At 72.1% G+C, this 57671-nt stretch carries 53 protein-coding genes (1 of these 53 cut by a window edge); 5 read left to right on the top strand and 48 right to left on the bottom strand.

The features are described 5' to 3' along the window. The 6 genes from ACF08F_RS21035 to fmt all read right to left on the bottom strand — a co-directional run. Positions 1–155, bottom strand: the start of a protein-coding gene (locus tag ACF08F_RS21035; RefSeq protein WP_392300032.1) for a barstar family protein. 178 nt of this gene lie to the left of the window's left edge; 155 of the gene's 333 nt are visible here — the first part of the coding sequence; the start codon lies at positions 153–155; the stop codon falls past the left edge of the window. Next, entirely contained in the window at positions 152–592 is a 441-nt protein-coding gene (locus ACF08F_RS21030) for a ribonuclease domain-containing protein (RefSeq protein ID WP_392300031.1), read from the bottom strand. Before ACF08F_RS21030 ends, ACF08F_RS21035 begins: the two co-directional genes overlap by 4 nt. Positions 593–657: 65 nt before the next feature. Beyond that, the gene (locus ACF08F_RS21025) at positions 658–1707 is read right to left on the bottom strand and encodes a sugar-binding transcriptional regulator (RefSeq protein WP_392300030.1); all 1050 of its coding nucleotides are present in this window, start codon (positions 1705–1707) and stop codon (positions 658–660) included. Between the two features lie 135 nt (positions 1708–1842). Next, positions 1843–2526, bottom strand: coding sequence for a ribulose-phosphate 3-epimerase (rpe, locus tag ACF08F_RS21020; RefSeq protein ID WP_056649876.1), 684 nt, complete (start codon positions 2524–2526; stop codon positions 1843–1845). Between the two features lie 152 nt (positions 2527–2678). Further along, positions 2679–4091, bottom strand: a complete 1413-nt coding sequence (locus tag ACF08F_RS21015) for an RsmB/NOP family class I SAM-dependent RNA methyltransferase (RefSeq protein ID WP_392300029.1) — start codon at positions 4089–4091, stop codon at positions 2679–2681. A 284-nt stretch (positions 4092–4375) separates the two neighbouring features. Continuing rightward, positions 4376–5308, bottom strand: a complete 933-nt coding sequence (gene fmt / locus ACF08F_RS21010; protein WP_392300028.1) for a methionyl-tRNA formyltransferase — start codon at positions 5306–5308, stop codon at positions 4376–4378. A 290-nt stretch (positions 5309–5598) separates the two neighbouring features. Here fmt and ACF08F_RS21005 point away from each other — a divergent pair, with 290 nt between their 5' ends. Continuing rightward, positions 5599–6117, top strand: a complete 519-nt coding sequence (locus ACF08F_RS21005) for a hypothetical protein (RefSeq protein ID WP_392300027.1) — start codon at positions 5599–5601, stop codon at positions 6115–6117. 92 nt (positions 6118–6209) lie between these two features. Here ACF08F_RS21005 and ACF08F_RS21000 read toward each other — a convergent pair whose 3' ends face one another. The 14 genes from ACF08F_RS21000 to pyrR all read right to left on the bottom strand — a co-directional run bounded on the left by ACF08F_RS21000 (position 6210) and on the right by pyrR (position 22901). Next, positions 6210–8339 (bottom strand): primosomal protein N', encoded by a 2130-nt coding sequence (locus ACF08F_RS21000; RefSeq protein ID WP_392300026.1) that lies wholly within the window; start codon positions 8337–8339, stop codon positions 6210–6212. A gap of 126 nt (positions 8340–8465) precedes the next feature. Then, positions 8466–9674: a methionine adenosyltransferase gene (metK, locus tag ACF08F_RS20995; RefSeq protein WP_382706640.1), complete on the bottom strand. Its 1209-nt coding sequence runs from the start codon at positions 9672–9674 to the stop codon at positions 8466–8468. Positions 9675–9973: 299 nt separating this feature from the next. Further along, the gene (gene coaBC, locus ACF08F_RS20990; protein WP_392300025.1) at positions 9974–11197 is read right to left on the bottom strand and encodes a bifunctional phosphopantothenoylcysteine decarboxylase/phosphopantothenate--cysteine ligase CoaBC; all 1224 of its coding nucleotides are present in this window, start codon (positions 11195–11197) and stop codon (positions 9974–9976) included. A gap of 96 nt (positions 11198–11293) precedes the next feature. After that, positions 11294–11566 carry a DNA-directed RNA polymerase subunit omega gene (gene rpoZ, locus ACF08F_RS20985; protein WP_017242218.1) on the bottom strand — a complete coding sequence of 91 codons (273 nt, stop codon included), beginning with the start codon at positions 11564–11566 and terminating at the stop codon, positions 11294–11296. A 62-nt stretch (positions 11567–11628) separates the two neighbouring features. Continuing rightward, entirely contained in the window at positions 11629–12216 is a 588-nt protein-coding gene (gmk, locus tag ACF08F_RS20980; RefSeq protein ID WP_392300024.1) for a guanylate kinase, read from the bottom strand. Positions 12217–12265: 49 nt separating this feature from the next. After that, entirely contained in the window at positions 12266–12589 is a 324-nt protein-coding gene (locus tag ACF08F_RS20975; RefSeq protein ID WP_030204477.1) for an integration host factor, read from the bottom strand. A gap of 341 nt (positions 12590–12930) precedes the next feature. Continuing rightward, positions 12931–13767: an orotidine-5'-phosphate decarboxylase gene (gene pyrF, locus ACF08F_RS20970; protein WP_392300023.1), complete on the bottom strand. Its 837-nt coding sequence runs from the start codon at positions 13765–13767 to the stop codon at positions 12931–12933. After that, positions 13764–14876, bottom strand: coding sequence for a quinone-dependent dihydroorotate dehydrogenase (locus ACF08F_RS20965; RefSeq protein WP_392300022.1), 1113 nt, complete (start codon positions 14874–14876; stop codon positions 13764–13766). Before ACF08F_RS20965 ends, pyrF begins: the two co-directional genes overlap by 4 nt. A gap of 74 nt (positions 14877–14950) precedes the next feature. Further along, positions 14951–18259: a carbamoyl-phosphate synthase large subunit gene (gene carB / locus ACF08F_RS20960; protein WP_392300021.1), complete on the bottom strand. Its 3309-nt coding sequence runs from the start codon at positions 18257–18259 to the stop codon at positions 14951–14953. Then, on the bottom strand, positions 18252–19400 hold the full coding sequence (carA, locus tag ACF08F_RS20955) for a glutamine-hydrolyzing carbamoyl-phosphate synthase small subunit (protein ID WP_392300020.1): 1149 nt from the start codon (positions 19398–19400) through the stop codon (positions 18252–18254). The genes carB and carA overlap by 8 nt, the downstream gene beginning before the upstream one ends. Then, entirely contained in the window at positions 19397–19975 is a 579-nt protein-coding gene (locus ACF08F_RS20950; RefSeq protein WP_392300019.1) for a hypothetical protein, read from the bottom strand. Before ACF08F_RS20950 ends, carA begins: the two co-directional genes overlap by 4 nt. Continuing rightward, entirely contained in the window at positions 19972–21258 is a 1287-nt protein-coding gene (locus tag ACF08F_RS20945) for a dihydroorotase (RefSeq protein WP_392300018.1), read from the bottom strand. Before ACF08F_RS20945 ends, ACF08F_RS20950 begins: the two co-directional genes overlap by 4 nt. A gap of 2 nt (positions 21259–21260) precedes the next feature. Beyond that, positions 21261–22250, bottom strand: a complete 990-nt coding sequence (locus ACF08F_RS20940) for an aspartate carbamoyltransferase catalytic subunit (protein WP_392300017.1) — start codon at positions 22248–22250, stop codon at positions 21261–21263. 87 nt (positions 22251–22337) lie between these two features. Next, complete coding sequence (pyrR, locus tag ACF08F_RS20935) at positions 22338–22901, bottom strand: bifunctional pyr operon transcriptional regulator/uracil phosphoribosyltransferase PyrR (RefSeq protein WP_392300016.1); 564 nt, start codon at positions 22899–22901, stop codon at positions 22338–22340. Positions 22902–23146: 245 nt separating this feature from the next. Between pyrR and bldD the strand changes: the two genes are divergently transcribed. Beyond that, the gene (gene bldD, locus ACF08F_RS20930; protein ID WP_015032294.1) at positions 23147–23647 is read left to right on the top strand and encodes a transcriptional regulator BldD; all 501 of its coding nucleotides are present in this window, start codon (positions 23147–23149) and stop codon (positions 23645–23647) included. Between the two features lie 238 nt (positions 23648–23885). Here the strand turns inward: bldD and nusB are convergent, their stop codons facing one another. The 15 genes from nusB to ACF08F_RS20855 form a co-directional block, all read right to left on the bottom strand. Next, the gene (gene nusB, locus ACF08F_RS20925; RefSeq protein ID WP_392300015.1) at positions 23886–24323 is read right to left on the bottom strand and encodes a transcription antitermination factor NusB; all 438 of its coding nucleotides are present in this window, start codon (positions 24321–24323) and stop codon (positions 23886–23888) included. Between the two features lie 2 nt (positions 24324–24325). Continuing rightward, positions 24326–24892, bottom strand: a complete 567-nt coding sequence (efp, locus tag ACF08F_RS20920; RefSeq protein ID WP_392300014.1) for an elongation factor P — start codon at positions 24890–24892, stop codon at positions 24326–24328. Between the two features lie 49 nt (positions 24893–24941). After that, complete coding sequence (locus ACF08F_RS20915) at positions 24942–26054, bottom strand: aminopeptidase P family protein (RefSeq protein WP_392300013.1); 1113 nt, start codon at positions 26052–26054, stop codon at positions 24942–24944. 329 nt (positions 26055–26383) lie between these two features. Next, positions 26384–27205: an AAA family ATPase gene (locus tag ACF08F_RS20910; protein ID WP_392300127.1), complete on the bottom strand. Its 822-nt coding sequence runs from the start codon at positions 27203–27205 to the stop codon at positions 26384–26386. 506 nt (positions 27206–27711) lie between these two features. Then, complete coding sequence (gene aroQ, locus ACF08F_RS20905; RefSeq protein WP_141303250.1) at positions 27712–28158, bottom strand: type II 3-dehydroquinate dehydratase; 447 nt, start codon at positions 28156–28158, stop codon at positions 27712–27714. Beyond that, complete coding sequence (gene aroB / locus ACF08F_RS20900; RefSeq protein WP_392300012.1) at positions 28155–29252, bottom strand: 3-dehydroquinate synthase; 1098 nt, start codon at positions 29250–29252, stop codon at positions 28155–28157. Before aroB ends, aroQ begins: the two co-directional genes overlap by 4 nt. Further along, positions 29249–29770 (bottom strand): shikimate kinase, encoded by a 522-nt coding sequence (locus tag ACF08F_RS20895; RefSeq protein ID WP_392300011.1) that lies wholly within the window; start codon positions 29768–29770, stop codon positions 29249–29251. The genes aroB and ACF08F_RS20895 overlap by 4 nt, the downstream gene beginning before the upstream one ends. Further along, positions 29767–30942: a chorismate synthase gene (gene aroC / locus ACF08F_RS20890; protein WP_392300126.1), complete on the bottom strand. Its 1176-nt coding sequence runs from the start codon at positions 30940–30942 to the stop codon at positions 29767–29769. The genes ACF08F_RS20895 and aroC overlap by 4 nt, the downstream gene beginning before the upstream one ends. A gap of 123 nt (positions 30943–31065) precedes the next feature. Next, the gene (locus ACF08F_RS20885) at positions 31066–31335 is read right to left on the bottom strand and encodes a hypothetical protein (protein ID WP_392300010.1); all 270 of its coding nucleotides are present in this window, start codon (positions 31333–31335) and stop codon (positions 31066–31068) included. A gap of 49 nt (positions 31336–31384) precedes the next feature. Continuing rightward, the gene (locus tag ACF08F_RS20880; RefSeq protein ID WP_392300009.1) at positions 31385–32212 is read right to left on the bottom strand and encodes a shikimate dehydrogenase; all 828 of its coding nucleotides are present in this window, start codon (positions 32210–32212) and stop codon (positions 31385–31387) included. Next, positions 32209–34029: an endolytic transglycosylase MltG gene (mltG, locus tag ACF08F_RS20875; RefSeq protein ID WP_392300008.1), complete on the bottom strand. Its 1821-nt coding sequence runs from the start codon at positions 34027–34029 to the stop codon at positions 32209–32211. The genes ACF08F_RS20880 and mltG overlap by 4 nt, the downstream gene beginning before the upstream one ends. A 101-nt stretch (positions 34030–34130) precedes the next feature. Beyond that, positions 34131–34595 (bottom strand): Holliday junction resolvase RuvX, encoded by a 465-nt coding sequence (gene ruvX / locus ACF08F_RS20870; protein WP_392300125.1) that lies wholly within the window; start codon positions 34593–34595, stop codon positions 34131–34133. Between the two features lie 2 nt (positions 34596–34597). Next, positions 34598–37267: an alanine--tRNA ligase gene (alaS, locus tag ACF08F_RS20865; protein ID WP_392300007.1), complete on the bottom strand. Its 2670-nt coding sequence runs from the start codon at positions 37265–37267 to the stop codon at positions 34598–34600. Further along, the gene (locus ACF08F_RS20860; RefSeq protein WP_392300006.1) at positions 37267–37623 is read right to left on the bottom strand and encodes a DUF6167 family protein; all 357 of its coding nucleotides are present in this window, start codon (positions 37621–37623) and stop codon (positions 37267–37269) included. Before ACF08F_RS20860 ends, alaS begins: the two co-directional genes overlap by 1 nt. A gap of 6 nt (positions 37624–37629) precedes the next feature. Continuing rightward, positions 37630–38067: a DUF948 domain-containing protein gene (locus tag ACF08F_RS20855; RefSeq protein WP_392300005.1), complete on the bottom strand. Its 438-nt coding sequence runs from the start codon at positions 38065–38067 to the stop codon at positions 37630–37632. Positions 38068–38233: 166 nt separating this feature from the next. Between ACF08F_RS20855 and ACF08F_RS20850 the strand changes: the two genes are divergently transcribed. After that, positions 38234–40507, top strand: a complete 2274-nt coding sequence (locus ACF08F_RS20850) for an ATP-binding protein (protein ID WP_392300004.1) — start codon at positions 38234–38236, stop codon at positions 40505–40507. A 34-nt stretch (positions 40508–40541) separates the two neighbouring features. Here ACF08F_RS20850 and rpsD read toward each other — a convergent pair whose 3' ends face one another. The 5 genes from rpsD to ACF08F_RS20825 form a co-directional block, all read right to left on the bottom strand. Next, complete coding sequence (gene rpsD / locus ACF08F_RS20845; RefSeq protein WP_392300003.1) at positions 40542–41156, bottom strand: 30S ribosomal protein S4; 615 nt, start codon at positions 41154–41156, stop codon at positions 40542–40544. A gap of 382 nt (positions 41157–41538) precedes the next feature. Then, positions 41539–42891, bottom strand: a complete 1353-nt coding sequence (locus tag ACF08F_RS20840) for a replication-associated recombination protein A (RefSeq protein ID WP_392300124.1) — start codon at positions 42889–42891, stop codon at positions 41539–41541. 42 nt (positions 42892–42933) lie between these two features. Next, a complete protein-coding gene (locus tag ACF08F_RS20835) occupies positions 42934–43560 on the bottom strand; it encodes a vitamin K epoxide reductase family protein (protein ID WP_392300002.1) in 627 nt (208 codons plus the stop codon). A 170-nt stretch (positions 43561–43730) separates the two neighbouring features. After that, complete coding sequence (gene hisS, locus ACF08F_RS20830) at positions 43731–44993, bottom strand: histidine--tRNA ligase (RefSeq protein ID WP_392300001.1); 1263 nt, start codon at positions 44991–44993, stop codon at positions 43731–43733. Positions 44994–45004: 11 nt separating this feature from the next. Further along, positions 45005–45712, bottom strand: coding sequence for an MBL fold metallo-hydrolase (locus tag ACF08F_RS20825; protein WP_359672093.1), 708 nt, complete (start codon positions 45710–45712; stop codon positions 45005–45007). A gap of 172 nt (positions 45713–45884) precedes the next feature. Here ACF08F_RS20825 and ACF08F_RS20820 point away from each other — a divergent pair, with 172 nt between their 5' ends. Both ACF08F_RS20820 and ACF08F_RS20815 read left to right on the top strand, forming a co-directional pair. Further along, complete coding sequence (locus ACF08F_RS20820) at positions 45885–46682, top strand: peptidylprolyl isomerase (RefSeq protein WP_392300000.1); 798 nt, start codon at positions 45885–45887, stop codon at positions 46680–46682. Positions 46683–46885: 203 nt separating this feature from the next. Next, positions 46886–48115 (top strand): DUF349 domain-containing protein, encoded by a 1230-nt coding sequence (locus ACF08F_RS20815; protein WP_392299999.1) that lies wholly within the window; start codon positions 46886–46888, stop codon positions 48113–48115. An 89-nt stretch (positions 48116–48204) separates the two neighbouring features. Here ACF08F_RS20815 and ACF08F_RS20810 read toward each other — a convergent pair whose 3' ends face one another. The 8 genes from ACF08F_RS20810 to ruvC all read right to left on the bottom strand — a co-directional run bounded on the left by ACF08F_RS20810 (position 48205) and on the right by ruvC (position 57490). Continuing rightward, positions 48205–50670, bottom strand: coding sequence for a RelA/SpoT family protein (locus ACF08F_RS20810; RefSeq protein ID WP_392299998.1), 2466 nt, complete (start codon positions 50668–50670; stop codon positions 48205–48207). A 230-nt stretch (positions 50671–50900) separates the two neighbouring features. Continuing rightward, positions 50901–51452, bottom strand: a complete 552-nt coding sequence (locus ACF08F_RS20805) for an adenine phosphoribosyltransferase (protein WP_392299997.1) — start codon at positions 51450–51452, stop codon at positions 50901–50903. Then, on the bottom strand, positions 51449–52519 hold the full coding sequence (gene secF, locus ACF08F_RS20800; protein WP_392299996.1) for a protein translocase subunit SecF: 1071 nt from the start codon (positions 52517–52519) through the stop codon (positions 51449–51451). Before secF ends, ACF08F_RS20805 begins: the two co-directional genes overlap by 4 nt. A gap of 1 nt (position 52520) precedes the next feature. Continuing rightward, positions 52521–54290 (bottom strand): protein translocase subunit SecD, encoded by a 1770-nt coding sequence (gene secD, locus ACF08F_RS20795; protein WP_392299995.1) that lies wholly within the window; start codon positions 54288–54290, stop codon positions 52521–52523. A gap of 144 nt (positions 54291–54434) precedes the next feature. Next, positions 54435–54899, bottom strand: a complete 465-nt coding sequence (gene yajC, locus ACF08F_RS20790; RefSeq protein WP_392299994.1) for a preprotein translocase subunit YajC — start codon at positions 54897–54899, stop codon at positions 54435–54437. Between the two features lie 165 nt (positions 54900–55064). Then, positions 55065–56165, bottom strand: a complete 1101-nt coding sequence (gene ruvB / locus ACF08F_RS20785; protein WP_392299993.1) for a Holliday junction branch migration DNA helicase RuvB — start codon at positions 56163–56165, stop codon at positions 55065–55067. Between the two features lie 63 nt (positions 56166–56228). Further along, a complete protein-coding gene (gene ruvA, locus ACF08F_RS20780) occupies positions 56229–56858 on the bottom strand; it encodes a Holliday junction branch migration protein RuvA (protein ID WP_392299992.1) in 630 nt (209 codons plus the stop codon). Beyond that, positions 56855–57490, bottom strand: a complete 636-nt coding sequence (ruvC, locus tag ACF08F_RS20775; RefSeq protein WP_392299991.1) for a crossover junction endodeoxyribonuclease RuvC — start codon at positions 57488–57490, stop codon at positions 56855–56857. Before ruvC ends, ruvA begins: the two co-directional genes overlap by 4 nt. Positions 57491–57671: the final 181 nt, after the last annotated feature.

The following is a 57671-nucleotide window of genomic DNA, read 5'->3' as shown; positions in this document are numbered from 1 at the left end:
AGGGGCCCGGGGAGGTCGGTCAGGCAGTCGGCCAGGGCGTCCCAGTTCCGGCCGAACCACGCGGGCAGCGCGAGGGCCGCGGCGCACCGGTCCATGAGGGCGGCCTTGTCCGTGACTCCCGTCAGGTCGAGGACGACGGCGTCGTCGAGTCTCATCCGAGGACCTCCCGGAAGGTCTCGTAGTGGTCCTCGGTCCAGTAGATCTCGCCACCCCGCCCGGTGACGATGCGGCGCGCCCCGCGGTCGCGCTCGCCGGGGGTCTTCACGGTGTACTCGCGGTAGTACCCGCGCTCCCGGCGCGGCAGGATCCGCTCGAAGTTCGAGAAGACGGCGCCGTCCTTGGCGTACGGGTAGGGGCCGCCGCGCGCGATGAGGTCGAGCGTCCGGCGCGCCTCGGGGGGCAGGTCGGCGACCCGTACGGTGGGCAGGCCGGAGGCCCCGGTGGGCGCGAGGGCCGGGGCGGTGGCGGCCGGGGCGGTGGCGGGAGCGGCGCCCGTCGGGCCCGTGGAGACCGTGCCGCCAGCGGTGGAGCATCCGGCCAGGAGCACGCAGAGGACGAACGCGAGGAGCACACGGAGGGGCCGGAGCAACATGTCCCGAACATACCGTTACGGGATGGCTCCGGCCCCGGGAAACCGCGGGTGCGGGTGACGGCGGCTCAGCTGCCGTCGGGGTCCGTCCGGTCGAGCGCCGGGTGCGTGCCCGGGCTGGACTCGGTCAGCAGGTAGTCGGCCGCCGCGCGGTCCGTGACCAGGCTGGTGACGAGTCCGGAGCGGAGGACCGCCCCGATCGCCGCCGCCTTGCGCTGCCCGCCGGCGATCGCCACGACCTCGGGGATGCGCCGCAGCCGGTCCGCCTCGACGGTGATGCACCGCTCGCCCAGGTCGCGGCCGACGCGGCGGCCCTCGGCGTCGAAGAGGTGCGCGGACATCTCGGCGGCCACGCCGAGCGAGGCGTAGTGGGCGCGCTCCGCGTCGGAGAGCATGTCGTGCACGGTCGAGATGCCCGGCTCCCAGGAGCCGATGGACACGCAGGCGACGGTGACCTTGTCGAAGTACTCGAAGGCCCGCGCGATGCCGGTCTGGCTGCGCAGCGCCGCCGCGGTCGCCGGGTCCGGCAGCAGCATGGGCGCGTAGATCGGGTGCGCCTCGCCGCCGGAGACCTGGGCGGCACGGCGGACGGCCTCGACCGAGCCGCGCTCGGCGGTCCCGGCGTCGTACACGCCGGTGAGCTGCACGACCGTACAGGGCGGCAGGCGGTCGAGCGCCGCCGCCATGTGGATGGTGGAGCGGCCCCAGGCGAGGCCCAGGACGTCGCCCTCGGTGACCAGCTCGCCGAGCAGGTCGGCCGCGACCTCGCCGAGGTTCTCCGGGTCGGGCGACTCCTCCTCGCCCTCCGCCGGGGACTCGACGACGACGGCGTGGCGGAGTCCGTAGCGGGCGCGGAGCGCGTCGGAGCGTTCGGCGTCCAGCTCGGCCGGCACGCGGATCTCGATGCGCACGAGGTCGCGCTCCAGGGCGGTCTCCAAAACCCGCGCCACCTTGAAGCGGCTCACGCCGAACTCCTCGGCGATCTGGATCTTGGACTTGCCCTCGAGGTAGAAGCGGCGGGCCATGGCCGCCGCCTGCACCAGCTCCGCGGGGCCCATCCGCAGGGCTGACCGTCCCGCCGACATACCCGCCACCGCGATCTCCTCACTGCTGTTCACGTACCGCTGTTCACATACGGCTGTTCGCATACGGCTGTCGTTCACACTCTGGACTCGCCGTTCATCCTGTCAGATCCGGCGGGCCTTGATCGGTCCTGTCGGCGACCCGACGGGCCGCGTTCATCCGACGGTGGTTCAGTGTCCACACGCCCACGCGGCGGAGGCCGTGGCGGCCTCGGCGCGGGCCCGCAGCGAGGCCACGGCGGCCGCCGGGTCCGCCGCGCCGTAGACCGCCGAACCCGCGACGAACACATCGGCGCCGGCCTCGGCGCAGCGCTCGATGGTGGACTCGGCGACCCCGCCGTCGACCTGGAGCCACAGCTCCAGGCCGTGCTTGGAGATCAGCTCACGGGTGCGGCGGATCTTGGGGAGCATGATGTCGAGGAAGGCCTGGCCGCCGAAGCCCGGCTCGACCGTCATGATCAGCAGCATGTCGAGCTCGGGGAGCAGGTCCTCGTACGGCTCGATCGGCGTGGCCGGCTTGAGCGCCATCGAGGCCCGCGCGCCCTTGGCGCGGATCTCCCGCGCGAGCCGCACGGGGGCGGCCGCCGCCTCGACGTGGAAGGTGACCGACCCCGCGCCCGCCTCCACGTACTGGGGGGCCCAGCGGTCGGGGTCCTCGATCATGAGGTGGCAGTCGAGCGGCGTCCCGGTCGCACGGGAGAGCGACTCGACGATCGGCACCCCCAGCGTCAGGTTCGGCACGAAGTGGTTGTCCATCACGTCGACGTGCAGCCAGTCGGCGCCCTCGACGGCCTTCGCCTCCTCGGCGAGCCGGGCGAAGTCCGCGGACAGGATGCTGGGGTTGATCTGCGCCATGTGCCAAGCCTCCCACGTTCTTGGGCACTTCTTTGCCGCTGAGCGGTTTCGGACTCGGTCCAGACCAATTTCGGTACGAAGCGACGAGCCGCGGACCGGGACGGACCGGGAGATAGCGGTCGGACGGCCGGAGGACCGGACCCCCCCCGGGGTCAGGCGGTACGGCGCAGCAGCGCCAGATACATGGCGTCCGTGCCGTGCAGATGCGGCCACAGCTGGACGTCCGGGCCGTCGCCGAGCGCCGGGACGCCGGGCATGAACGGGCGGGCGTCGATCAGCTCGGCGCCGCCGACCTTCTTCAGGACGTCGTCGACGACCACGCGGGTCTCGGCGAGGTGCGGCGAGCAGGTCGCGTAGCCGACGATGCCGCCGACGCGCACGGCGCTCAGCGCCTCGGTGAGCAGGGCGCGCTGGAGCGGGGCGAAGCCGTCCAGGTCCTCGGGGCGACGGCGCCAGCGGGCCTCGGGACGGCGGCGCAGGGCGCCGAGACCCGAGCAGGGCACGTCCATCAGGACCCGGTCGAAGGAACCGGGGCGCCACGGCGGGCGGGTGCCGTCGGCGGCGATGACCTGGTAGGGGCCGGGGTTGCCGGCGAGGGCGCGCTCGACGAGCCGCGCGCGGTGCGGCTGCTTCTCGGAGGCGAGCAGTGCGGCGCCGCGCTCGGAGGCGAGGGCGGCGAGGAGGGCGGCCTTGCCGCCGGGGCCCGCGCAGCCGTCGAGCCAGCGGGCGTCGGAGCCTTCGATCGGCGCGTCGGCCAGGGCGAGGGCGACGAGCTGGCTGCCCTCGTCCTGGACGCCGGCCCGGCCCTCCTTGACCGCCTCGATGGCGCCGGGCTCGCCGCCCTCGGCCATCCGGAGGGCGTACGGGGACCAGCGGCCCGGCAGCGTCTCGGTGGCCGCGGCGAGCTCCTCGGTGGTGGAGCGGCCGGGGCGGGCGACGAGGGTGACCTCGGGGCGCTCGTTGTCGGCCTCCAGGAGGTCCTCGATGCCGGCGCGGCCGCCGCCGAGGGAGTCCCAGAGCGCCGAGACCACCCAGCGCGGGTGGGAGTGGACGACGGCGAGGTGGTCCTCGGCGTCCTGGTCGTACGGCGGGGCGACCTGCGCCACCCAGGCGTCGAGGTCCTGCTGCGAGATCTTCCGCAGGACGGCGTTCACGAACTTGGCCCGCCCGTCGCCGAGCACCACCCTTGCGAGCTCCACGCTGGCGGAGACCGCCGCGTGGGTCGGGATCCGGGTGCCGAGCAGCTGGTGCGCGCCGAGCGCGAGCACGTCGAGCACGGGCGGGTCGACCTCGCGCAGCGGCCGGTCGATGCAGGCGGAGATGATCGCATCGTACGTGCCCTGCCGACGCAGCGTCCCGTAGACGAGCTCGGTCGCGAGGGCCGCGTCGCGCCCGTCGAAGTCGCCCTTCTCCCGGGCCTTCCGCAGGAGCGGGGGCAGCACCAGGTTGGCGTAGGCGTCGCGCTCGTCCACCGCCCTCAGCGCCTCGAAGGCGAGCATCCGGACGGGGTCCTTCTGGGGCCTCCGGTAGGGCTTGTGGGGACGGCGACGTGCCTGCTCGCTCAAAGGTGCTCCGCGTGACGAAATGAAGAGGTCGAACCCCCCAAGCCTACGTCCGCCGTGCCCCTGACCGCGCCCGGGGCCGCCGGACCGCCCCGCCCCCGCTGCGGCAGCTAGGGCGTGTTGCGAAAGTAGCGCCGGCCGCCCGAAGGGCGGGCCCGACGGCGTCTGGTGCGTGCGATCGCAAGGCGGAGGATCACCCCGATACTGGATGCATCGGGGTGATCCCGACAACGCGGCGAGCGTGCGTGCCAGGCGCCGTCGGGCAGGCGGGACTTTCGCAACACGCCCTAGGAGCCCAGCCGCTCGCCGGCGGCGATCCGCACACCGCGGGCCCAGTCGGCGGCCTTCATCGGCTTCTTGCCCTGCGGCTGGACCCAGAGCAGCTCGACGGCGTACGAACCGGTGCCGGCGTACACGTTGTTCTTGCCGACCACGAGCTCGCCCGGGGCCAGGTCGGTACGGTCCGGGAGGGGGGTGACCTGGATGAGCTTGAGGCGCTCGCCGCGGAAGAGCGTCCAGGCGCCGGGCGCCGGGGTGCAGCCGCGGACCACGCGGTCGACCCGGAGGGCGGGGGCCGCGAAGTCGACGTGCGCGTCCTCGACCTGGATCTTCGGGGCGAGCGTGATGCCCTCGACGGGCTGCGGCACGGCCTGGAGCTTGCCGTCCTCGATGCCGTCCATGGTCGCGGCGAGCAGGCCCGCGCCCGCGAAGGCGAGCCGGGTCAGCAGGTCGCCGCTGGTGTCGGTGGGGCGGACGTCCTCGGTGACGACGCCGTAGACCGGGCCCGCGTCGAGGCCCTCCTCGATCAGGAAGGTCGACGCGCCCGTCACCTGGTCGCCCGCCATCAGGGAGTGCTGCACGGGCGCCGCCCCGCGCCACGCGGGCAGCAGCGAGAAGTGCAGGTTGACCCAGCCGCGCGCGGGGATGTCGAGGGCGACCTTCGGGAGCAGGGCGCCGTAGGCGACGACCGGGCAGCAGTCCGGGGCGATCTCCCGGAGCCGGGCGAGGAAGTCCTCGTCGCGCGGCCGGACCGGCTTGAGGACCTCGATCCCGGCCTCCTCCGCCCGCTGGGCGACCGGACTGGCGACGAGCCGCCGCCCGCGGCCCGCCGGGGCGTCCGGGCGGGTGACCACGGCGGCGACCTCGTGCCGGCCGGAGGCGAGCAGGGCGTCCAGGGCGGGTACGGCGACCTCGGGGGTGCCTGCGAAGACGAGCTTCATGGGTGGCGGCTGCCTGTCTGTCCGGGGGCTTTACGGGCAGCGCACCAGTCTAGGTCCTGTCGTCACACTCCCGTCGTCCGCCCGCAGGGCAGGCGGGAGTGTGACGACAGGACCTAGAGGGCCAGCGTGAAGGGGGCGTACGGAAGGACGGGCGCCCCGCGCATATGCGTGTACGCCCCCGCAGCGTGACCCAACTCCCGGTGGCGCGTTGGTCAAGAGAGATTGACCGAATCGGGTCGCCGTTCCCCCTGCGACCCGCCCCCTTCATCGCCGGTTCGAGAGGCTTTCACATGGCCGACCACGCAACCCACGACGCCCAAGCCCGGGCGAGTCTGCACCTGCTGGTGCGGGACATCGAGCGGGTCCGGCGGCAGGTGGACGCACTGCGCACGCTCACGGCCCAGCTGGGCAATGTCTACCGTCCCCGCCGTTCCGGCCCGTCGACGGGCTTCGTCGTCTACGGGCGCGCGCCCGCCCCGACCGTCCGCCTCGCCCAGGAGCTGCGGGACAGCGTCGAGACCCTGGTGACCGCCGCGGTCGACTTCGACCGCTCGCTGGGCTTCTCGTGGGACGCGGTGGGTTCCGCGCTCGGTGTCACCAAGCAGGCCGTCCACCGCCGGTACGGCGCCCGTCGCGCGCCGCAGCCGGGCGTCCCCGAGGACCGGGACCACGGCACCGAGCCGGGCGTGACCCGCACCCTCCCCTCGGTGCCCGCCGCCCGCTCGATGCCGCCGCAGCCCACCTCGGGCAGCGCCACCCTCCGCGAGGACGCGCGCCCGTCCGCGCTCCCCGGCCCCCGCAACGGCTGACCCGCACCGCGCCTCCGACGGCCGCCGCCCCACGTGGGCCGGCGGCCGTCGCGCGTGCGGGCGGCAGGTGCCGCCCTGCCCCCCGGCAGGGCTCAGCCGATGTCCGGCGGGTCGACGCGGATCCGCACCTGTTCGCCGCCGCCGCGCGCCAGCCCGGCCGCCCGGGCCTGCTTGAGGGCCGCCGCGAGGGCCGCCCCGCTGCCCGGCGGCACCCGGACCAGGGCGCGCTCCCACTGCTCGCCGGGGGGCGGATCCCCCGGACGGCGCGGCCCGCCGGGGCGGACCACCGGCAGCGGCACCGGACCGAGCACCTCCGCGTCGCCCGGCAGCCCGGCCGCGGCCAGGAAGCCCTCGACGGCCTCCGGCGCACCGGACACCGCCGCCATCCGGGAGACCGGCGGGAAGCCCAGCTCGGCCCGCTCGGCCAGCTCCCGCTGGGCGTGCCCCACCGGGTCCCAGCGGACGAGCGCCTGCACCGGGCGGAGCGTGGGCTCGGCGACCACGACGACCGTGCCGCCCTCGGGCTGTCCCCGCACCAGCGAGGCCGCGTCGATCCAGCGGCGCAGCGCCTCCTCGCCCGCGCGCAGGTCGGGCCGGCCGAGCATGGCCCAGCCGTCGAGGAGCAGCGCGGCCGCGTAGCCGCCCTCGGCGACGGGTTCGGCGCCGGGGGTGGAGACGACGAGCGCGGGACGCCCGGGCACGGTGTCGAGGATGTGGTCGCGCCCCGAGGTCCGTACCGGCACCGCGGGGAACGCCCGGCCCAGCTCCTCCGCCGTGCGCCGCGCGCCCACGACCTGGGCCCGCAGCCGGTTCGAGCCGCATTCCAGGCAGTGCCAGTCGGGGGCGCCGCGCCCGCACCAGCCGCAGCGCAGCTCCTGCTGCTCGGGGGCCTCCAGGGGCCCGGCGCAGTGGCGGCAGCGGGCAGGCGTCCGGCAGCGCTCGCAGGCCAGGCGGGGTACGTATCCGCGCCGGGGGACCTGGACGAGCACCGGCCCGGTCTTCAGCCCCTCCCGTACGGCCTGCCAGGCCAGCGAGGGCAGCCGGGCGGCACGCGCGGCCTCGTCGCGGGCCAGTTCGCCGTCGCCGACGGTCCGGATCAGGGGGGCGGCCCTGCGGACCTGCTCGCGTCCGGCGACGAGGGCCTTGGCCCAGCCGGACTCGACCAGCTGGGCGGCCTCGACGGTGCAGCTCGTGCTGCCGAGGAGGAAGGCGCACCGGTCGTGGGCGGCGCGCAGCAGGAGCACCTCGCGCGCGTGGGGCTGCGGGGCGTGCGGCTCGCTGTGGCTGCCGTCGCCGTCGTCCCAGATGACGGCGAGCCCGAGGTCCCGCACGGGGGCGAACATGGCGGCCCGGGTGCCGACGACGGCCCGCACGGAGCCGCGCCGGACGGCGAGCCATCGCGCGTACCGCTTCTCGGGGCCCGCCTCGGCGGTCAGCAGCGCGTGCCGCCCCTCCCCCAGGACCTCGGTCAGCGCCGCGTCGACCCGCCCGGCCGCCCGGCCGTCCGGTACGACGACGAGGGCGCCGCGGCCCGAGGCCAGGGTCGCGGCGACGGCGCGGGCGATCTCCTCGGCCCAGTACGGGCCCGGCAGCGCGTTCCACACGGCCCGGGGCGCCCCGCCGCGCGCGAGGGAGGTCAGGAAGGCCGCCCCCTGCTCGTACCGCGCCCAGCTCCCCGGCTCCGGGGGCTTCGGCGGCGGCAGGGGCTCGGGGGAGGTCCGGCCCTCCGCACGGGCGCTGCGCGGCGGCACGGCGAGCTGGAGCACGTCGGCGAGGCTGCCCGCGTACCGGTCGGCGACGGCCCGGGCGAGCCCGAGGAGCTCGGGGCCGAGCACCGGCTCGGGCGAGACGACGTCGGCGAGGGCGGCGAGGGGCCCGGAGTAGTCCGAGGTGGCCCGCCGCTCGACGAGGAAGCCGTCGATGAGCCGGCCGCCCTCGCGGCGCCCGTTGCGCACCTGGTGGGCGCCCGCTCCGAAGCGGACCCGGACGCGCACCCCGGGCCGGGCGACGGCGTCCAGCTCCTCCGGGACCGCGTAGTCGAAGAACTGGTCGAGGTGGAGCGACCCCTTGTTCACGACGACCCGGGCGACGGGCAGCTCCTTGGCCAGGGCGGCCCCCCGCCAGGTCCGCGGCTTGGCCCGCGGCACGTTCGCCTTCCGCACGGTCTCCCGAATGAGCGCGAGCTGCTCGGGCCCGTCGGAATTCTCGTTCTCGCTGCTCACAGCCCCATACCTACCAGACGGCACCGACAGTCGGGCAGACGGAAGCCCGGCACCCCCTTGGGGTACCGGGCTTCCGTCACGTGCAGCCGGGAGTTCCGGGGTCCGGGACAGCCGGACTCCGGGACCTTACAGACCCGCGGCCTTCTTCAGGGCGTCCACGCGGTCGGTGCGCTCCCAGGTGAAGTCCGGCAGCTCGCGGCCGAAGTGGCCGTAGGCGGCGGTCTGCGAGTAGATCGGACGGAGCAGGTCGAGGTCGCGGATGATCGCGGCCGGGCGGAGGTCGAAGACCTCGCCGATCGCGTTCTCGATCTTCTCGGTGTCGACCGTGTGCGTGCCGAAGGTCTCGACGAAGAGACCGACGGGCTCGGCCTTGCCGATCGCGTACGCGACCTGGACCTCGCAGCGCGAGGCGAGACCGGCGGCGACGACGTTCTTCGCGACCCAGCGCATCGCGTACGCGGCCGAGCGGTCGACCTTCGACGGGTCCTTGCCCGAGAAGGCACCGCCGCCGTGACGGGCCATGCCGCCGTACGTGTCGATGATGATCTTCCGGCCGGTGAGGCCGGCGTCGCCCATCGGGCCGCCGATCTCGAAGCGGCCGGTCGGGTTCACGAGCAGGCGGTAGCCGTCGGTGTCGAGCTTGATGCCGTCCTCGACGAGCTGCGCGAGCACGTGCTCGACGACGAACTCACGGATGTCGGGGGCGAGCAGCGACTCGAGGTCGATGTCGGAGGCGTGCTGCGAGGAGACGACGACCGTGTCGAGGCGGACGGCCTTGTCGCCGTCGTACTCGATGGTGACCTGGGTCTTGCCGTCGGGACGGAGGTACGGGATGGTCCCGTTCTTGCGGACCTCGGTGAGGCGGCGCGAGAGGCGGTGCGCGATGTGGATCGGCAGCGGCATCAGCTCGGGCGTCTCGTCGGAGGCGTAGCCGAACATCAGGCCCTGGTCGCCGGCGCCCTGCTTGTCGAGCTCGTCCTCGTCGCCCTCGACGCGCTTCTCGTAGGCGGTGTCGACGCCCTGGGCGATGTCCGGGGACTGCGACCCGATGGACACCGACACGCCGCAGGAGGCGCCGTCGAAGCCCTTCTTCGAGGAGTCGTAACCGATCTCGAGGATCTTGTTCCGGACGAGGGTGGGGATGTCCGCCCAGGCCTTGGTCGTCACCTCGCCGGCGACGTGGACCAGGCCGGTGGTGATCAGCGTCTCGACGGCGACGCGCGAGGTGGGGTCCTCTCGCAGCAGTGCGTCGAGGATGGTGTCGCTGATCTGGTCAGCGATCTTGTCGGGGTGACCCTCGGTGACGGACTCCGAGGTGAACAGACGACGGGACACAACGCTCCCTGGGGTTGCAGCGGCTGCTGGCTACTCGTGACGGACCGGCAGGGGGCTGCGCCCCGCGACGTTCCACGAACAGTCTATCGGTCGTGCTCGGGCAATGGACCAGGTGTCTCGCCTGACGAATGGTCCCGGGTGACCGGAACCGGCCTCCGGCCCTGCGGAGGCGCCTCTCCGGGTGGGGCGCACATCACTCGCGAATCACCCGCGCGTCGGCGTTTCCCGCCCCTCGGGGCGTGCTTCCGCAGGGTGACATCACGCCAAGATCGAGTCCGTCCGGGCCCGGGCGGGATCTGTCAGGTGGCGGGGGCCGGAGCGGGGCGCAGGAGCGGCAGGACCAGGTCCCAGACCGTCTCGGCGAGCGCTTCCTTCGGGCCGTACGGTACGGGGGTCTCGGCGCCGTCCGCCGCGAGGACGACGGCCTCGTTCTCCTCGGAGCCGAAGGTCTTGCGCTCCCCCACCTCGTTGACGACGAGCAGGTCACAGCCCTTGCGGCGGAGCTTCTCGCGTCCGTTGGCGAGGACGTCGTCGGTCTCGGCGGCGAAGCCGACGACGATCTGGCCGGGCAGGGCCCGGTCGGCGGAGAGCTCGGCGAGGATGTCGGGGTTGCGGACGAGTTCGACGGTGGGCGCTCCCCCGTCGTCCTTCTTCTTGATCTTCCCCGAGGCGTAGACGGCCGGGCGGAAATCGGCCACTGCGGCGGCCATCACCACGGCGTCGGCGTCCCCCGCCGCCTTGAGGACGGCCTCGCGGAGCTGGAGGGCGGTGCCGACGTGGACGACGTCGACCCCGGCCGGGTCGGGGATGCCGGTATTGGCCTCGACGAGGGTGACCCGGGCCCCGCGCGCGGCGGCGGCCTTGGCGAGGGCGTACCCCTGCTTGCCGGAGGAGCGGTTGCCCAGGTAGCGGACGGGGTCGAGGGGCTCACGGGTGCCGCCGGCGCTGACGACGACGTGCCGTCCGGTGAGATCCGGGGCGGCGGTGCCGCGCGCGATGATCCGTCGGCAGATCTCGAAGATCTCGGCAGGGTCGGGCAGTCGGCCCTTGCCGGTGTCGACACCGGTGAGGCGGCCGACGGCGGGCTCGACGACGATCGCGCCGCGTCGGCGGAGCGTGGCCACGTTCTCCTGGGTGGCCGGGTGCTCCCACATCTCGGTGTGCATCGCCGGGGCGAAGACGACGGGACAGCGTGCGGTGAGCAGCGTGTTGGTGAGGAGGTCGTCGGCGAGGCCGTGGGCGGCCTTGGCCAGCATGTCGGCGGTGGCGGGGGCGACGACGACGAGGTCGGCGTTCTGGCCGATCCGCACGTGCGGCACCTCGTGGACCGACTCCCACACCTCCGTCGAGACGGGGTTCCCGGAGAGCGCGGACCAGGTCGCGGCGCCGACGAAGTGGAGGGCGGAGTCGGTGGGCACGACGCGCACGTCGTGGCCCGACTCGGTGAGCCGGCGCAGCAGCTCGCAGGCCTTGTACGCGGCGATGCCGCCGCTGACGCCCAGAACGACCTTCGGCTTGGTCACCACTGCCACTCCCCGCACTCGGATGCCTACGACTCCATGAGACACCAAAGGCCCGGCGGTTGTTCCGCCGGGCCTTCGGTGACAAGCGTTACGTGCTTACTGCGCCGGGCCCTCGATGGCCTCGGACGTCAGCAGACCCGCGTTGATCTCCCGCAGGGCGATCGAGAGCGGCTTCTCGTGGACGTGGGTGTCGACGAGCGGACCCACGTACTCCAGCAGGCCCTCGCCGAGCTGGGAGTAGTACGCGTTGATCTGACGCGCGCGCTTGGCCGCGTAGATCACGAGGCTGTACTTCGAGTCGGTTGCCTCGAGCAGCTCGTCGATCGGCGGGTTGATGATGCCCTCGGGCGCAGTCATGGAAGAGGACACGCTCTACCTTCCGAAGATGGAGAAAAAATCAGACATGCTGTGGAGATCGGGGACCTACGGCGTCAGCCGTTGTTGTCCAGGTCCCCAGATGACAGCAGCATCAACGTTAGCAGCTCGCGTGCGACGTCCTCGACGGAGGTGTTGACGAGCGTGGTGTCGAACTCCGATTCGGCGGCCAGCTCGACCTTCGCGGCCTTCAGCCGGCGCTCGATGACCTCGGGCGACTCCGTGCCCCGGCCGGTGAGCCGGCGGACCAGCTCCTCCCAGCTCGGCGGGGCCAGGAAGACCAGCTGGGACTCGGACATGGAGTCCTTGACCTGGCGGGCGCCCTGGAGGTCGATCTCCAGGAGCACGGGCTCGCCGGAGTCGAGGCGGTCGAGGACCGCGCGCCTCGGGGTGCCGTAGCGGTTGCCCGCGAACTCGGCCCATTCGAGGAGTTCGCCGTTGGCGATCAGCTTGTCGAATTCGTCGTCCGTGACGAAGAAATAGTGGACACCGTGCTTCTCGCCGGGGCGCGGCTTCCGTGTCGTGGCCGACACCGAGAGCCAGACCTCGGGGTGAACCTTGCGCATATGAGCGACGACCGTGCTCTTACCGACCCCTGAGGGGCCGGAGAGCACGGTCAGCCGCGGACGTACCTCTGCTGCCATGCAGCGATTATTCCAGCTTTACCGGTGTGCCCGGGACGCGCGTCCCGGATCAGGCGCCGGTGCTGCCGAACTCGCGCTCCAGGGAGGCGATCTGGTTGGAGCCGAGACCACGGACGCGGCGGCTCTCGGAGATGCCGAGGCGCTCCATGATCTGCTTGGCGCGGACCTTGCCCACGCCGGGCAGGGACTCGAGCAGCGCGGAGACCTTCATCTTGCCGATGACGTCGTTCTCCTGCCCGGTCTTGATGACCTCGTGGAGCGAGGCGCCGGAGTGCTTGAGTCGATTCTTGACCTCGGCCCGCTCCCGGCGAGCCGCGGCGGCCTTTTCGAGCGCGGCTGCGCGCTGTTCAGGGGTAAGGGGCGGAAGAGCCACGCCTACGTCACCTCGGATGTCGATCTGTCGGATACGGACCGGTGAGGAACCCAGCGCCCCACACCAGTGGAGCAACGTGCAACGGAGTGGCCGTTGAACGCCTGCTCTGCCCCGGAGACTAGCGGCCGAGGCCGCTCCAGTCAGCGAGAACAGCGGAAAAGTCCTGGTCAGCATCGACCGACCAGGACTTTTCCGGCATAACGACCCGGTTTTGAGCCAAGTTTTCGTCAAGTAGTGAGACGGCCGGTGAGAGGGTTCCCCTCACCGGCCGTCCCGGCGGGCCGGTTCATCGGGCCGATCCGCTCCGACCTGCGGATTGACCGCGAGCCGTGGGAGCGGGCTCACGCGCCGACGGCCGCCCGGATCTCGTCCGCGTACCGGTCCGCCGAGGCCCGCAGGGCGGACACGTCCGGACCGTGACGGAGAACACCCCGGCTGACGTTCGGGACGACGTTGCGGACCACCGCGCCGAAGACGGCCGGGAGGTCGGCCGGGGTCGCGCCCTGGGCGCCGATGCCGGGCGCGAGGAGCGGGCCGTTGATGTCCAGGTCGAAGGAGGACAGGTCGCCGAGGGTGGCACCGACGACCGCGCCGAAGGAGCCCATCGGGGTCTCCCCCGCGTTCTCCTCGGCGAGGTGCGCCAGCATGGTCGCGCCGATCGTGCGGCCGTCCTCACGGACGGCGCGCTGGACCTCGGCGCCCTCCGGGTTCGAGGTGAGCGCCAGGACGAAGAGGCCGGCGCCGGACTCCCGGGCCAGGTCGACGGCCGGCTTCAGCGAGCCGTAGCCGAGGTACGGGGAGACCGTCAGCGCGTCGGAGAAGAGCGGGGAGTCCTTGCGCAGGAAGGCCTCCGCGTACGCGGCCATCGTGGAGCCGATGTCGCCGCGCTTGGCGTCCATGACGACCAGGCCGCCCGCGGCGCGCACGTCGGCGACGGCACGCTCCAGGACGGCGACGCCGCGGGAGCCGAAGCGCTCGAAGAAGGCGGCCTGCGGCTTGAAGACGGCGACGGTGCCGGCGAGCGCCTCGACGACCGTGAAGGTGAAGCGCTCCAGGCCGGCGATGTCGTCGCTCAGGCCCCAGGAGTCGAGCAGGGCGGCGTGCGGGTCGATGCCGACGCAGAGCGGGCCGCGCTCGTCCATGGCGGAGCGCAGGCGGGAGCCGAAGGAGAGAGTCACTGGGTGGTGGCCTTTCGGTTGTCGGCGCCGACGGCCTCGGCGAGGGTGGCGTACGGGGAGGCGGCGAGGCGCGCGGCGAGGCCCTTGTGGATCGCTCGGGCGTAGAACGGGCCCTCGTAGATGAAGGCGCTGTAGCCCTGGATCAGGGTGGCGCCGGCGAGGATGCGCTGCCAGGCGTCCTCGGCGTTCTCGATGCCGCCGACGCCGACCAGGACGAGCCGGTCGCCCACGCGCGCGTGGAGGCGGCGCAGGACGGCCAGGGAGCGCTCCTTGACCGGGGCGCCGGAGAGGCCGCCGGTCTCCTTGACCAGCGCGGGGTCGGACTTCAGGCCGAGGCCCTCACGGGCGATGGTGGTGTTGGTGGCGATGATGCCGTCGAGGCCGAGCTCCAGGGCGAGGTCCGCGACCGCGTCGACGTCCTCGTCGGCGAGGTCGGGGGCGATCTTGACGAGGAGCGGCACCCGGCGGCCGGTGACCGAGCGGTCCGCGGCCTCCCGTACGGCCGTGAGCAGCGGGCGGAGGGACTCGGTGGCCTGGAGGTTGCGCAGGCCGGGGGTGTTCGGCGAGGAGACGTTCACGACCAGGTAGTCGGCGTGCTCGGCGAGGCGCTCGGTGGACTTCACGTAGTCGGCGGCGGCCTCGGCCTCCGGGACGACCTTGGTCTTGCCGATGTTGACGCCGACGACGGTCCTGAAGACCGCGTCGCGGTTCGCCAGGCGGTCGGCGACGGCGGCGGAGCCCTCGTTGTTGAAGCCCATGCGGTTGATCAGGGCGCGGTCCGGGACCAGCCGGAAGAGACGCTTCTTGGGGTTGCCGGGCTGCGCCTCACCGGTGACGGTGCCGATCTCGACGTGGTCGAAGCCGAGCATCGCCATGCCGTCGATGGCGACGGCGTTCTTGTCGAAGCCGGCGGCGAGGCCGAAGGGGCCGTGCATCCGCAGGCCGAGGGCCTCGGTGCGCAGCTCCTTGTACCGGGGCGCGAGGACGGCGGCGACGAAGGTGCGCAGGACGGGGACGCGGGCGGCGAGGCGGATCCAGCGGAAGGCCAGGTAGTGCGCCTCCTCGGGGTCCATGCGCTTGAAGACGAGCCGGAAGAAGAACTTGTACATGCGGGGAGTCCAGGTGTGCTCATGAAGAGGGGGACACCGCGGTGTCTCCGGTGTCCCCCTCTTCGTACGGGCTGCTAGTCGCGGGCCGCGGTCAGATGCTCCGCGTGTTCCTGGAGCGAGCGGACGCCGACGTCGCCGTGGTTGAGCGCGTCGATGCCCTGGACGGCCGCGGCGAGCGCCTGGACCGTGGTGAGGCACGGGACGCTGCGCGCCACCGCGGCCGTACGGATCTCGTAGCCGTCGAGGCGGCCGCCGGTGCCGTACGGGGTGTTGACGATCAGGTCGACCTGGCCGTCGTGGATCAGCTGGACGATGGTCTTCTCGCCGTTCGGGCCCTCGCCCTCGCTGAGCTTGCGCACGACGGTGGCGTTGATGCCGTTGCGCTTGAGGACCTCGGCGGTGCCGGAGGTGGCGAGCAGTTCGAAGCCGTGGGCGACGAGCTCGCGCGCCGGGAAGATCATCGAGCGCTTGTCGCGGTTGGCGACGGAGATGAACGCGCGGCCCTTGGTGGGCAGCGGGCCGTAGGCGCCGGCCTGCGACTTGGCGTACGCCGTGCCGAAGACCGCGTCGATGCCCATGACCTCGCCGGTGGAGCGCATCTCCGGGCCGAGGACGGTGTCGACGCCGCGGCCGTGGATGTCGCGGAAGCGCGACCACGGCATGACGGCCTCCTTGACGGAGATCGGCGCGTCGATCGGCAGGGTGCCGCCGTCGCCGTTCTTCGGCAGCAGGCCCTCCTCGCGGAGCTCGGCGATGGTGGCGCCGAGCGAGATGCGGGCGGCGGCCTTCGCGAGCGGGACGGCGGTCGCCTTCGAGGTGAAGGGGACGGTCCGGGAGGCGCGGGGGTTGGCCTCCAGGACGTAGAGGATGTCACCCGCCATCGCGAACTGGATGTTGATCAGGCCGCGGACGCCGACGCCCTTGGCGATCGCCTCGGTGGAGATGCGCAGGCGCTTGATGTCGAAGCCGCCGAGGGTGATCGGGGGCAGCGCGCAGGCCGAGTCGCCGGAGTGGATGCCGGCCTCCTCGATGTGCTCCATGACGCCGCCGAGGTAGAGCTCGTGGCCGTCGTAGAGCGCGTCGACGTCGATCTCGATGGCGTCGTCGAGGAAGCGGTCGACCAGGACCGGCCGGGTGGGGCTGATCTCGGTGGACTCGGCGATGTACGACTCCAGGCGGGTCTCGTCGTAGACGATCTCCATGCCGCGGCCGCCGAGCACGTACGACGGGCGTACGAGGACGGGGTAGCCGATCTCGTCGGCGATGGCCTTGGCCTCGGCGAAGGTGGTCGCGGTGCCGTGCTTCGGGGCCGGGAGGCCCGCCTCGGCGAGGACGCGGCCGAAGGCGCCGCGGTCCTCGGCGGCGTGGATGGCCTCCGGGGAGGTGCCGACGACCGGCACGCCGTTGTCCTTGAGCGCCTGCGAGAGACCCAGCGGGGTCTGGCCGCCGAGCTGGACGACGACACCGGCGACGGGGCCGGCCAGGGTCTCGGCGTGGACGATCTCCAGCACGTCCTCGAGCGTCAGCGGCTCGAAGTACAGGCGGTCGGAGGTGTCGTAGTCCGTCGAGACGGTCTCCGGGTTGCAGTTGACCATCACGGTCTCGTAGCCCGCGTCGCTGAGCGCGAACGAGGCGTGGACGCAGGAGTAGTCGAACTCGATGCCCTGGCCGATGCGGTTCGGGCCGGAGCCCAGGATGATCACGGCGGGCTTCTCGCGCGGCGCGACCTCGGTCTCCTCGTCGTAGGACGAGTAGAAGTACGGGGTCTTGGCGGCGAACTCGGCGGCGCAGGTGTCGACCGTCTTGTAGACCGGGCGGACGCCGAGGGCGTGCCGGACCTCGCGGACGACGTCCTCGCGCAGGCCGCGGATCTCGGCGATATGGGCGTCGGAGAAGCCGTGGCGCTTGGCCTCGGCGAGGAGCAGGGGCTCGAGCTTCTCGGCGGAGGCCAGCTCGTCGGCGATCTCCTTGATCAGGAAGAGCTGGTCGACGAACCACGGGTCGATCTTCGTGGCGTCGAAGACCTCCTGCGGGGTGGCGCCGGCCCGGATGGCCTGCATGACCGTGTTGATGCGGCCGTCGGTCGGGCGGACCGACTCGCGCAGCAGCTCGGCCTTGTCGCCGGGCTCGCCGACGAAGGTGAACTGCGAGCCCTTCTTCTCCAGGGAGCGCAGGGCCTTCTGGAGCGCCTCGGTGAAGTTGCGGCCGATCGCCATGGCCTCGCCGACCGACTTCATGGTCGTGGTGAGGGTGGAGTCGGCCTGCGGGAACTTCTCGAAGGCGAAGCGCGGGGCCTTGACGACGACGTAGTCGAGCGTGGGCTCGAAGGACGCCGGGGTCTTCTCCGTGATGTCGTTCGGGATCTCGTCCAGCGTGTAGCCGACGGCGAGACGGGCCGCGATCTTGGCGATCGGGAAGCCGGTCGCCTTGGAGGCGAGCGCCGAGGAGCGGGAGACGCGCGGGTTCATCTCGATGACGATGATCCGGCCGTCGACCGGGTCGATCGCGAACTGGATGTTGCAGCCGCCGGTGTCGACGCCGACCTCGCGGATGATCGCGATGCCGATGTCGCGGAGCCGCTGGTACTCGCGGTCGGTGAGCGTCATCGCCGGGGCGACGGTGATCGAGTCACCGGTGTGGACGCCCATCGGGTCGAAGTTCTCGATGGAGCAGACGACCACGACGTTGTCGGCCTTGTCGCGCATCAGCTCCAGCTCGTACTCCTTCCAGCCGAGGATGGACTCCTCCAGGAGCACCTCGGTGGTCGGGGAGAGCGTGAGGCCCTGGCCGGCGATGCGGCGCAGCTCGTCCTCGTCGTGGGCGAAGCCGGAGCCGGCGCCGCCCATGGTGAAGGAGGGGCGGACGACCACGGGGTAGCCGCCGAGCGTCTCGACGCCCTTGAGGACGTCGTCCATGGAGTGGCAGATGACCGAGCGGGCGGACTCGCCGTAGCCGATCTTGGCCTTGACGGCCTCGACGACGCCCTTGAAGAGGTCGCGGTCCTCGCCCTTGTTGATGGCCTCGACGTTGGCGCCGATGAGCTCGACGCCGTACTTCTCCAGGACGCCCTGCTCGTGCATGGAGATCGCGGTGTTGAGCGCGGTCTGGCCGCCGAGGGTGGGCAGGAGGGCGTCGGGGCGCTCCTTGGCGATGATCTTCTCGACGAACTCGGGGGTGATCGGCTCGACGTACGTGGCGTCGGCGATCTCCGGGTCGGTCATGATCGTGGCCGGGTTGGAGTTGACCAGGATGACCCGCAGGCCCTCGGCCTTGAGGATGCGGCAGGCCTGGGTGCCGGAGTAGTCGAACTCGGCGGCCTGGCCGATGACGATCGGGCCGGAGCCGATGACCAGGACGGACTGGATATCGGTGCGCTTAGGCACGCTCGGCCTCCATGAGGGATACGAAGCGGTCGAAGAGGTACGCGGCGTCGTGCGGGCCCGCGGCCGCCTCGGGGTGGTACTGGACGGAGAAGGCCGGCTGGTCGAGCAGCTGGAGGCCTTCCACCACGTCGTCGTTCAGGCACACGTGGGAGACCTCGGCGCGCCCGAAGGGGGTGTCGGAGATCCTGTCGAGGGGCGCGTCGACGGCGAAGCCGTGGTTGTGCGCGGTGACCTCGACCTTGCCGGTGGTGCGGTCCTGAACCGGCTGGTTGATGCCGCGGTGGCCGTACTTCAGCTTGTAGGTGCCGAAGCCGAGGGCGCGACCGAGGATCTGGTTGCCGAAGCAGATGCCGAAGAGCGGGGTCCTGCGCTCCAGGACGGCGCGCATGACGGCGACGGGGCCGTCGGCGGTGGCCGGGTCGCCCGGGCCGTTGGAGAAGAAGACGCCGTCCGGGTTCACCGCGTAGATGTCCTCGGCGGTGGCGGTGGCGGGCAGCACGTGGACCTCGATGCCGCGCTCGGCCATCCGGTGCGGGGTCATGCCCTTGATGCCGAGGTCGACGGCGGCGACGGTGAACTTCCTGGTGCCGATCGCGGGGACGACGTACGTCTCCTTGGTGGCGACCTCGGCGGAGAGGTTCGCGCCCTTCATCTGGGGCTGCTCCTGCACCTTGGCGAGGAGGGCCTCGTCGCGGACGCCGCTCCAGGCCTCGCCGGAGAAGATGCCGACGCGCATGGCGCCGCGCTCGCGCAGGTGGCGGGTGAGGGCGCGGGTGTCGATGCCGGAGATGCCGACGACGCCCTGGCGCTCCAGCTCCTCGTCCAGCGAGCGCTGGGCGCGCCAGTTGGAGGAGACGCGGGCGGGGTCGCGGACGACGTATCCGGAGACCCAGATGCGGCCGGACTCGGGGTCCTCGTCGTTGACGCCGGTGTTGCCGACGTGCGGGGCGGTCATGACGACGACCTGGCGGTGGTACGACGGGTCGGTGAGGGTCTCCTGGTAGCCGGTCATGCCGGTGGAGAACACGGCCTCGCCGAAGGTCTCCCCCACGGCCCCGTAGGCGCGACCGCGGAAGATGCGGCCGTCCTCCAGGACGAGTACGGCGGGAGTCTTGGCGGCTCCCCTTGTGGAGGTCGTCATCGTGCGATGCCTTCCGTCGTGGTGATCTGGTTCATGGAGTTGAGGGCCTCGACCCAGGCGGTGTGCTCGGCCGCCCGGTCGGAGCGGAAGCCGGAGTCGAGCAGCTTCTCGCCGTGGGCCCAGGTGACGATCAGCAGGCCGCCCTCGGCGAGGACCTTGCCCGCGATGCCCTTGTCGAGGCGGGCCTCGCGCAGGGCGTCCGCCGGGATGAAGAAGTCGTTCGCCCCGGGGCGTACGACCATGATTCCGGCCTCGGTGAGCGTGAGCTCGACGCGGCTGCGGGTGCCGAGTCCGTGGGCGACGATCCGGTCGAGCCACTGCCCGGCGGTCGTGGACCCGTGGTAGCGCCCGTCGAGAGTCAGTGTCGCCGCACCGGGGGTCTCCGGCGCGGTGGGCAGCTCGGGGAGGTCCGACTGGAGGCTGCCGCGCCACTTCCAGCCCTGGCGCATCAGCCAGTAGACGAGGACGACGAAGAGGAGCAGTCCTGCGACCCAGCCGATCCGTCCGGCCCAGTCGGTGACCTCCGCCGACTTCGGTTCCGCCGCCTGTGCGGCGATTGCGATGAGTGGTGTCACGCCAGCTTCCCGTCCACGACCGTTGCCCGGCCCCGCAGGATGGTGTGGGTGACGCGTCCCGGCAGCTCACGACCCTCGTAGGGGGTGTTGCGGCTGCGGGAGGCGAAGTCCGCGGGGTCCACGACACCACGGTATGCCGGATCGACCAGCGTCAGGTTCGCGGGCTCACCAGCCGAGACGGGTCGTCCGTGGCCGGTGGCCCGTCCGATGCGGGCCGGGGCGAAGGACATCCGGTCGGCGACGCCGGCCCAGTCGAGGAGGCCGGTCTCGACCATCGTCTGCTGGACGACGGAGAGCGCGGTCTCCAGGCCGACCATGCCCATGGCGGCGGCGGCCCACTCGCAGTCCTTGTCCTCGTGCGGGTGCGGGGCGTGGTCGGTGGCGACGATGTCGATCGTGCCGTCGGCCAGCGCCTCGCGCAGCGCCAGGACGTCCTTCTCGGTGCGCAGCGGCGGGTTGACCTTGTAGACCGGGTTGTACGAGCGGACCAGCTCGTCCGTGAGGAGGAGGTGGTGCGGGGTGACCTCGGCGGTGACGTCGATGCCGCGGGACTTGGCCCAGCGGACGATCTCGACGGAGCCGGCGGTGGAGAGGTGGCAGATGTGGACGCGGGAGCCGACGTGCTCGGCGAGGAGGACGTCGCGGGCGATGATCGACTCCTCGGCCACGGCCGGCCAGCCGCCGAGGCCGAGCTCGGCGGAGACGATGCCCTCGTTCATCTGGGCGCCCTCGGTGAGGCGGGGCTCCTGGGCGTGCTGGGCGACGACGCCGCCGAAGGCCTTCACGTACTCCAGGGCGCGGCGCATGATCACGGCGTCGTCGACGCACTTGCCGTCGTCGGAGAAGACGGTGACGCCGGCGGCGGAGTCGTGCATGGCGCCGAGCTCGGCGAGCTTCTTGCCCTCCAGGCCGACGGTGACGGCGCCGATGGGCTGGACGTCGCAGTAGCCGGACTCCTTGCCGAGGCGCCAGACCTGCTCGACGACACCGGCGGTGTCGGCGACCGGGTGGGTGTTGGCCATGGCGAAGACGGCGGTGTAGCCGCCGGAGGCGGCGGCGCGGGTGCCGGTGAGGACGGTCTCGGAGTCCTCGCGGCCGGGCTCGCGCAGGTGGGTGTGGAGGTCGACGAGGCCGGGCAGCAGGATCTGGCCCTCGGCCTCGATGACGGTCGCGCCCTCGGCCGACAGACCGGTACCGACCTCCGCGACGATCTCGCCGTCGATCAGGACGTCCTGCGCCTCGCCGCCGAGGACCTTCGCACCGCGGATAAGGATCTTGCTCATGGTTACTTGTTCTCCTCGGTGCGGGTGGTGCCGGTGGCGGGGGTGGCGGATTCGTTGCCGCCGAGCAGCAGGTAGAGGACGGCCATGCGGACGGACACGCCGTTGGCGACCTGCTCGATCACCGTGCAGCGGTCGGAGTCGGCGACCTCGGCGGTGATCTCCATGCCGCGGACCATGGGGCCGGGGTGCATGACGATGGCGTGCTCGGGCATCTTCGCCATCCGGTCGCCGTCGAGCCCGTACCGGCGGGAGTACTCGCGCTCGGTGGGGAAGAAGGCGGCGTTCATCCGCTCTCGCTGCACACGCAGCATCATGACCGCGTCGGACTTCGGCAGCACGCCGTCGAGGTCGTACGAGATCTCGCAGGGCCAGGTCTCGACGCCGACGGGGACCAGGGTCGGCGGGGCCACCAGGGTGACCTCGGCGCCGAGGGTGTGCAGCAGGTCGACGTTGGAGCGGGCGACGCGGCTGTGCAGGACGTCGCCGACGATCGTGATGCGCCGGCCGTTCAGGTCCTTGCCGAGGCCCGCGTCACGGCCGACCAGGCGGCGGCGCATGGTGAAGGCGTCCAGGAGGGCCTGGGTGGGGTGCTGGTGGGTGCCGTCGCCGGCGTTGACGACGGGGGCGTCGATCCAGCCGGAGGTGGCGAGGCGGTACGGGGCGCCGGAGGCGCCGTGCCGGATGACGACCGCGTCGACGCCCATGGCCTCCAGGGTCTGCGCGGTGTCCTTGAGGGACTCGCCCTTGGAGACGCTGGAGCCCTTGGCCGCGAAGTTGATCACGTCGGCGGAGAGGCGCTTCTCGGCGGCCTCGAAGGAGATCCGGGTCCGGGTGGAGTCCTCGAAGAAGAGGTTGCAGATCGTCCGGCCGCGCAGGGTCGGCAGCTTCTTGATGGGCCGGTCGGCCACCCGGGCCATCTCCTCGGCGGTGTCGAGGATCAGGACGGCGTCGTCGCGGGTGAGGTCGGCGGCCGAGATGAGGTGACGCATCATCGGGGGTTTCTCTCCGTGGTGGGGAGGCGTGCGGGCATGCGGGGGCGCAGGGGTGTACCCCTGCCCCGCGCGGGGGAGCCGGTCCGGCTAGGAGGTGGTCCGCGTGCCGAGCAGGACGGTGTCTCGACCGTCTTCCTCGGCGAGCTGGACCTTGACCGTCTCCCGCAGCGACGTGGGGAGGTTCTTGCCGACGTAGTCGGCGCGGATCGGGAGTTCGCGGTGGCCGCGGTCGACGAGGACGGCGAGCTGCACGGCGCGCGGACGGCCGATGTCGCCGAGGGCGTCGAGGGCGGCGCGGATGGTGCGGCCGGAGAAGAGGACGTCGTCGACGAGGACGACGAGGCGGCCGTCGATGCCGTCACCGGGGATCTCGGTGCGGCCGATGGCGCGGGCCGGCTTCAGCCGCAGGTCGTCCCGGTACATGGTGATGTCGAGGGAACCGACCGGGATCTTGGTGCCGGTGATCGATTCGAGCTTCTCGGCGAGCCGGCGGGCGAGGAAGACACCGCGGGTGGGGATGCCGAGGAGGACCACGTCGTCGGCGCCCTTGGCGCGCTCGACGATCTCGTGTGCGATGCGGGTCAGGACCCGCGCGATGTCGGGGGCCTCGAGAACGGGCCGGGCGTCATCGCTGTACTGCTGGGCGTCCATGGGAAACGGACCTCCTTCTCCGCCTCACGGGACGGTTCTTAAAGGACGTCGGATTTGCGCGGTCAACACTACCAGGGGCGTGTCGTCCGGCTTCCGACGCCCCCGCCGCCACCCCGGGTGAGGTCCCCCGGGAGGGGGCGGTACGGACCTTTCGGCTTGACGGGAAAGAGTAACGCTGCGTAACCTCACAGTGAGTTACCAGCCGCGCGGCGCAGCCGCATGTCGTCACAGCGTCCGGGAGCGTTATGTCCAGCGAATACGCAAAGCAGCTCGGGGCCAAACTCCGTGCCATCCGCACCCAGCAGGGTCTTTCCCTGCACGGGGTGGAGGAGAAGTCCCAGGGCCGCTGGAAGGCCGTGGTGGTCGGCTCGTACGAGCGTGGTGACCGCGCGGTGACCGTGCAGCGTCTCGCCGAGCTGGCCGACTTCTACGGGGTGCCGGTGCAGGAGCTCCTGCCGGGCACGACCCCGGGCGGGGCCGCCGAGCCGCCGCCGAAGCTCGTCCTCGACCTGGAGCGGCTCGCGCACGTCCCCCAGGAGAAGGCCGGCCCGCTCCAGCGCTACGCGGCGACGATCCAGTCGCAGCGCGGTGACTACAACGGCAAGGTGCTGTCGATCCGCCAGGACGACCTGCGCACGCTTGCCGTCATCTACGACCAGTCCCCCTCGGTCCTGACCGAGCAGCTCATCAGCTGGGGCGTCCTCGACGCGGACGCGCGCCGCGCGGTCGCCCACGAGGAGAACTGAACCTTCCGCTGGCCTCCGAGGTAACAGCAGAAACGTACCGCCGGGCCCGTGGACGTCATCAGACGTCCACGGGCCCGGCGCTTTTCGTCTCCTGTGCGCCCTGTGCGCCCTGTGGGGCGCGCTCTGCCCCTCGGGGCGGGTGGGGCATCCCGAGGGGGCCGGACACAGCGAAGGGGCCCGCAGCGCGAGCTGCGGGCCCCTTCGGCGTACCGGTGGACGTACCGGAGTCCTGGAGGACTCAGACGTCCGCGTCCCGGCGCAGACGCGGCTTCAGGTCCTTGAAGCGCGCCAGCAGGCCGTTGACGAAGTTGGGGGACTCGTCGGTCGAGAACTCCTTGGCGAGCTGAACCGCCTCGTCGATCGCGACCGCGTCCGGAGTGCCGTCCTCCCAGATCAGCTCGTACGCACCGAGGCGCACGATGTTCCGGTCGGCGACCGGCATCCGGTCGAGGTCCCAGTCCACCGCGTAGGTCGCGATGAGCTCGTCGATCCGAGCCACGTGGGACGCGTAGCCCTCGACCAGCTGCATGGTGAAGTCGTTCACCGGCGGCTGGCGGTCGTCCGACCGCGCGTGCCGGACCTGGTCCGCGAGAACCTCCTGGACGGAGGTGCCACGCTGGTCCGCCTCGAAGAGGATCTGGAAGGCACGCTTGCGGGCCTTGCTCCGAGCGGCCACGGTTACTTGTTCACCCGGCCGAGGTAGCTGCTGTCACGCGTGTCGACCTTGACCTTCTCACCGGTGGTGACGAAGAGCGGGACCTGGATCTCGTGACCGGTCTCCAGCGTGGCGGGCTTGGTGCCGCCGGTGGAGCGGTCGCCCTGGACGCCCGGGTCGGTGTGCTTGATCGTCAGCTCGACGGCGGCCGGAAGCTCGACGTAGAGCACCTCGCCCTCGTGCTGGGCGACCGAGGCGGTGAAGCCCTCGATGAGGAAGTTGGCGGCGTCGCCGACGGACTTGCGGTCGACCATGAGCTGGTCGTAGGTCTGCTCGTCCATGAAGACGAAGTAGTCGCCGTCCATGTAGGAGAACTGCATGTCGCGGCGGTCGATGGTGGCCGTCTCGACCTTGACACCGGCGTTGAACGTCTTGTCGACGACCTTGCCGGACAGCACGTTCTTGAGCTTGGTGCGCACGAAGGCCGGGCCCTTGCCGGGCTTGACGTGCTGGAACTCGACGACGGACCAGAGCTGGCCCCCGTCGAGCTTGAGCACCATGCCGTTCTTGAGGTCGTTCGTGGAAGCCACGGTTGCGGAATCTCCTGGACTGCGTGGGACCGAGGAGCGGTACGCGCCCTTACAGCGCGAGCAGCTCCTTGGTCGTGATGGTGAGTAGCTCGGGTCCGCCGTCCGCCTCCTGGCGCACGACGAGCGTGTCATCGATCCGGACCCCGCCCCGGCCCGGGAGGTGGACCCCCGGTTCGACGGTGACCGGCACACAAGCGTCCAGTTTACCCATGGCGGAGGGTGAGAGCTGCGGGTCCTCGTCGATTTCGAGCCCCACCCCGTGCCCGGTGAGCGGCACGGCGGCCTCCGCGTGGCCTCCGGAGTCCAGGATCTGGCGCGCCGCCCGGTCCACGTCGCGGTACTCGGCTCCCGGCGTGAGGGACTCCCGTCCCGCCCGCTGAGCGGCGAAGACGAGCTCGTACAGCTCGATCTGCCAGTCGGCGGGCGCCGTGCCGATGACGAAGGTGCGCCCGATCTCGCACCGGTAGCCGCGGTAGTCGGCGCCGAGGCAGACGGACAGGAAATCGCCCTCCTCGACCCGGCGGTCGGTGGGACGGTGCCGCCGGCGCCCGGAGTGCGGGCCGGTCGCCACCGAGGTCGGGAAGGCGGCCCCGTCGGCGCCGTGGTCGACGAGCCGCCGCTCCAGCTCCAGGGCGAGGTGCCGCTCGGTCCGCCCCACCAGGATCGACTCCAGGAGCTCTCCGAGGGCCTGGTCGGCGATCTCGGCGGCGATCCGCAGACAGGCGATCTCGTCCTCGTCCTTGACGATCCTGAGCTGTTCCACGGCGCACGACAGGTCCGCGAGGCGGATTCCCGGCGCGACGGAGCCCATGGCACGGTGCCGGGCCACCGTCAGGTCGTGTTCCTCGACGGCGAGCGCGTCGGCACCCGCGCGGCGGGCGAGGTCGACGGCCGCGACCGCCGGATCGCCCCCGCCCGCGGGCAGGACCTGCTGCCGGAGCATTTCGTCGAGCCGTCCGTCGGCCGGCTCGCCGCCGGGTGCGACGGGGCAGAGCAGGACGTCCGCCGCCGGCTCGGGGCCGACGAGGAGGACCGCACCCGCGGGCGAGCCGCCCGCGAGGTAGCGGACGTTGGCAGGGCGGGAGACCAGGGCCGCCGGGCTGCCCGCGGCCGCGCACCGATCGCGCAGCCGTACACGGCGTTCCGCATACACCTCTGACATGCTCCGAGCCTACGAGCAGCCCGGCGAGCCGTCCTGTTCTGCACGGCCGACCGTGCGGGACCGTGCGGGCACCCGGTTGTCGGGGTCCGGCCCGGGCGGTCCGTGTCGGGGCGGACGGCTGCCGGGGGTGGTCCTTGCCTGGGTGGTCGGCTGCCGGGGCGGTCCCTACTGGGCACGCGGGCCCGGCTCGCAGTCCGGCGCCGGCCCGCCGGGGCAGCGCGGGCCGTGACGGCGGAGCAGCCCTGGCCGGAAGCCGCCGGGCCCCGGGTCCCGGGCCGGAGCCGGTGCCACGCCGGGACCGTCCCGGGCCTGGGCGGTCCCGGGACGGGTCACCAGGCGGGTGGGCTCGCTATCGCGCGGGCGAGGACGTCGTCGAGGACGCGTGCGGTGGTCTCGACGTCGTACGTGGAGTTGTCGATGATCGGCAGGCCGGAGCCGTACCAGCCGGCCATCCGGCCGTGGATGGCGGCGACCTCCTCGTCCGAGAGCCGCCGGTTGCCGCTGCGCTCGGCGTTGCGCTCCAGGACGATCTCCAGGCCCGGCAGGAGCACGACGGGCAGCAGGCCGGGGCCGACGTGCCGCTTCCAGCCGCCGAGCCCGACGACGGGCCGGTCGGGGAAGACCGCGTCGTCGACGATGCAGGAGATGCCGTTGGCGAGGAAGTTGCGGGCGGCGAAGCCGCAGGTGCGGCGGGCGAGCCGGTACTGCGCCTCGGAGTTCTCGTTCCAGCCGGACTGCGGGTCGGCGAAGCCGGAGCAGACCCATTCGCGCACGTCGTCGAGGCTGATGTGCGCGGTGGGCACGCGGCGGCGCTGCGCCCAGTGGCGGGCGACGGTCGTCTTGCCGGCGCCGGCGGGGCCGATGAGCAGGACGGCGAGCGTCGCCGCGCCCGTCCCCCCGCCGTGCTCCACGGGCGGCGCGACGGGCGCGCCCACGGGTGGCAGCGGTACGTGTCCGGTGAGGTCGGCGCGGAGCGGCGCCCTGGCCGAGTGGTTCGGGACCGTCGGATGCTGCGGGGAGGCCGGGTGCTGCGGTACGGCTCCGGGGGCGCCCCAGCCCGGTCCGCCGGCGCCCGGCCCGGCCGGCGCGGGGTGGGGAGGCGGTGCGGGGTGCTGCGGCCGCGGGGCGCCCGCCTGGAGGGCCGGGTGCACGCCGAGTCGGGACCCGGCGGGCGGCGCGGGGTACGGGCCGCCCTGCGGGGGCGTGGCCGGGAGCGGCGGGTGCGCGCCGCCCCCTTGGCCGGGGGCGGGCCCCACGGCCTGCGGGGCGACCGGCGCCGGGGCCTGTCCGGGAGCCGGGGGCGCAGCGGGCGCCTGGCCGGGAGCCGCGGGGGCTCCGGGAACGCCCGGGGCCACCGGTGCCCGGCCGGAGACCGGGGCCGTGCCGGGCCCCTGCGCGGCGCCTGCCACGGGTCCGGTGCCGGGCGCCTGGCCCGGCGACTGCTCGGGCGGTGGCAGCGGGCCCCCCACTGCATGCTGCATCCGGTGCCACTCCGTCTCGTACGACTGACTGATGTATCAGGGACGCCGGAACGTTACCGCCCCTGCCCCCCACAGGGGGAACGGCGGGGGCGGGCCGGTAGTGCCCGGCCCGCCCCCGCCACGCTCGCCGTCGGCCGGCCGACTCTCCCGCCCCTACCGAGCGGCCGGCCGGCCGGTCAGTCGGTCAGTTCCTCGGCCAGCGCCCGGAGGGCCAGCCGGTACGAGCCGATCCCGAAGCCGGCCACCGTCCCGGTCGCCACCGCGGCGACGACCGAGGTGTGCCGGAACTCCTCCCGGGTGTACGGGTTCGAGATGTGCACCTCGATCAGCGGGGCGGTGCGCTGCGCGGCCGCGTCCCGCATCCCGTACGAGTAGTGCGTGAACGCCCCCGGGTTCAGCACCACCGGGACCGAACCGTCCGCCGCCTCGTGGAGCCAGCGGATCATCTCGCCCTCGTCGTTGGTCTCCCGGACCTCGACGTCGAAGCCGAGCTCCGCGCCGAGGGCCCGGCAGGACTCCACGAGCCCCTTGTAGGAGGTGGCGCCGTAGATGTCGGGCTCGCGGGAACCGAGCCGCCCGAGGTTCGGGCCGTTCAGCACCAGGACGGGTCGGGGGTCGGTCACACCGCCACCTCGCCGTACGCCGCGAACAGCACGGCCGGGTCGGGACCTTCCAGGACGGCCGGCTTGCCGAGCCCGTCGAGGACGATGAAGCGCAGCAGGTCGCCGCGGGACTTCTTGTCCACCTTCATCGTCTCCAGGAGCTTGGGCCACTGGTCGCCGCGGTACGTGAGCGGCAGGCCGACGGACTCCAGGACCGCGCGGTGCCGGTCGGCGGTGGCGTCGTCGAGCCGCCCGGCGAGCCGACCGAGCTCGGCGGCGAACACCATGCCGACGGAGACGGCGGCGCCGTGGCGCCACTTGTACCGCTCGTTCTTCTCGATGGCGTGGGCCAGCGTGTGGCCGTAGTTGAGGATCTCGCGGCGGCCGGACTCCTTGAGGTCGCCGGAGACGACCTCCGCCTTGACCCGGATCGACCGGACGATCAGCTCGGCGGTGTGCGGACCGGCGGGCGTACGGGCGGCCTGCGGGTCCTCCTCGACCAGGTCGAGGATCACCGGGTCGGCGATGAAGCCGGCCTTGATGATCTCGGCGAGGCCGCTGACGTAGTCGTGCACCGGCAGCGAGTCGAGCGCGGCGAGGTCGCAGATGACGCCCGCGGGCGGGTGGAAGGCGCCGACGAGGTTCTTGCCCTCGGCGGTGTTGATGCCCGTCTTGCCGCCGACGGCCGCGTCGACCATGGCGAGGACCGTGGTCGGCACGGCGATCCAGCGGACGCCGCGCAGCCAGGTCGCGGCCACGAAGCCCGCGAGGTCGGTGGTCGCGCCGCCGCCGACACCGACGATGACGTCGGTCCGGGTGAAGCCGGTCTGACCCAGCGCCTTCCAGCAGTAGGCGGCGACCTCGGCGGTCTTCGCCTCCTCGGCGTTCGGCACCTGGATGGCGACCGCCTCGTAGCCCTGGTCGGCGAGGTCCGCGCGGAGCGCCTCGCCGGTGTCGGCGAGCGCCTCCGGGTGGATCACGGCGACGCGCTTGGCCCGGGAGCCGATCAGGGCCGGGAGCTCGCCGAGCAGCTGCCGGCCGACGAGCACCTCGTACGGCTCCGTGCCCGCGCTGCCCGCGACCTGGATACGGGTCGTTTCCTGGTCCGTCGTCATGCGTCCTTCTTCAGATCCAGTGCCGAGAGGACCGCGTCCGCGACCTCTTCGGGGGTGCGGTCGTCGGTGGTGACGACCACTCGTGCGACTTCGGTGTAGAGGTGGCGGCGCGCGTCCATCAGCTCGCGCCACTGGCGGCGCGGGTTGACGGCGAGCAGCGGTCGCGCGGTGTTGAGGCCGACGCGGCGGACCGCCTCCTCGACGTCCATCGAGAGGTACGCGACGGGCAGCCCGCCGAGCAGGCCGCGGGTGCCCTCGTCGAGGATCGCGCCGCCGCCGAGGGCGAGGACGCCCTCGTGCTCGGCGACGGCCGTGGCGACCGCGGCCCGCTCCAGGGCACGGAAGTGCTCCTCGCCGTCCTCGACGAAGATGTCGGAGATCTCCCGGCCCTCGGCGGCGACGATGTCGGCATCGGTGTCCCGGTAGGGCGCGCCGAGCCGTTCGGCCAGGAGCGCGCCCACCGTGGACTTGCCGGAGCCCATGGGCCCGACGAGGACGACCAGCGGTCCGGCGGTCACCGGATCTGCAGGTTGTCGAGGTACGACCGGACGTTGCGGCGGGTCTCCGGGACGCTGTCGCCGCCGAACTTCTCGACGACGGCGTCCGCGAGGACGAGCGCGACCATGGCCTCGGCGACGATGCCGGCGGCGGGGACGGCGCACACGTCGGAGCGCTGGTGGTGGGCGGCCGCGGCCTCGCCGGTGGCGACGTCGATGGTGGCGAGGGCGCGCGGGACGGTCGCGATCGGCTTCATCGCGGCGCGGACGCGCAGCAGCTCGCCGGTGGTCAGACCGCCCTCGGTGCCGCCGGCGCGGCCGGAGGTGCGCTGGATGCCGTCCTCGGTGCGGACGATCTCGTCGTGGGCCTTCGAGCCGGGCACGCGGGCGAGGTCGAAGCCGTCGCCGACCTCGACGCCCTTGATGGCCTGGATGCCCATGAGGGCGGCGGCGAGCCGGGCGTCGAGGCGCCGGTCCCAGTGGACGTGCGAGCCGAGGCCGACGGGCACGCCGTACGCGAGGACCTCGACGACGCCGCCGAGGGTGTCGCCGTCCTTGTGGGCCTGGTCGATCTCGGCGACCATCGCCTTCGACGCGTCGGCGTCGAGGCAGCGGACCGGGTCGGCGTCGAGGCGATCGACGTCGGAGGGCTTCGGGTAGAGGCCGTACGGCGCCTTGGCGGCGGCCAGTTCGACGACGTGCGACACGATCTCGATGCCCGCGGCCTCCTTGAGGAAGGAGCGGGCGACGGCGCCGAGGGCGACGCGGGCCGCGGTCTCCCGGGCGCTGGCGCGCTCCAGGATCGGGCGGGCCTCGTCGAAGCCGTACTTCTGCATGCCGGCGAGGTCGGCGTGGCCGGGCCGGGGCCGGGTCAGGGGCGCGTTGCGGCCCGTCTCCTTGAGCTCCGCCGGGTCGACCGGGTCGGCCGACATGACCTTCTCCCACTTCGGCCACTCGGTGTTGCCGACCATGACGGCGATCGGGGAGCCGAGGGAGAGTCCGTGACGGACGCCGCCGAGGAAGGTGACCTCGTCCTGCTCGAACTTCATCCGGGCGCCGCGCCCATAGCCGAGTCGACGCCGCGCGAGGTGGTCCGCCACCAGCTCGGTGGTGACGGGGACGCCGGCGGGAAGACCCTCCAGCGTCGCGACCAGCGCGGGTCCGTGGGATTCCCCAGCGGTCAGCCAACGCAACCTGCTCAACGATGCTCCTCATGCTCGCGCCTGGGCACTGCGACGGCGCGGCCGGGTGCGCGGCCCTGGCCCGCCACCCCTGATCCTCCCACGTCCGGGCCGGTCGCCCAGCCCCCGGTCCAGCTATCGGACGCTTGTCTCACCGTCGTGGACGGTCTCCGGGGCCTCCGCGGCGGTCCCGCCGTCCTCCGGAGCGGTCTCCTCCGCCCCGGGGGCTGCGGCGGAACGGTTCCGCAGCCAGGAGACGAAGCCGTACAGCAGCGTCGCGCCGAACAGCGCGAGCACGGTGTACCGCGCCCACGCGGGCAGGCTGCTGAAGAACCCCACCCAGAGAAAACGCACCACGTCCAAGCCGACGTCCCACTTGGACGCCAGTACCAGTTCCTCGCCCATGTCCCCCGTACCCCTCGTGCGCCGATCGGTCCGGCGCACGCAGGCGAGCCTACCGGGCGGCCAGGGCCCGCTCCCCCGCCGCCCGCATCGCCGCGAGCGGGGCGGGCGTGCGGCCCGTCATCTGCTCGACCTGGAGGACGGCCTGGTGGACGAGGAGGTCGAGCCCGCCGACGACCTTGCCGCCACGCTCGGCCCAGGCGGCCGCGAGCGCGGTGGGCCAGGGGTCGTACAGGACGTCGAAGAGCGTGCCGACCGCGTCGGGGACGGCGGTGGCGAGGGCGTTCGTGGTGCCGGCCGGGGTGGTCGCGACGACCAGCGGGGCGGCGAGGGCCTCGGCCGCTCGCTCCCAGTCGGCGGTACGGACGTCCACCCCGAGGCGCTCGCCCCAGCCGCGCATCTCCTCCGCGCGCGCCTCGCTGCGGACGTAGGCGGTGACGGGGCCCGCGCAGACGCGGGCGAGTGCCGCGAGCGCCGAGGAGGCGGTGGCGCCGGCGCCGAGGATCGCGGCCGACTCCACCTTCTCGACGCCCCGCTCGCGCAGGGCGGCGATCATGCCGGGGATGTCGGTGTTGTCACCGACGCGGCGGCCGTCCTCCCGGACGACGACCGTGTTGACGGCCTCCACGGCGGCGGCCGTGTCGCTGACCTCGTCGAGCAGCGGGATGATCGCCCGCTTGAGCGGCATGGTCAGCGAGAGGCCCGCCCAGCTGTCGTCCAGCTCGGCGACGAAGCCGGGCAGCCCGGCCTCGTCGACCTCGAAGCGGTCGTAGGACCAGTCGTCGAGGCCCAGCTCGGCATAGGCCGCCCGGTGCAGGACCGGGGAGAGCGAGTGGGCGATCGGCGAACCGAGGACGGCCGCGCGGTGCTGCTTGCTCACTGGCCCTGTTCCCGTTCCTTCTCGTACTCCGCGACGTTCTTGTTGTGCTCCTTGAGCGTCACGGAGAAGACGGTCTTGTTCTCGTTGATCGACACGAAGTAGTACCACGGGCCGTCGGCGGGGTTCATCGCCGAGTTCAGCGCCTCGATGCCGGGGTTGCTGATGGGGCCGGGGACGAGACCCTTCACGTCGAGCGCGTACGTGTTGTACGGGTCCTTGATCTTGCGCATCTCCTCGACCGTGCCGACGTCGAGGGTGCTCGTGCCACGGAAGTAGTTCACAGTCGAGTCGAACTCCAGCCGGCCCACGGTCTCGACGTTGTTCGGCTTGAGCCGGTTGTAGACGACCCGGGCGACCTTGTCGAAGTCGTGCTTGTACTTGCCCTCGACCTGCACGAGGCTCGCGACCGTCAGCAGCTCCCAGGGCCCTTCGAGGCCGTGTGCCTCGGCCTTCGCGTCCAGGTCGAGCTTGAGGTACTCCGCGTTCGCGCGGGAGACCATCTTGCGGAGGACGTCCTCGGGCTTCGTGCCCTTGGCGACCGGGTAGCTCGCCGGGAAGAGGAATCCTTCCAGCGGGTCCTTGACGTCGGGGTGGTTCTCGGCCCAGTCGGGCAGCCCCAGGGAGTCCGCCTTCGCGCGGGCGATGCCCTTGGTGGTGCCGGGCTTGAGGTCGAGGCGCTTGTCGAGCTGGTCGTAGACCCAGGTGTTGCGCTTGCCCTCGGGGATGACGAGGTTGGCCTGGCTCACCGGGTCGAGCATGAGGGAGACCGCGCTCTCGGCGGACATCTCCTTCTTCAGCGTGTAGACGCCCGCCTGGATGGAGAGCCCCTTGGGGTTCTTCCCCTGCGCGGAGACGAAGGCGTCGACGCTCTTGACGACGCCCGCCTTCTTGAGGATGTTGCCGATCTGGTAGCCGCCCGAGTCCTTCGGGATCTCGACCTGGACCTCACCGCTGCCGGCGCCCGTGAAGTCGGGCGCCGCGGCGAACTGACCCTGCCAGAACTGGTACCCGAAGTAGCCGACGCCGCCGACGCCGCCGATCAGCACGGCCGCGACCACGAGGCAGGCCATGCCGTTCTTGCCCTTGCGTTTCTTCGCCTTGCTCCGGCGTTCGCGGTCGCCGCCGCGGGAGCCGCGTCCGGGCGCGGGCTCGTCCTCGTACTCGTCGTAGTCGTCCTGCTCGTCGCGCCGGCCGCGTCCGTCGCGGTCGTCGTCCGAGTCGTCGGCGCCCGTGAAGAAGGGGTGCTGCTCCTCCTCCGGCTCCGGGCGCGCCTCTTCCTCCGGCGCCCAGTCGATCACGGGCTCCGGCGGGTTCTGCCGGTGACCGGGCGGCTGGGGCGGCGGGTACGCCTGGGGGGTGCCGTAGAGGTCGGGGTTCTGGCCGCCGTACGGATCGGCCGGGGGGCCGCCGTACGCCATCGCGGCCTGGCCCGACTCCCAGCCGCCGTCGTACTGCTGTCCGGGGTACCCGGGCGTGTCGTAACCGCCCGGGTACCCCGTCCCGTACTGCTGCTGGTGCTGCTGGTGTTGTTGCTGCTGGTACTGCTGCTGCGCCTGCATCTGCTGCTGGTACTGCGGATCCACATAACCCTGATGCTGCTGCGGGTCCTGGTACTGCTGCTCCTGATACTGCGGCTGCTGGTACTGCTGCTGATGCTGCTGGTACGCGGGGTCCTCGTACCCCTGGCCGCCGCCCTGGCCGTACTGGCTCGCCTGCTGCGGGTGCTGGTACTGCTGACCTTCCCACCCCTGGTCCCCGTACAACGGGTCCGTGGGGTGCCACGGTTCGGAGGCGGGGCTCCGGCCATACTCAGTCATCGATCCCCAAACAGCCGCGAGGCTTCCGGACGATCCGCCTCTACGTAGTGCAGCAGTTGTTCGAACACCGCCGCATCGCGCGGAACGTTACCGTATCGCGATCAGATGACCACTTCGACGCCCTCGCCGGGCGGATTACCTGATACCCGTTCGGACTCAAGAGCGTTCTGCAGGATGATCACAGCGGCGGCCTGGTCGATCACGGACCGCCCCTTCTTGGCCTTGACCCCGGAGGCACGCAGCCCCTGGGTCGCGGTGACCGTGGTCATCCGCTCGTCGACGAGACGGACCGGGACGGGCGCGATGCCCTTGGCCATCTCACGGGCGAAGGCCCTGACCTTGGTCGCGGCCGGACCCTCCCGCCCGCTGAGCGAGCGGGGCAGGCCCACGACGACCTCGACGGGCTCGTACTCCTCGACGATCTGGCGGAGCCGCCGGTGGGCGGCCGGGACGTCACGTCCCGGCACGGTCTCCACCGGCGTGGCGAGGACCCCGTCGGGGTCGCACGAGGCGACCCCGATCCGGGCGTCCCCGACATCGACCGCGATACGGCGGCCGCGACGCATCGTCACGCCGTCTCCACCACGAGACGCTCGACGGCGGCGATGGCCTCGCCGACGGCCTGCGGGTTCGTGCCGCCGCCCTGGGCGACGTCCGGCTTGCCGCCGCCACCGCCACCGAGGGTCTTGGCGGCCGTGCGGACCAGCTCGCCGGCCTTGAGACCGCGCTCACGGGCGGCCTCGTTGGTGGCGATGACCGTGAGCGGCTTGCCGTTGGCCGTGGTGAACAGGGCGACGACGGCCGGACGGTCGGACGGGAAGCGGCCACGGATGTCGAGGACCAGCTTGCGCAGGTCGTCGGCGCCGGTGCCGTCCTGGACCTGGCCGGTGACGAGGGCGAGGCCGCGGATGTCCTGGGCGGAGTCGACGAGACCGGCGGCGGCCTGGAGGACCTTCTCCGCGCGGAACTTCTCGATCTCCTTCTCGGCGTCCTTCAGCTTGCCGAGCATGGCGGAGATCTTCTCCGGCAGCTCCTCCGGACGGCCCTTGACCAGCTCCTGGAGCTGGGCGACGACCGTGTGCTCGCGGGCGAGGAAGTTGTACGCGTCGACACCCACGAGGGCCTCGATGCGGCGCACGCCGGAGCCGATGGAGGACTCGCCGAGCAGCTTCACCAGGCCCAGCTGGGCGGTGTTGCCGACGTGCGTACCGCCGCACAGCTCCTTGGAGAAGTCGCCGATGGTGACGACGCGGACCTGCTCGCCGTACTTCTCGCCGAACTCGGCGATGGCGCCCTGGCGCTTGGCCTCGTTGATCGGCATGACCTCGGCGTGGACCTCCAGCTCGCGCGAGAGGACCTCGTTGATCTTCTGCTCGACGTCGGTGAGGACCGTGCCGGGGACGGCGTTCGGCGAGCCGAAGTCGAAGCGGAAGCGGCCGGGCTGGTTCTCGGAACCGGCCTGGGCGGCCGTCGGGCCGAGGGCGTCGCGCAGCGCCTGGTGGGTCAGGTGGGTGGCCGAGTGGGCGCGGGCGATGGCCCGGCGGCGGCGCACGTCGATGGTGGCGTAGGCGGTGGCGCCCACGGTCACCTCGCCGACCTGCACCGAACCCTTGTGCACGGAGACACCGGGGACGGGCTGCTGGACGTCGCGCACCTCGATGACCGCGCCGCTGTGCAGCTTGATCCGGCCCTGGTCGGCGATCTGGCCGCCGCCCTCGGCGTAGAACGGGGTGCGGTCGAGGACGACCTCGACCTCGTCGCCCTCGGAGGCGGCCGGCGAGGAGACGCCGTTGACGAGGAGACCGACGACCGTGGTCTCGCCCTCCAGGTTGGTGTAGCCGGTGAACTCGGTGGCGCCGTTGCCGTCGGCGATCTCCCGGTACGCCGTCATGTCGGCGTGGCCGGTCTTCTTGGCCTTGGCGTCGGCCTTGGCGCGGTCCCGCTGCTCCTTCATCAGGCGGCGGAAGCCGTCCTCGTCCACGGAGAGGCCCTGCTCGGAGGCCATCTCCAGGGTGAGGTCGATCGGGAAGCCCCAGGTGTCGTGGAGCAGGAACGCCTTGTCGCCGGAGAGGACCGTGCCGCCGGCGGCCTTGGTCTCGGTCACGGCGGTGTCGAGGATGTTCGTGCCGCCCTTGAGGGCCTTCAGGAAGGCGGCCTCTTCGGCGAGGGCGACGGTCTCGATGCGCTTGCGGTCGGTGCCCAGCTCCGGGTACTGCTCGCCCATCGTGTTGATCACGGTGTCGACGAGGTCCTGGACGACCGGGCCGGTGGCGCCGAGCAGGCGCATGTTGCGGACGGCGCGGCGCATGATGCGGCGCAGCACGTAGCCGCGGCCCTCGTTGCCGGGGGTGACGCCGTCACCGATGAGCATGACGGACGTCCGCATGTGGTCGGCGACCACGCGCAGCGAGACGTCGCTGTCCTGGGCCTTGCCGTAGGAGACGCCGGTGAGCTCGGTGGCCTTGTCGATGACGACCTGGAGGGTGTCCGTCTCGTACATGTTCTGGACGCCCTGGAGGATCATCGCCAGGCGCTCGAGGCCGAGACCCGTGTCGATGTTCTTCGACGGCAGCTCTCCGAGGATCGGGAAGTTCTCCTTGTCGGAGCCCTCGCCGCGCTCGTACTGCATGAAGACCAGGTTCCAGATCTCCACGTACCGCTCGTCGTTGACGGCCGGGCCGCCCTCGACGCCGAACTCGGGGCCGCGGTCGTAGTTGATCTCGGAGCACGGGCCGCAGGGGCCGGGGACGCCCATCGACCAGTAGTTGTCCTTCTTGCCGAGGCGCTGGATGCGCTCGGCGGGGACGCCGACGACGTCGCGCCAGATCTGCTCGGCCTCGTCGTCCTCCTGGTAGACGGTGATCCAGAGCTTCTCCGGCTCCAGCCCGTAGCCGCCGTGCTCCACCGAGGTGGTCAGCAGCTCCCAGGCGAGCTTGATGGCGCCTTCCTTGAAGTAGTCGCCGAAGGAGAAGTTGCCGCACATCTGGAAGAACGTGCCGTGGCGGGTGGTCTTGCCGACCTCCTCGATGTCGGGCGTCCGCACGCACTTCTGCACGCTGGAGGCGCGTGTGAAGGGCGGCTTGACCTCACCCAGGAAGTAGGGCTTGAAGGGCACCATGCCGGCCGGGACGAGCAGCAGAGTCGGGTCGTCCGCGATGAGCGACGCCGAAGGGACGACGGTGTGCCCGCGCTCCTCGAAGAAGCTCAGCCAGCGGCGGCGGATTTCAGCCGACTCCATCAGTGGTCCTCATTCCGGTTGTACGAGATCGTGGGAAGTGAATACGTCGTGGTGGGGCGCGCGGGGCGGTCCAGTGCGGCGCTGCGGCGCGGTGACGGGAGCTCGTGGCCGTGCTCGCCGTCGGCCGGCGGTGCGTTCAGGCCGAGTGCCTCGTCCAGTTCGGCCTCCCGCTGAAGCATGCCCGCCCTCACGTCGAGGGCGAAGTCCTTGAGCCGGTGACCTGCCTCGACGGCCTTGTCCGCCGCCTGGGCGGCGAGGCTCTCGGGGGTCAGCTGCTTCAGCTTCCGGTTGACCTTGGCGGTGGCCCACACGCCGGCGGCTGCGCCGGCCGTGAACCAGAACGTGCGGCGGAACATGGCGTCTCAGCCCTTCTGCTTCCGGCGCCGTGCGGACGGCACCGTACGGCCGACGATCACGGTACGTCGCGTGGTGGCCACCGGCACGTCCTCGGCGCCCCGGCCGCGGCCGAGCGCCTTGCGCACGCCGTAACCGAACGCGGCCACCTTGACGAGCGGGCCGCCGAAGGTGGAGGCGACGGTGGAGGAGAGTGCGGACGCGTTGGAGGTGACCTCCTGGACGTCCGAGGCGATGGCGTCGACCCGGTCGAGCTGGGTCTGCGCGGAGCGCACGGTCGCGGAGGCGTCGACGAGGAGGGGAACGGCCTGCTCGGTCACGTCCGCCACCATCTTGGTGGTCGCCCTGAGCGTCTGCGCCAGCCTCACCAGCACCACGGCGAGGAAGGAGACCAGGATCGCCCAGAACACGGCCACCAGGAGCCCGGCAACCTCTCCACCGGTCACGCTGCACCGCTCTCTGCTGTCGTCGGCCCTGCGGGCCCTTGTCAAAACCAGTCACCCGACCCTATCGCGCCCGGGCTGTCCCGCCGTACCGCATTACCGCCCCCGGGAAGGGAGTTGCGGAATCCGATTGTACGGAGCGCGTGCGAATGAGTACGCTCCGTGTCCCATGCGACGGAGCAATCTCCCGGCCGAGCCGAACCGGTTCGTCGGACGGGCCGCCGAGCAGGCCGAACTGGCGCGACTCCTGGAGCGGTCGCGCCTCGTCACGGTCGTCGGGGTGGGCGGGGTCGGCAAGACGAGGCTCGCGCTGAGGGCCGCCTCGGGAGCGCAGAAACGCTACGGCGACGAGGTCCGGCTCGCCGAGCTCGCGCCGCTCCGCGACCCCGACCTGGTGGAGCACGCCCTGGTCGAGGCGCTCGGACTGACCGACCACACGCTGCGGGGACCGCGCGAGGTGCTGGTCGAGCACCTCGCGGAGCGGCGGCTCCTGCTGGTGCTCGACGGGTTCGAGCACCTGGTGGAGAGCTGTGCGCCGCTGGTGCGGGAGCTGCTCGCGCACGCCCCCGGGCTCACGGTCCTCGCAGTGGGCCGTCGGCCCCTGCGGGTGGCGGGCGAGGCCGTGTTCCGGCTGGCGCCGATGGACGAGGCGGACGCGGTGGCGCTGCTCGCGGAACGGGCGGCGGAGGCGGGCGCGCCGGTGGTGCCCGTGGACGACTTCCCCGTACCCGACTCCGTACGCCGCTCCGCGCGCGAAGCCGCCGTGCCCGGCGCCGTGCACGGCTCCACCCACGCCTCCGTGCCCGGCTCCCCCGCGTCCGGCGCCGTGCGCGAGCTCTGCCGTCGGCTCGACGGCATCCCGCTCGCCCTCGAACTGGCCGCCGGCCGGCTGCCCCTGCTCTCGGTCGAGCAGATGCTGTGCCGTCTCGACGACCGCTTCCGGCTGCTCACGGACGGCGCGCTCGGGGCGCTCCCCCGCCACCAGACCCTGCGGACGGCGATCGGCTGGAGCCACGAGCTGTGCACCCCGGAGGAGCGGCTGCTCTGGGCACGGCTCTCGGTCTTCCCCGGCCCCTTCGACCTGGAGGCGGTGGAGTACGTGTGCGGTGGCCCCGAGCTGCCGCCGGACCGGATCCTCGACCTGCTCGGCGGGCTGCTCGCGCAGTCGCTGGTGGCGCGGGAGGACACGCCCGCCGGTCCCGGCTACCGGATCCTGGACACGGTCGCGGCGTACGGGGCGGAGTGGCTGGCCGCGCTCGGCGACACGGAGCGGCTGCGTCGGCGGCACCGCGACTGGTACATGGGGCTGGCGACCTGGTGCGAGCTGGAGTGGTTCAGCCCGCGTCAGGCGGAGGTCGCGGCCCGGACGGACGCGGCCCTGCCGAATCTGCGGGCGGCTCTGGACCTCTGTCTCGAACTCCCGGAGGACGCGCATCTCGCGCAACACCTGGCGGGCACGCTCTGGTTCGCCTGGGTGGGCTGCGGGCGACTCTCGGAGGGCCGGCACTGGCTGGAGCGGGCGCTCGCGCTGGAGTCCGGGCACGAGGAGGCCCGGCTGAAGGCGCTGTGGGTGCTCGGGTACGTGACGATCCTCCAGGGGGACGGTACGGCCGCGGTGGCGGCGCTCCACGAGTGCCGGGAGCGGGCCCGGGCCTCGCGGAACGCGCTGGCGGAGGCGTACGCGACGCACCGGATGGGCTGTCTGGCGCTGCTCTCGGACGACATGCCGCGGGCGGAGGAGCTGATCGGCAGGGCCCTGGACTCGTACCGGGAGCTCGGCGAGCTGAACAGCAACGTGCTGATGGGACAGGTCGAGCTGGCCATGGCGCGGGCCTTCGGGGGCGACCTGGAGGGCGCGGTCGCGATCTGCCGGGAGGTGCGGGAGGTCTGCGAGGAGCGCGGGGAGCGCTGGACCAGGGCGTACGCCCTCTATGTGCTCGCGTTCTCGGCGTGGACCCGGGGCGCGTACGGGGAGGCGCGGGAGCTGCTCGCCGAGTGCGTGACGATCAACCACGCCTTCCGCGACCAGGTCGGGCTCGTCCTGGCGATCGAGCTGCTCGCGCTGGTGACGGTGAGCGAGGGCGACGCGGTGGAGGCGGCGGTGCTGCAGGGCGCGACGGTGCCGGTCTGGGACACCGTGGGCATCCAGCTCTTCGGCTCGGCCTCGTTCGACGGGCCGAGGGCGCTGTGCGAGCAGCACGCGGGCGCGGCCCTGGGGGCGGAGGCGTACGACTCCGCGTTCCGCGAGGGGCGGGCGCTCTCCCTGGACGCGGCGGTGGAGCGGGCGCTCGCGCACCGTCGCGGTCCGGCCGTCGGCGGGCCGGCGGGGACGGCGGGGCGGTCGGCCCCGCGGCCCTTCCGTACGGCCAGGGCGGCGGCGGTCCCGGGAACGCGGAAGCCCGCCGGCTCCCCCACCGGAAAGGGCGGGGAAGCGGCGGGCTGAACACCGCGTGGGTGGTACTACGCCGTTGAGGAGATCAGCGGGCGTAGTACTCGACGACCAGCTGCTCGTCGCAGATGACCGGGATTTCCTTGCGGTTCGGGTCGCGGTCGAGGCGGAAGGCCAGGGCCTTCAGGTTGACCTGCAGGTAGCGCGGGGTCTCGCCGTCGGCGGCGAAGCCACCCTCACGGGCCATCTCGAACAGCGGCTTCGAGCGGCTGCGCTCGCGGACCATCACGACGTCGTCGGGACGGACGCGGAACGACGGCTTGTCGACCTTGCCACCGTTGACCTGGATGTGGCCGTGGACGACCATCTGGCGGGCCTGGTAGATGGTGCGGGCGATGCCCGAACGCAGGACCAGGGCGTCGAGGCGACGCTCGAGCTCGACGACCAGCGCCTCGCCCGTCTTGCCCTCGGCCTTCTTGGCGCGGTCGTAGGCGCGCGCCATCTGGCGCTCGCTGATGTCGTACTGGGCGCGCAGACGCTGCTTCTCGAGCAGACGGACCTTGTAGTCCGAGTTCTGCTTGCGGCCACGGCCGTGCTCGCCCGGCGGGTAGGGGCGGGCCTCGAAGTACTTGACGGCCTTCGGGGTCAGCGCGATGCCGAGGGCACGCGACTTCTTGACCTTGGGACGGGACTGGTTCGGCATGAACCAACCTCTCTCATTGATACGAAAACGGCTTCACCAGGGTTAGGGGAGGTCGCATCCGCAGCCGGGAAACCCGTCCGGTCCGTACGGGACGGACCTGTCGGGCAGCCGCTCCCAGGTCTGGGCACATACGTGCAGCACGCGAACGACCCATCGCCGCTCCCGGGAATCCGGGTGGTGATGGGTGGCCCGCGACACCTTCGAAGGTGCGCGACGCTCCTGGAGACCCCGCCCGAGGGCCGGGTCTCCCGCTGACTGTCCCGCTCTGGTGCGCCGACCGGGGTCGGACACGGGACGCAGCAATCCGGACCAGTGTACCGGGTCCGTGGGCCGCCTTCGCACCGGGCCCGGTGGGCTCCGCCGCAGGCCGGGCGGCGGGGTGCTACTCGTCGCCCTTGAGCCGGGCGCGGACGCGCTCCACCACGTCCGCGTAGCGCGCCTCCGCCCCGTAGCGGGTGGGCTCGTAGTACTGGCGGCCACGGACCTCGTCCGGGGCGTACTGCTGGGCCGCGATGCCGCCCGGCACGTCGTGCGGGTACACGTACCCCTGGGCGTGGCCGAGCTTGGCCGCGCCCTTGTAGTGGCCGTCGCGGAGGTGGGGCGGGACCGAGCCCGCGAGGCCGTTCCGCACGTCGGCCAGGGCGGCGCCGATGGCGGTCGTCGCCGCGTTCGACTTGGGGGCCAGGGCCAGGGCGATCGTGGCGTGGCTCAGGGTGAGCGCGGCCTCCGGGAAACCGATCATGGCGACGGCCTGGGCGGCGGCGACGGCGATCGGCAGCGCGTTCGGATCGGCGAGGCCGATGTCCTCGCTGGCGGAGATCATCAGGCGCCGGGCGATGAAGCGCGGGTCCTCCCCCGCCTCGATCATCCGGGCCAGGTAGTGCAGGGCCGCGTCCACGTCCGAGCCGCGGATGGACTTGATCAGGGCGCTGGCCACGTCGTAGTGCTGGTCGCCGTCCCGGTCGTACTTCACCGCCGCGCGGTCGACGGTCTCCTCGACCGTCTGGAGCGTGATCTCCGGCTCGCCCTTGGCGATGGCGGCGCCGGCCGCCGCCTCCAGGGCGGTGAGGGCCCTCCGGGCGTCGCCGCCGGCGACCCGGAGGAGGTGGGCCTCGGCGTCCTCCGGCAGGGTCACGGCCCCGCCGAGCCCCCGCTCGTCGGTGAGGGCGCGGCCGAGGAGGCCGCGCAGGTCCTCGTCGGTGAGGGGCTCCAGGGTGAGGAGCAGCGAGCGGGAGAGCAGCGGGGAGATGATCGAGAAGTAGGGGTTCTCGGTGGTGGCGGCGATGAGCGTCACCCAGCGGTTCTCCACGGCGGGCAGGAGGGAGTCCTGCTGGGCCTTGGAGAAGCGGTGGATCTCGTCGAGGAAGAGGACGGTCTCCTTGCCGTAGCCGCCGGCCGCGCGCCGGGCGCCCTCGATGACTGCCCGGACCTCCTTGACGCCCGCGGTGATCGCCGAGAGCTCGACGAACCGCTTGTTGGTGGCCTTGGAGACCACGTAGGCCAGGGTGGTCTTCCCGATGCCGGGCGGGCCCCAGAGAATCACCGAGGAGGCGCCGGCGGGGCCGCCGGCGCCGTCTCCCACGAGTCGGCGCAGCGGTGAGCCGGGCTTCAGCAGGTGCTGCTGGCCCACCACCTCGTCGAGGGTGCGGGGGCGCATCCGGACGGCCAGCGGGCTGCTGGACGGGTCCTTCTCCTGGCGGTCTTCGGCGGCTGCGGTAAAGAGGTCGGGCTCCACAGTCATGAAGCCTAGGTCACGCCACCGACAGCCCCGCCGCCGTCAGCTGGTCCAGAAGTCCCACCAGCGGGTCAGGATCAGCATGCCGATGATCCCGACGTGCAGGACGGGCAGGAGCCAGGTGAACTCGTCGAAGAAGGTCCTGAGGCCGGCGGGGGCGGGGATGACACCGTGCCGGACGTTGTGCGAGGTCACGTACCAGAACATGACGATGGTGGCGACCCAGGCCAGGCAGCACCACAGGCAGAGCGAGTTGATCTCGTACAGCGACTGGTACATGAGCCAGGTGCAGAAGCCGACGCCGAAGAGCGTGCCGGCGTTGAGGCCGAGCCAGTACCAGCGGCGGTAGCGGGCGCCCGCGAGCAGTCCGACGCCGATCGCGACGACCACGGCGTACGTGACGAGGCCGAGCATCGGGTTGGGGAAGCCGAAGACCGAGGCCTGCTCGCTCTTCATGATGTTTCCGCAGGAGACGATCGGGTTGAGGCTGCAGCCCGGCGTGAAGTTCGGGTCCTCCAGCAGCTTGAACTTGTCGATCGTGATGACCCAGGCGGCGAGCAGTCCGGCCGCTCCGGTGATCACGAGCAGCCAGGAGAAGGCCCGGCCGGCCCCGATCGTGCCGCCGCCGTCCCGGTCGGACGCGACCTCGTCCACCGCTGCCTTCGCCATGTCACCTGTTCCCTCGCTCGCGGGCCTTGTGGGCACGGACATTCTGCCGCACCCGGCCGTGTGTCCACCGTTCGGTGGACATAAGGACCCGGGCCGCCGCCTCCCCCGGAGACGTGCGGCGGGGCCCGGACCGTGTCACGCGGTCCGGGCCCCTCCGTCCGTACGGTCCGTCAGGCCAGCTTGGCCCGTACCGCGTCCACCAGCTCGTCCACGGCCACGGCCTGCTGCTCGCCGGACTCCATGTCCTTGAGCTGGACGACGCCCTCGGCGAGGTCGCGCTCACCGGCGACGACGGCGAACCGGGCACCGGAGCGGTTGGCGTCCTTCATGGCGCCCTTGAGGCCCTTGCCGCCGAAGGAGAAGTCCGCGGCGACGCCCTCCCGGCGCAGCTCGGTGACCTTGCCGAAGAGGACGCGGCGCGCCTCCTCGCCGAGGGCCACCGCGAAGACGCTGGTGGCTGCGGGGATGTCGAGCTCGACGCCCTCCGCCTCCAGGGCGAGGACCGTGCGGTCCACGCCGAGCGCCCAGCCCACCGACGGCAGCGCGGGGCCGCCGATCATCTCGGAGAGGCCGTCGTAGCGGCCGCCGCCGCCGACCGCGGACTGCGAGCCGAGACCGCCGTGGACGAACTCGAAGGTGGTGCGGGTGTAGTAGTCCAGACCGCGGACCAGCTTGGCGTCGTCCTCGAAGGCGACGCCCGCCGCGGTGATCAGGGCGCGCACCTCCTCGTGGTACGCCTTGCACGCGTCGCACAGGTAGTCGCGCAGGAGCGGCGCGTCGGTCAGCTGCTTCTGCACGGCCTCGCGCTTGTCGTCGAGGACGCGCAGCGGGTTGATCTCGGCGCGGCGCAGGGTGTCCTCGTCGAGGTCGAGGCCCCGCAGGAAGGCCTGGAGGGCCTCCCGGTAGACGGGACGGCACTCCTTGTCGCCGAGCGAGTTCAGCAGGATGCGGAAGTTCCGCAGACCGAGCGAGCGGTACGCCTGGTCGGCGAGGATGATCAGCTCGGCGTCGAGCGCCGGGTCCTCGGCGCCGATCGCCTCGGCGCCGACCTGCGAGAAGTGGCGGTAGCGGCCCGCCTGGGCACGCTCGTAGCGGTAGTACGAGCCGGAGTACCAGAGCTTGACGGGGAGGTTGCCGAGCTTGTGGAGGTTGCCCTGGAGCGCCGCGCGCAGGACGGAGGCGGTGCCCTCCGGCCGCAGGGCGAGCTCGTCGCCGCCCTTGGTCGTCAGGGTGTACATCTCCTTGGACACGATGTCCGTGGACTCGCCGACACCGCGGGAGAACAGCTTCACGTCCTCGAAGCCGGGGGTCTCGACGTAGCCGTAGCCGGAGTTCCGCAGCGGCGCGGAGATCGCCTCGCGCACCGCGAGGAAGGTCGCGGAGCGGGGCGGCAGCAGGTCGTAGGTGCCCTTGGGGGCCTTGAAGGTGCTCACGTGGATCTTCGTCACATTCCTCGTCGGGGAGCCTTCGTGCTCCCGAGGCCGGCGGCCACGTCCCGCAGATAGGGGTTCGTGGCGCGCTCCTGGCCGATGGTCGTCTGGGGACCGTGTCCCGACAGCACCACGGTCGAGTTGTCGAGGGGCAGGCACACGCGGGCCAGCGATTCGAGCATCTCGTCCATGTCACCGCCGGGAAGGTCGGTGCGTCCGACGGAGCCGGCGAACAGCAGGTCCCCGGAGAAGAACACGGAGGGGATCTCCGTGGTCTCCGGCATCCTGAAGGTCACCGACCCCTTGGTATGACCGGGCGCGTGGGCGACGGAGAAGTCGAGACCGGCGAGCTTCAGCTCGGCGCCGTCGGTGAGCTCCCGCACGTCGTCGGGCTCTCCCACGGTCAGCTCGCCCATGAGGGGCATCCCGATGGAGCGGCCGAGGGCCTTCTCCGGGTCGCTCATCATGTACCGGTCGGACGGGTGGATCCACGCGGGGACGTCATGGGCGCCGCACACCGGGACGACGGAGGCGACGTGGTCGATGTGTCCATGGGTGAGGACGACGGCGACGGGCTTGAGCCGATGCTTCTTGAGCGTCTCCTCGACTCCCTGGGCGGCCTGGTGGCCCGGGTCGATGATGACGCACTCCTCGCCTGCGGCGGGGGCGACCAGATAGCAGTTGGTCCCCCAGGCCCCGGCGGGGAACCCGGCAATCAGCACGTTCGTCCTTAGATGTCGTCCGGCACGGGGGCGCGGAATTCGCGGAATCCGCCGAAAACACGGAATGCGGCCGATCAGAGCCTACCGGCGCTGCCGCTTCCACAGCCAACCCGTATACGGTACGGGCACATCCGGCCAGGCCGGGAACAGACGAGCGACGGGAGCGGACCCGGTGGTCACGAGCGATCAGCGGCGGCGGCAGCTTGCCAGGGAGAAGTACGCGCGGCAGCAGGCGCGGCGCGAGGAGAAGCGGCGCAAGGCGAAGCAGCGCAACATCGTCATCGCGGCCTCCCTCGCCGTGGTGCTGGCGGCGGGCGGCGCCGTGTACGCCTCGGTGGCGCTGACCGGCGACGGGAAGGAGTCGGACTCCGTCGCGGGCGACACGCCGACCACCGCGGCCCCGACGCCCACGCAGAGCGAGTCGGCGGCTCCCGAGCCGAAGATGTCCGTGGACGCCAAGGCCGCGTACACCATGTCCCTCAAGACCAACGAGGGCGACATCGCGATCGCGATGGACACGGCGAAGACCCCGCGCACGGTGAACTCCTTCCACCACCTGGCCGCGAAGAAGTACTTCGACGGGAGCAAGTGCCACCGTCTGACGACCGACGGCATCTACGTGCTCCAGTGCGGCGACCCGACCGGTCAGGGCACCGGCGGCCCGGGCTACAACATCCCGGACGAGAACCTGGGCGGCCTGGGCAAGGCGGGCGCGGACGGCAAGGTGACCTACCCGGCGGGCACGGTCGCCATGGCCAACACCGGGCAGCCCGGCACCGGCGGTTCGCAGTTCTTCCTCGTCTACAAGGACAGCAAGCTGCCGCCGAGCTACACCCCCTTCGGGAAGATGGACGCGGCCGGGCTCAAGGCGGTCCAGGACGTGGCCGCGGCCGGTGGCGTGGACGGCGCCTCGGACGGCGCCCCGAAGAAGCCGGTCACCATCGAGAAGGCCACCGTCGCCAAGAAGTGAGCCGGGCGTCCGCACCCGGGCGCGACCGTTGAATTTCGGTCGCGCTGAGTGCGGACAGCCGGGCCGCCGTTCGCCTAGATTGGGCGTTGTGCAGCGTGGGCCTGTCGGCCGCGCGCTGCGGATGGCGGGCGAGGCCCGCCGGGAAACTGTGGACGATGCCCGGGGGGTACCACCCCGCGACGGCATCATGGTGAGGAGGCGCTGTGAGCAGCGACCCGTGGGGCCGCGTCGACGAGACGGGCACCGTGTACGTGCGGACGGCCGAGGGTGAGAAGGTCGTCGGATCGTGGCAGGCCGGCACCCCCGAGGAGGCCCTGGCCTACTTCGAGCGCAAGTACGAGGGCTTGGTGGTCGAGATCGGCCTCCTCGAGAAGCGCGTGAGGACCACCGACCTCTCGGCGAAGGACGCCACCACGGCGATCGAGCACATCCGCCAGCAGATCGACGAGCACCACGCCGTCGGCGACCTGGCGGCGCTCGGCGCCCGGCTGGACAAGCTCGTCACGTCGGTCGACTCGCGCCGCGAGGAGCGCAAGGCCCAGAAGGCCAAGCAGACCGACGAGGCGCGCGCGGCCAAGGAGGCGCTCGTCACCGAGGCCGAGGAGCTGGCCCAGAGCGAGCAGTGGCGCTCCGCGGGTGAGCGGCTCCGGGCGCTCGTGGACACCTGGAAGGGTCTCCCCCGGCTGGACCGCAAGTCCGACGACGAGCTGTGGCACCGCTTCTCGCACGCCCGCTCGGCGTTCTCGAAGCGCCGCAAGGCCCACTTCGCCTCGCTCGACGCCCAGCGCGAGGAGGCCCGCAAGGCCAAGGAGCGTCTGGTCGCCGAGGCGGAGTCGCTGTCGAACTCCACCGACTGGGGCACGACGGCGGCCCGCTACCGCGACCTGATGACCGAGTGGAAGGCGGCCGGCCGGGCGCAGCGCGAGCACGAGGACGACCTGTGGAACCGCTTCCGCGGCGCCCAGGACGTCTTCTTCGCGGCGCGCGGCGAGGTCTTCGCCGAGCGGGACGCGGAGCAGACCGAGAACCTCAAGCTGAAGGAGGAGCTCGCGACCGAGGCCGAGAAGCTGCTCCCGGTGACGGACCTGAAGGCGGCGCGTGCGGCCTTCCGCTCCCTCAACGAGCGCTGGGAGGCCATCGGCCACGTCCCGCGTGACGCCCGCCCGAAGGTCGAGGGCCGGATGCACACGGTGGAGCGGGCGATCCAGGAGGCCGAGGAGAACGAGTGGCGCCGGACGAACCCGGAGGCACGCGCGCGTGCCGCGGGTCTGACCGGTCAGCTGCAGGACGCCGTCGAGAAGCTGCGCAAGCAGATCGACGCGGCCCGCGCCGCCGGGAACGACGCCAAGGCGGACAAGCTCGCCCGCGAGCTGGAGGGCCGCCAGGCCCTGCTCGACCAGGCCATGAAGGGCCTGGAGGAGTTCGGCGGCTGACGTCTCCGTGACCGTACGAGGAAGGCCCCCGGCAATGCGCCGGGGGCCTTCCTCTTGGTGCGTGCGTGCGTGCGTCCGTACGGTGCGGGCTACGGGCGCCGGGCGCTGGTCACGCGGTAGACGTCGTAGACGCCCTCCACGCCCCGGACCGCCTTGAGGACGTGGCCCAGGTGCTTGGGGTCGCCCATCTCGAAGGTGAAGCGGGAGGTGGCCACCCGGTCGCGGGACGTCTGGACGGCCGCCGACAGGATGTTGACGTGCTGGTCCGAGAGGACCCGGGTGACGTCGGAGAGGAGCCGGGAGCGGTCCAGGGCCTCGACCTGGATGGCGACCAGGAAGACCGAGGACTGGGTGGGCGCCCACTCCACGTCGAGGATGCGCTCCGGTTCGCGGGAGAGCGATTCCACGTTCACGCAGTCGCTGCGGTGAACCGATACGCCACTGCCGCGGGTGACGAAGCCGATGATCGGGTCGCCGGGGACGGGCGTGCAGCAGCGCGCCAGCTTGACCCAGACGTCCTCGACGCCCTTGACGACGACGCCGGGGTCCGCGTTGGAGCGGCGCTTGGAGCGGCCGCGGGTCGGCGGGGCGACCTCCTCGATGTCCTCGGTGGCGGCCTCCTCGCCGCCGAGCGCCTGGACCAGCTTCTGGACGATGGACTGGGCGGTGACGTGGCCCTCGCCGATCGCCGCGTACAGCGAGGAGATGTCGGTGTACCGCATCTCGTGGGCGAGGGTGACGAGCGAGTCGCCGGTCAGGATCCGCTGGATCGGCAGGTTCTGCTTGCGCATGGCCCGCGCGATGGCGTCCTTGCCCTGCTCGATGGCCTCGTCGCGGCGCTCCTTGGAGAACCAGGCGCGGATCTTGTTGCGGGCGCGCGGGGACTTGACGAAGCCGAGCCAGTCCCGGGAGGGTCCGGCGCCGGCCGCCTTGGAGGTGAAGACCTCGACCAGGTCGCCGTTGTCGAGGGTCGATTCGAGCGGTACGAGCCGCCCGTTGACCCGCGCTCCTATGGTGCGGTGGCCGACCTCGGTGTGGACCGCGTAGGAGAAGTCGACGGGGGTGGCCCCGGCGGGCAGCGCGATGACGTCGCCCTTGGGCGTGAAGACGAAGACCTCGTTGCGCGAGAGGTCGAAGCGGAGGGACTCCAGGAACTCGCTGGGGTCCTCGGTCTCCTTCTGCCAGTCGAGGAGCTGGCGCAGCCACGCCATGTCGTTGAGGTGGTCGTCCTTGCCGGCCTTCTTCGGCACGTCGGCGCGGACCTTGGAGGCGCCGGCGACGGCCTCCTGCTTGTACTTCCAGTGCGCGGCGATGCCGTACTCGGCGCGCCGGTGCATGTCGAAGGTGCGGATCTGGAGCTCGACGGGCTTGCCGTTGGGTCCGATGACCGTCGTGTGCAGCGACTGGTACATGTTGAACTTCGGCATCGCGATGTAGTCCTTGAACCGGCCGGGGACCGGGTTCCATCGCGCGTGGACGGTGCCGAGAGCGGCGTAGCAGTCCCTGACCGTGTCGACGAGGACACGGATGCCGACCAGGTCGTAGATCTCCGCGAAGTCCCGGCCGCGGACGATCATCTTCTGGTAGACGCTGTAGTAGTGCTTGGGGCGGCCGGTGACGGTGGCCTTGATCCGGGCGGCCCGCAGGTCGATCTGGACCTCGTCGGTCACTATGGCGAGGTACTCGTCCCGCTTGGGCGCGCGCTCGGCGACGAGCCGGACGATCTCGTCGTACATCTTGGGGTAGAGGATCGCGAAGGCGAGGTCCTCCAGCTCCCACTTGATGGTGTTCATGCCCAGGCGGTGGGCCAGGGGCGCGTAGATCTCGAGGGTCTCGCGGGCCTTCTTCTCCTGCTTCTCCCGCTTGAGGTACCGCATGGTGCGCATGTTGTGCAGGCGGTCGGCGAGCTTGATGACCAGGACGCGCGGGTCCTTGGCCATGGCGACGACCATCTTGCGGACGGTCTCGGCCTGCGCGGCCTCGCCGAACCGGACCTTGTCGAGCTTGGTGACGCCGTCGACGAGCAGGGTGACCTGGTCGCCGAAGTCGCGGCGCAGGTCCTCCAGGCCGTACTCGGTGTCCTCGACGGTGTCGTGCAGGAGGCCGGCCATCAGCGTCGCCGGGTCCATGCCGAGCTCGGCGAGGATCGTCGTGACCGCGAGCGGGTGCGTGATGTACGGGTCGCCGCTCTTGCGCTTCTGGCCGCGGTGCCAGCGCTCGGCGACCTGGTAGGCGCGCTCGATCTGGCGGAGCGTCGCCGTCTCGATCTTGGGGTCGTTGGAGCGGACGATACGCAGCAGCGGTTCGAGGACCGGGTTGTACGGGGACGAGCGCTGGACGCCGAGGCGGGCGAGGCGCGCGCGGACGCGGTTGGACGAGCCGCCCGAGCGGGCGGGCGGGGCCGGCGTGGGCCGGGCGGTCGAGGCCGGGGCGGGCGCCTCGGGCGGGGGCCCGGTCTCCGCGGGCTTGTTCTGGGGCGTGCCGGTCCCCGGCGCGGCCTTTTCGGCCTTCGGGTCGGGCTGCGCGGCGGAGAGTGACTGGGCCTCGTCTGGCAAGAGCGCTCCTCGTGCGGTTCCGGGTCCCCCGGTCAGGCCCGGAATGGCCATGGTATCGAGCCACGCCCCGGCCTGCTCACGCACCCGGGACGCGGACGGCCCCGGCGGTCCGGAAGCACGCTTTTCCGGTCCCGTAAGGGGACACAAGGGAAAAACAGCGGGGGCGCCCCGGGGATTCCCGGAGCGCCCCTGTGGGCCTTGCCGTGGGCCGTGCTGTCGGACCCGCCGGGTCAGACCGTGATCAGCGCCGTGAGCGGGGCACCGCCGAGGACGGGTTCCAGCCGGGCACGGCCCGGGAGGAAGCCCAGCTCCATGAGGACCGCGACACCCGCGACCTCGGCGCCGGCCCGGCGGACCAGCTCGATCGAGGCCTCGGCCGTGCCGCCGGTGGCGAGGACGTCGTCGATGACCATGACGCGGTCGCCCGCGGCCAGGTCCTCGGCGTGCACCTCGATCTCCGCGGAGCCGTACTCCAGGTCGTACGCCTGGCTGAGCGTGGCGCCGGGGAGCTTGCCGGCCTTGCGGACCGGGATGAAGCCGATGCCCGCGCGGACGGCCACCGGGGCGGCCAGGATGAAGCCGCGGGCCTCCAGGCCGACGATCTTCGTCGCGCCGTGCGCGGTGCACAGCCCGGCGAGGGTGTCGGTGAGGGCCGTGAACGCCACCGGGTCCGCGAGCAGCGGCGTGATGTCCTTGAACAGCACGCCCGGCTTCGGGTAGTCGGGGACGTCGCGGATGCGGCTGAGCAGCAGCTCGGTGACGTCCTGCGTGCCGGCGGTCATCCGCGGTGCTCCTGCGCTCCGTGGCGGCCCACGCGCGGGCCGACGACGGCGGCCTCGGCGGACAGCTCGTCATCGGCGTCCAGCGGCTCGCCCTTGGCGGCGGCGGCCGCCCGCTTGACCTGGATGCGCTTCTTGAGCGCCTTGATCGCCGGCTCGCGCTCCTTGAGGTCGGCGACGAGCGGGGTGGCGATGAAGATCGAGGAGTACGCGCCGGCGGCGAGACCCACGAACAGCGACAGCGAGATGTCGTTCAGCATGCCGGCGCCGAGGACGCCGCCACCGATGAAGAGCAGGCCGGCGACCGGCAGCAGCGCGACGACGGTGGTGTTGATCGAACGGACCAGGGTGCCGTTGATCGACCGGTTGGCCAGCTCGCTGTAGGTGAAGCGGGTCTGCTTCGTGATGTCCTTCGTCTGTTCCTTGAGGGAGTCGAAGACCACGACCGTGTCGTACAGCGAATAACCGAGGATCGTCAGCAGACCGATGACCGTACCGACGGTGACCTCGAAGCCGACCAGTGAGTAGATGCCCACCGTGATCGTGAGGTCGTGGATGAGGGCGATGAGTGCCGCGACCGCCATTCTCCACTCGAAGGCGATGGCCAGGTAGATCACCACGAGGATCATGAAGATCCCCAGACCGGTCCAGGCCTTGGTCGCGATCTGCTCACCCCAGCTGGGGCCGACGAGCTCTGCCGCGATCTTGTCCTCGGGGACGTTCATGTCCTTGGCGAGCTCCTCGCGGACCTGGTCGGACTGCGCGGTGTCGAGACCGCCGACCTGGATGCGGAGGGAGCCGTTGCCGAGCTGCTGGACGATCGCGTCGTGGCCGGAGGCCTCTTCCGCGTACTCCTGCGCCTGGCTGACGGAGACGTCCGACTTCGGGGTGGTGAAGACGGCGCCGCCCTGGAACTCGATGCCCATGTTGAGGCCGCGGACGGCCAGGGCCACGATGGCGGTGATGGTGATCAGGATGGACAGGCCATACCAGATCTTGCGGTTGCCGATGAAGTCGTAACCGACCTCACCGCGGTGGAGCCGGGCGCCGAGATCGCCGAGCTTCGACATCTCACGCCTCCTTCGGGTCGGCAGCGGCAGGGGCAGTGGCACGGCGGGCGCGGCGCAGCGGCGGCTTGGCGCCGAGACGCTTCGGGTCGAGACCCGACCACGGGTGACCGTTGCCGAAGAACTTGGTCTTCGCGAGCATCGTCATGAGCGGCTTGGTGAAGAGGAACACCACGACGATGTCGAGCAGGGTGGTGAGGCCGAGCGTGAACGCGAAGCCCTGGACCTTGCCGACGGTGACGACGAAGAGCACGGCCGCGGCCAGGAACGACACGAAGTCGGAGACCAGGATGGTGCGGCGGGCGCGCGGCCAGGCGCGCTCGACGGCCGGGCGGAGCGTGCGGCCCTCGCGGAGCTCGTCGCGGATGCGCTCGAAGTAGACGATGAACGAGTCCGCGGTGATACCGATGGCGACGATGGCGCCGCAGACGGCCGGCAGGTTCAGCGCGAAGCCGATGGCCGGGCCGAGCAGGGCCATGATCACGTAGGTGAGCAGGGCCGAGACACCGAGGCTGAGGATGGCGATCAGCGACAGGCCGCGGTAGTAGGCGACCAGGTAGATGATGACCAGGCCGAGACCGATGGCGCCGGCGATGAGACCGGCTTCCAGCTGGTCACCGCCGAGGGCGGCGGTGACGGTGTCGACGCTCTGGGTCTCGAAGGTGAGCGGCAGGGCACCGTAGGACAGGATGTTGCCCAGGTCCTGGGCGGACTCCTGGTTGAAGTTGCCCGAGATCTCCGCGCTGGCGCTGAGGGTCTGGCGCACCGAGGGCGCCGAGACGACCTGGCCGTCGAGGACGATCGCGAAGCGGTTCTGCGGGTCGGCCTGCTGCGAGAGCTTGCCGGTGATCGACTGGAACTTCTTCGAACCCTCGTCCGTGAAGTCCATGGTGACGATCCACATACCGCGCTGCTGGTCGAACTGGCCCTTGGCGTCGTCGACGTCCTTGCCCTCGACCTCGGCGGGACCGAGGAGGTACTTCGCCCACACGCCGGGGGCGTCCTCGCCACAGGCCACGGTGGGCTGGGACGGCTTGACGCCCTGGCCGGCGGCGGCGCGCTGCTTGGGGTCGAGGCAGTTCAGGGAGGCGAACTTCTGCTGGAGCGCCGCGGTGGCGGCGTCGGGCGAAGGGGTCGCCTGGGGGGTGCCGGTGGCCTTCGGCTTCGCCGAGGACGAGGCGGTCGCCGTGGGCGTCGGGCTCGGGGCCTTGAGGGCCTCGCTGACCGCGCGGCCCTGCGTGGTGGCGGTGGCCGTCGGGGTCTTCCCGCCGACGCTCGCGCCGGTGGAGGAGGCGGACGGCTTGGCCGAGGGGGTGCCCGAGGCCGAGCCCGAGGGGGTGGCGCTCGGGGCGGCCGGGGGCGCGCCGTCGGTGACGGTGAGAACGGGCCGGAAGTAGAGCTGGGCGGTGGTGCCGACCTGCTCGCGGGCCTGCTTCTCGTTCGTTCCCCGGGGGATGTTGACGATGATGTTCTCGCGGCCCTGGGTCTGGACCTCGGCCTCGGAGACACCCAGACCGTTGACACGGCGCTCGATGATGCCGACCGCGGTGTTCATGTTGGTCTCGTTGACCGCCGACTCCTGGCCGGGCTCGGCCTTCGCCTTGAGCGTGATCGACGTTCCGCCGGCGAGGTCGATGCCGAGGCGCGGGGTGGTGTGCCCCGACCAGAACATGCCGCCGGTGAGCGCGACCATGGCGATCAGGATGATTGCCAGGGCGCGGCCCGGACGGCTCTGTCCCCCCGCCGGCCTTCGGCCCTTCTTCGGTGCTGCCACCTGTCGTATCTCCCTGTCCAACCGCCTCTCGCCGGGTATGCGTGAGACGGCCACGAAGTGTGTGTGGGGACCTGCCCCCGCAGACATACAACCGATCCGGGGACCGCGCACACCGGTGGGCGTGCGCCGGGTCCCCGGCCGCGACTACTTCGCGTCGGTCTCGCCGTCGGCCTTGCCGTCCTTCTGCCCCTCGGTGCCGGCCTCGGCCGCGTCCGCCTTCTTCGTCAGGTCGGCCTTCGGCGCCGCGTCCTCGGCCTCGACGTCGGCGGTCTCGGTGAGCGAGGAGGCGTCGTCCGGGACGACGGTGTCGGTGTCCGACTCCGGGTCGTCGCCGTGGACGATGCGGTTGTACTCGGAGTCCTCGAGGACCGCGCCGATCGCGTTCTTGGCGTAGACGGCGTGGACGCCGGGGGCGACCTCGAGGAGGACGGTCTCGTCGCCGATCTCCTTGACGGTGGCGTACATCCCCCCGATCGTCCGCACGCCGGTGCCGGGCTGCATCTCGTCGCGCATCTGCGCGGCCGCCTGCTGCTTCTTCTTCGCAGAGCGGGTCATCAGGAACATGGCCCCGATGAGGACGATGAAGGGGAGGAGGGTCACGATGCTCACGGGACGGGTTTCCTTCGCACGGTCGCGGAGAACCCGCGGCCTGATCTTCGGGGGTGGGCGCGCCGACCAGAAAGGGCGGCAACGGCGGAGTCTAGGCGAGTCCGCATCGATGGAACAACGTCCAGCATCGCACCCTGGTTCCGGTCCGGGCGAGTGTCAGCACCGTCACGCCCCGAAGAGCCCCTGTTGTCCCGTTCCCATGCCATACCCTGCGCCGCCCGGGCCCGCTGCCTGCGGCGGAACCAGTCCGAGGTGGGTCCACGCGGCGGGAGTAGCGACCCGGCCACGGGGTGTGCGGGCCAGGAGTCCCTCGCGTACGAGGAAGGGTTCGGCGACCTCCTCGACGGTCTCGCGCTCCTCCCCCACGGCGACCGCGAGGGTGGACAGGCCGACCGGGCCGCCGCCGAAGAGCTTGAGCAGGGCCTCCAGGACGGCGCGGTCGAGCCGGTCGAGGCCCCGGCTGTCCACCTCGTACACCCGGAGGGCCGCCTCGGCGATCTCCCGGGTGATCACTCCGTCGGCCTTGACCTGCGCGTAGTCCCGGACGCGGCGCAGCAGACGGTTGGCGATACGGGGGGTGCCGCGGGAGCGGCCGGCGATCTCGGCGGCGCCGTCGGGGTCGATCTCGACGTCGAGGAGGCCCGCGGAGCGGTGGACGACGCGCTGGAGCTCGCCCGGGTCGTAGAACTCCATGTGCGCGGTGAAGCCGAAGCGGTCGCGCAGCGGGGGCGGCAGGAGGCCGGCCCGGGTGGTGGCGCCGACCAGGGTGAAGGGCGGGAGCTCCAGGGGGATGGCGGTGGCGCCGGGCCCCTTGCCGACGATGACGTCGACGCGGAAGTCCTCCATCGCCATGTAGAGCATCTCCTCGGCGGGCCGGGACATGCGGTGGATCTCGTCGAGGAAGAGGATCTCGCCCTCCTGGAGGGAGGAGAGGATCGCGGCGAGGTCGCCGGCGTGCTGGATGGCGGGGCCGGAGGTGATGCGGATCGGCGCGTTCATCTCGGCGGCGATGATCATCGAGAGGGTGGTCTTGCCGAGGCCGGGGGCACCGGAGAGCAGCACGTGGTCGGCGGTGGCGCCGCGCTGGCGGGCCGCCTTGAGGACCAGGTCGAGCTGCTGGCGGACCTTCTCCTGGCCGACGAACTCGCTGAGGTCCTTGGGGCGCAGGGCGGCCTCGACGGCCTGGTCGTCCCCCTCGGCGGCGGCGCCGACGATCCGCGCCTCGGCCTCGGCTGCCTCGGCGGTGGTGTCGTCGTCCCAGTTCACGGTGGATGCCTTCTCGTTCGTACGGTCGGGGTGGCGCCCGGCCCCCGCTGGGGCCGGCGGGGGTCAGCGGGCGCGGTTGAGGGTCTGCAGGGCGGCGCGGAGCAGCTGCGGTACGGGCGCGGTGCCGGTCTCGGCGAGGGCGGCCTCGGCCTGCGGGGTGACGGCGCCGACGGCCTCCTCCGCCTCGCGGCTCGCGTAGCCGAGGCCGATGAGGGCGGCGGAGAGCTGCTCGGTCCAGGGCGCGGGGCCGGCGGCGGCGCGCTGTGCGCCGAGCGTGCCGCTGCTGCCCAGGGGGGCGCCGAGCTTGTCCTTCAGTTCGAGGAGGAGCTTCTGCGCGCCCTTCTTGCCGATGCCGGGGACGGCGGTGAGGGCCTTCTCGTCGCCGGTGGAGACGGCGACCCGCAGCGCGTCGGGGCTGTGCACGCCGAGCATCGCCTGGGCGAGTCGGGGGCCGACGCCGCTGGCGGTCTGGAGCAGTTCGAAGACCTGCCGCTCGTCGTCGTCGGCGAAGCCGTACAGGGTGAGCGAGTCCTCGCGGACGACCAGGGAGGTGGCGAGCCGGGCCTCCTGACCGATCCTCAGGGCGGAGAGGGTGTTCGGCGTGCACTGCACGGCCATGCCCACACCGCCGACCTCGATGACCGCGGTGCTGGGGGCGAGGGCGGCGACCGGGCCGCTGACGAAGGCGATCATCGGGTTCGGCCTTTCACGGCGGAGGACTGGTGCGGGGTGGCTGCCTGGTGCGGGGGGACCGCCGACTGCCGGGCGGCTGCCTGCTGCTGGGCGGCCTGGTGTCTGGCGACCGCCTGCTGGAGGCGGTTCTGGGCGACGGCCTGCTGGAGCCGGTTCTGGGCGGGGGCGCGCCAGATGTGGCAGATGGCGAGCGCGAGGGCGTCGGCGGCATCGGCCGGCTTGGGGGGTTCGGAGAGCCGCAGGAGCCGGGTCACCATGGCTCCGACCTGGGCCTTGTCGGCGCGGCCGCTGCCGGTGACGGCGGCCTTGACCTCGCTGGGGGTGTGCAGGGCGACGGGGATGCCGCGGCGCGAGGCGCACAGCATGGCGACCGCGCTGGCCTGGGCCGTGCCCATCACCGTACGCACGTTGTGCTGGCTGAACACCCGCTCCACGGCGACCAGTTCGGGTGAGAAGCGGTCGAGCCACTCCTCGAGGCCGCGCTCGATGCCGACGAGGCGCACGCCGATGTCCGCGTCGGCCGCCGTGCGGACCACGCCCACCCCGAGCATGGTCAGGGGCCGGCCGGCGACGCCCTCGACGACGCCGACGCCGCACCGGGTCAGCCCGGGGTCCACCCCGAGAACGCGCACTGTGCCCCTCCCTGGACCGCTGTCGCTCAACTGTTTGTGCAGGCTATCGGGTGGCACTGACAACGCAGCGGGGGGGCGGGGGGGGGGGGGCCCCCCCCCCCCGCCCGGGGGGCCCGGGGAGGGGGCGCCCCGCTGACAAACACACCCCCCCGGAGGCCGCAAGGGGGGCAACGTGTGCACA

Source organism: Streptomyces sp. NPDC015130 (genome assembly GCF_043080005.1).
Classification (GTDB): domain Bacteria; phylum Actinomycetota; class Actinomycetes; order Streptomycetales; family Streptomycetaceae; genus Streptomyces.
This window is presented reverse-complemented; position numbering and strand designations above follow the sequence as displayed.

Coding starts and splice junctions, on each gene's coding strand:
- ACF08F_RS20945 (WP_392300018.1), bottom strand. CDS start 21,258: ATGAGCAAGATCCTTATCCGCGGTGCGAAGGTCCTCGGCGGCGAGGCG.
- ruvA (WP_392299992.1), bottom strand. CDS start 56,858: ATGATCGCCTTCGTCAGCGGCCCGGTCGCCGCCCTCGCCCCCAGCACC.
- ACF08F_RS20805 (WP_392299997.1), bottom strand. CDS start 51,452: ATGACCGCCGGCACGCAGGACGTCACCGAGCTGCTGCTCAGCCGCATC.
- ruvX (WP_392300125.1), bottom strand. CDS start 34,595: ATGCGTCGCGGCCGCCGTATCGCGGTCGATGTCGGGGACGCCCGGATC.
- ACF08F_RS21005 (WP_392300027.1), top strand. CDS start 5,599: ATGGCCGACCACGCAACCCACGACGCCCAAGCCCGGGCGAGTCTGCAC.
- aroB (WP_392300012.1), bottom strand. CDS start 29,252: ATGACGACGGACCAGGAAACGACCCGTATCCAGGTCGCGGGCAGCGCG.
- ACF08F_RS20850 (WP_392300004.1), top strand. CDS start 38,234: ATGCGACGGAGCAATCTCCCGGCCGAGCCGAACCGGTTCGTCGGACGG.
- bldD (WP_015032294.1), top strand. CDS start 23,147: ATGTCCAGCGAATACGCAAAGCAGCTCGGGGCCAAACTCCGTGCCATC.
- mltG (WP_392300008.1), bottom strand. CDS start 34,029: ATGACTGAGTATGGCCGGAGCCCCGCCTCCGAACCGTGGCACCCCACG.
- ACF08F_RS20835 (WP_392300002.1), bottom strand. CDS start 43,560: ATGGCGAAGGCAGCGGTGGACGAGGTCGCGTCCGACCGGGACGGCGGC.
- ACF08F_RS20965 (WP_392300022.1), bottom strand. CDS start 14,876: ATGTACAAGTTCTTCTTCCGGCTCGTCTTCAAGCGCATGGACCCCGAG.
- ACF08F_RS20860 (WP_392300006.1), bottom strand. CDS start 37,623: ATGTTCCGCCGCACGTTCTGGTTCACGGCCGGCGCAGCCGCCGGCGTG.
- ACF08F_RS21030 (WP_392300031.1), bottom strand. CDS start 592: ATGTTGCTCCGGCCCCTCCGTGTGCTCCTCGCGTTCGTCCTCTGCGTG.
- alaS (WP_392300007.1), bottom strand. CDS start 37,267: ATGGAGTCGGCTGAAATCCGCCGCCGCTGGCTGAGCTTCTTCGAGGAG.
- gmk (WP_392300024.1), bottom strand. CDS start 12,216: ATGGCAGCAGAGGTACGTCCGCGGCTGACCGTGCTCTCCGGCCCCTCA.
- carA (WP_392300020.1), bottom strand. CDS start 19,400: ATGACGACCTCCACAAGGGGAGCCGCCAAGACTCCCGCCGTACTCGTC.
- rpsD (WP_392300003.1), bottom strand. CDS start 41,156: ATGCCGAACCAGTCCCGTCCCAAGGTCAAGAAGTCGCGTGCCCTCGGC.
- ACF08F_RS20915 (WP_392300013.1), bottom strand. CDS start 26,054: ATGTCAGAGGTGTATGCGGAACGCCGTGTACGGCTGCGCGATCGGTGC.
- ACF08F_RS20940 (WP_392300017.1), bottom strand. CDS start 22,250: ATGATGCGTCACCTCATCTCGGCCGCCGACCTCACCCGCGACGACGCC.
- ACF08F_RS20885 (WP_392300010.1), bottom strand. CDS start 31,335: ATGGGCGAGGAACTGGTACTGGCGTCCAAGTGGGACGTCGGCTTGGAC.
- secF (WP_392299996.1), bottom strand. CDS start 52,519: ATGTCGAAGCTCGGCGATCTCGGCGCCCGGCTCCACCGCGGTGAGGTC.
- pyrR (WP_392300016.1), bottom strand. CDS start 22,901: ATGGACGCCCAGCAGTACAGCGATGACGCCCGGCCCGTTCTCGAGGCC.
- rpe (WP_056649876.1), bottom strand. CDS start 2,526: ATGGCGCAGATCAACCCCAGCATCCTGTCCGCGGACTTCGCCCGGCTC.
- fmt (WP_392300028.1), bottom strand. CDS start 5,308: ATGAAGCTCGTCTTCGCAGGCACCCCCGAGGTCGCCGTACCCGCCCTG.